62 protein-coding genes, 3 tRNA genes and 1 other RNA gene (2 of these 66 running past the window's edge) are annotated in these 56,698 nt (G+C 39.5%); 30 read left to right on the top strand and 36 right to left on the bottom strand.

Annotation, left to right across the window (positions count from 1 at the left end; translation table 11 throughout):
• Positions 1-581, bottom strand: partial view of a pirin family protein gene (locus I6F47_RS02060; protein WP_197183234.1) — the 5' portion only. The gene continues 262 nt to the left of window position 1, outside the view; 581 of the gene's 843 nt are visible here — the first part of the coding sequence; it begins with the start codon at positions 579-581; its stop codon lies beyond the left edge, outside the window.
• A 201-nt stretch (positions 582-782) separates the two neighbouring features.
• On the opposite strand from I6F47_RS02060, the gene I6F47_RS02065 reads away from it, so the two are divergent.
• Positions 783-3,887, top strand: coding sequence for a bifunctional diguanylate cyclase/phosphodiesterase (locus tag I6F47_RS02065; RefSeq protein WP_197183235.1), 3,105 nt, complete (start codon positions 783-785; stop codon positions 3,885-3,887).
• 89 nt (positions 3,888-3,976) lie between these two features.
• Positions 3,977-4,864, top strand: a complete 888-nt coding sequence (locus I6F47_RS02070) for a LysR family transcriptional regulator (protein WP_197183236.1) — start codon at positions 3,977-3,979, stop codon at positions 4,862-4,864.
• A gap of 3 nt (positions 4,865-4,867) precedes the next feature.
• Here I6F47_RS02070 and I6F47_RS02075 read toward each other — a convergent pair whose 3' ends face one another.
• Positions 4,868-5,821: a YihY/virulence factor BrkB family protein gene (locus I6F47_RS02075; RefSeq protein WP_007582878.1), complete on the bottom strand. Its 954-nt coding sequence runs from the start codon at positions 5,819-5,821 to the stop codon at positions 4,868-4,870.
• Between the two features lie 117 nt (positions 5,822-5,938).
• Between I6F47_RS02075 and I6F47_RS02080 the strand changes: the two genes are divergently transcribed.
• Positions 5,939-7,018: a mechanosensitive ion channel family protein gene (locus I6F47_RS02080; protein ID WP_197183237.1), complete on the top strand. Its 1,080-nt coding sequence runs from the start codon at positions 5,939-5,941 to the stop codon at positions 7,016-7,018.
• Between the two features lie 60 nt (positions 7,019-7,078).
• On the opposite strand, the gene rnpB is transcribed toward I6F47_RS02080, so the two are convergent.
• Positions 7,079-7,441: RNase P RNA component class A (gene rnpB / locus I6F47_RS02085), an RNA gene on the bottom strand.
• Between the two features lie 42 nt (positions 7,442-7,483).
• Positions 7,484-8,341 carry a 16S rRNA (cytidine(1402)-2'-O)-methyltransferase gene (gene rsmI / locus I6F47_RS02090; RefSeq protein WP_024607458.1) on the bottom strand — a complete coding sequence of 286 codons (858 nt, stop codon included), beginning with the start codon at positions 8,339-8,341 and terminating at the stop codon, positions 7,484-7,486.
• A gap of 61 nt (positions 8,342-8,402) precedes the next feature.
• On the opposite strand from rsmI, the gene I6F47_RS02095 reads away from it, so the two are divergent.
• From I6F47_RS02095 to dolP, 4 genes are read left to right on the top strand one after another with little or no spacing between them, the layout of a single operon-like run.
• Positions 8,403-10,280, top strand: a complete 1,878-nt coding sequence (locus tag I6F47_RS02095; protein ID WP_007582872.1) for a penicillin-binding protein activator — start codon at positions 8,403-8,405, stop codon at positions 10,278-10,280.
• Between the two features lie 19 nt (positions 10,281-10,299).
• The gene (locus tag I6F47_RS02100) at positions 10,300-10,671 is read left to right on the top strand and encodes a YraN family protein (protein WP_010554278.1); all 372 of its coding nucleotides are present in this window, start codon (positions 10,300-10,302) and stop codon (positions 10,669-10,671) included.
• A 32-nt stretch (positions 10,672-10,703) separates the two neighbouring features.
• Positions 10,704-11,297, top strand: a complete 594-nt coding sequence (locus tag I6F47_RS02105) for an SIS domain-containing protein (protein WP_002957968.1) — start codon at positions 10,704-10,706, stop codon at positions 11,295-11,297.
• Positions 11,290-11,856, top strand: coding sequence for a division/outer membrane stress-associated lipid-binding lipoprotein (dolP, locus tag I6F47_RS02110; protein WP_007582867.1), 567 nt, complete (start codon positions 11,290-11,292; stop codon positions 11,854-11,856). The genes I6F47_RS02105 and dolP overlap by 8 nt, the downstream gene beginning before the upstream one ends.
• Before the next feature lie 59 nt (positions 11,857-11,915).
• Here the strand turns inward: dolP and I6F47_RS02115 are convergent, their stop codons facing one another.
• The 8 genes from I6F47_RS02115 to zapE form a co-directional block, all read right to left on the bottom strand.
• Positions 11,916-12,353: a ClpXP protease specificity-enhancing factor gene (locus I6F47_RS02115; protein ID WP_007580339.1), complete on the bottom strand. Its 438-nt coding sequence runs from the start codon at positions 12,351-12,353 to the stop codon at positions 11,916-11,918.
• Complete coding sequence (sspA, locus tag I6F47_RS02120; protein ID WP_002957965.1) at positions 12,353-12,979, bottom strand: stringent starvation protein SspA; 627 nt, start codon at positions 12,977-12,979, stop codon at positions 12,353-12,355. The genes I6F47_RS02115 and sspA overlap by 1 nt, the downstream gene beginning before the upstream one ends.
• 80 nt (positions 12,980-13,059) lie before the next feature.
• On the bottom strand, positions 13,060-13,809 hold the full coding sequence (locus tag I6F47_RS02125) for a cytochrome c1 (RefSeq protein ID WP_007580337.1): 750 nt from the start codon (positions 13,807-13,809) through the stop codon (positions 13,060-13,062).
• Positions 13,806-15,071, bottom strand: a complete 1,266-nt coding sequence (locus I6F47_RS02130) for a cytochrome b (RefSeq protein ID WP_007580335.1) — start codon at positions 15,069-15,071, stop codon at positions 13,806-13,808. The genes I6F47_RS02125 and I6F47_RS02130 overlap by 4 nt, the downstream gene beginning before the upstream one ends.
• Entirely contained in the window at positions 15,071-15,661 is a 591-nt protein-coding gene (petA, locus tag I6F47_RS02135; RefSeq protein ID WP_007580333.1) for a ubiquinol-cytochrome c reductase iron-sulfur subunit, read from the bottom strand. The genes I6F47_RS02130 and petA overlap by 1 nt, the downstream gene beginning before the upstream one ends.
• A gap of 580 nt (positions 15,662-16,241) precedes the next feature.
• The gene (gene rpsI / locus I6F47_RS02140; RefSeq protein WP_024590200.1) at positions 16,242-16,634 is read right to left on the bottom strand and encodes a 30S ribosomal protein S9; all 393 of its coding nucleotides are present in this window, start codon (positions 16,632-16,634) and stop codon (positions 16,242-16,244) included.
• Between the two features lie 8 nt (positions 16,635-16,642).
• Positions 16,643-17,071 carry a 50S ribosomal protein L13 gene (gene rplM, locus I6F47_RS02145; RefSeq protein ID WP_007378318.1) on the bottom strand — a complete coding sequence of 143 codons (429 nt, stop codon included), beginning with the start codon at positions 17,069-17,071 and terminating at the stop codon, positions 16,643-16,645.
• A 285-nt stretch (positions 17,072-17,356) separates the two neighbouring features.
• Complete coding sequence (gene zapE / locus I6F47_RS02150; RefSeq protein WP_197112303.1) at positions 17,357-18,445, bottom strand: cell division protein ZapE; 1,089 nt, start codon at positions 18,443-18,445, stop codon at positions 17,357-17,359.
• Positions 18,446-18,579: 134 nt separating this feature from the next.
• On the opposite strand from zapE, the gene I6F47_RS02155 reads away from it, so the two are divergent.
• The 3 genes from I6F47_RS02155 to I6F47_RS02165 all read left to right on the top strand — a co-directional run bounded on the left by I6F47_RS02155 (position 18,580) and on the right by I6F47_RS02165 (position 21,692).
• The gene (locus I6F47_RS02155) at positions 18,580-19,023 is read left to right on the top strand and encodes a YhcB family protein (protein ID WP_007580324.1); all 444 of its coding nucleotides are present in this window, start codon (positions 18,580-18,582) and stop codon (positions 19,021-19,023) included.
• Between the two features lie 131 nt (positions 19,024-19,154).
• Positions 19,155-20,507 (top strand): Do family serine endopeptidase, encoded by a 1,353-nt coding sequence (locus tag I6F47_RS02160; RefSeq protein ID WP_010554276.1) that lies wholly within the window; start codon positions 19,155-19,157, stop codon positions 20,505-20,507.
• A gap of 102 nt (positions 20,508-20,609) precedes the next feature.
• Complete coding sequence (locus I6F47_RS02165; protein ID WP_007580320.1) at positions 20,610-21,692, top strand: trypsin-like peptidase domain-containing protein; 1,083 nt, start codon at positions 20,610-20,612, stop codon at positions 21,690-21,692.
• Between the two features lie 100 nt (positions 21,693-21,792).
• On the opposite strand, the gene murA is transcribed toward I6F47_RS02165, so the two are convergent.
• From murA to I6F47_RS02200, 7 genes are read right to left on the bottom strand one after another with little or no spacing between them, the layout of a single operon-like run.
• Positions 21,793-23,052, bottom strand: coding sequence for a UDP-N-acetylglucosamine 1-carboxyvinyltransferase (gene murA, locus I6F47_RS02170; protein WP_007580318.1), 1,260 nt, complete (start codon positions 23,050-23,052; stop codon positions 21,793-21,795).
• A gap of 13 nt (positions 23,053-23,065) precedes the next feature.
• Entirely contained in the window at positions 23,066-23,323 is a 258-nt protein-coding gene (locus I6F47_RS02175; protein WP_002957953.1) for a BolA family protein, read from the bottom strand.
• Positions 23,324-23,328: 5 nt separating this feature from the next.
• Positions 23,329-23,622, bottom strand: a complete 294-nt coding sequence (locus I6F47_RS02180; protein WP_010554274.1) for an STAS domain-containing protein — start codon at positions 23,620-23,622, stop codon at positions 23,329-23,331.
• Complete coding sequence (locus I6F47_RS02185; RefSeq protein ID WP_101163629.1) at positions 23,615-24,295, bottom strand: MlaC/ttg2D family ABC transporter substrate-binding protein; 681 nt, start codon at positions 24,293-24,295, stop codon at positions 23,615-23,617. The genes I6F47_RS02180 and I6F47_RS02185 overlap by 8 nt, the downstream gene beginning before the upstream one ends.
• A gap of 5 nt (positions 24,296-24,300) precedes the next feature.
• Positions 24,301-24,849, bottom strand: coding sequence for an outer membrane lipid asymmetry maintenance protein MlaD (gene mlaD / locus I6F47_RS02190; protein WP_002957950.1), 549 nt, complete (start codon positions 24,847-24,849; stop codon positions 24,301-24,303).
• Between the two features lie 13 nt (positions 24,850-24,862).
• A complete protein-coding gene (mlaE, locus tag I6F47_RS02195; RefSeq protein WP_002957949.1) occupies positions 24,863-25,642 on the bottom strand; it encodes a lipid asymmetry maintenance ABC transporter permease subunit MlaE in 780 nt (259 codons plus the stop codon).
• Entirely contained in the window at positions 25,642-26,457 is an 816-nt protein-coding gene (locus I6F47_RS02200) for an ATP-binding cassette domain-containing protein (protein WP_076916424.1), read from the bottom strand. Before I6F47_RS02200 ends, mlaE begins: the two co-directional genes overlap by 1 nt.
• Before the next feature lie 255 nt (positions 26,458-26,712).
• Between I6F47_RS02200 and I6F47_RS02205 the strand changes: the two genes are divergently transcribed.
• From I6F47_RS02205 to I6F47_RS02265, 13 genes are all read left to right on the top strand, one after another.
• Positions 26,713-27,681, top strand: a complete 969-nt coding sequence (locus I6F47_RS02205) for a calcium/sodium antiporter (protein WP_024607453.1) — start codon at positions 26,713-26,715, stop codon at positions 27,679-27,681.
• A gap of 3 nt (positions 27,682-27,684) precedes the next feature.
• The gene (locus tag I6F47_RS02210) at positions 27,685-28,656 is read left to right on the top strand and encodes a KpsF/GutQ family sugar-phosphate isomerase (protein ID WP_197101340.1); all 972 of its coding nucleotides are present in this window, start codon (positions 27,685-27,687) and stop codon (positions 28,654-28,656) included.
• Positions 28,657-29,208, top strand: coding sequence for a 3-deoxy-manno-octulosonate-8-phosphatase KdsC (gene kdsC / locus I6F47_RS02215; RefSeq protein ID WP_007580311.1), 552 nt, complete (start codon positions 28,657-28,659; stop codon positions 29,206-29,208).
• The gene (gene lptC / locus I6F47_RS02220) at positions 29,205-29,759 is read left to right on the top strand and encodes an LPS export ABC transporter periplasmic protein LptC (RefSeq protein ID WP_007580308.1); all 555 of its coding nucleotides are present in this window, start codon (positions 29,205-29,207) and stop codon (positions 29,757-29,759) included. The genes kdsC and lptC overlap by 4 nt, the downstream gene beginning before the upstream one ends.
• Positions 29,749-30,294 (top strand): lipopolysaccharide transport periplasmic protein LptA, encoded by a 546-nt coding sequence (gene lptA / locus I6F47_RS02225; RefSeq protein WP_007580307.1) that lies wholly within the window; start codon positions 29,749-29,751, stop codon positions 30,292-30,294. Before lptC ends, lptA begins: the two co-directional genes overlap by 11 nt.
• Positions 30,291-31,016 carry an LPS export ABC transporter ATP-binding protein gene (lptB, locus tag I6F47_RS02230; protein ID WP_007580304.1) on the top strand — a complete coding sequence of 242 codons (726 nt, stop codon included), beginning with the start codon at positions 30,291-30,293 and terminating at the stop codon, positions 31,014-31,016. Before lptA ends, lptB begins: the two co-directional genes overlap by 4 nt.
• Positions 31,017-31,085: 69 nt before the next feature.
• Positions 31,086-32,585: an RNA polymerase factor sigma-54 gene (locus I6F47_RS02235; protein WP_007580303.1), complete on the top strand. Its 1,500-nt coding sequence runs from the start codon at positions 31,086-31,088 to the stop codon at positions 32,583-32,585.
• 25 nt (positions 32,586-32,610) lie between these two features.
• A complete protein-coding gene (hpf, locus tag I6F47_RS02240; protein ID WP_007580301.1) occupies positions 32,611-32,898 on the top strand; it encodes a ribosome hibernation promoting factor in 288 nt (95 codons plus the stop codon).
• Between the two features lie 4 nt (positions 32,899-32,902).
• A complete protein-coding gene (ptsN, locus tag I6F47_RS02245) occupies positions 32,903-33,355 on the top strand; it encodes a PTS IIA-like nitrogen regulatory protein PtsN (RefSeq protein ID WP_024590190.1) in 453 nt (150 codons plus the stop codon).
• 18 nt (positions 33,356-33,373) lie between these two features.
• On the top strand, positions 33,374-34,219 hold the full coding sequence (gene rapZ, locus I6F47_RS02250) for an RNase adapter RapZ (protein WP_166377049.1): 846 nt from the start codon (positions 33,374-33,376) through the stop codon (positions 34,217-34,219).
• A 42-nt stretch (positions 34,220-34,261) separates the two neighbouring features.
• Entirely contained in the window at positions 34,262-34,534 is a 273-nt protein-coding gene (locus tag I6F47_RS02255; RefSeq protein WP_002957937.1) for an HPr family phosphocarrier protein, read from the top strand.
• 130 nt (positions 34,535-34,664) lie between these two features.
• A complete protein-coding gene (gene mgtE / locus I6F47_RS02260) occupies positions 34,665-36,023 on the top strand; it encodes a magnesium transporter (RefSeq protein ID WP_010554268.1) in 1,359 nt (452 codons plus the stop codon).
• Positions 36,024-36,079: 56 nt separating this feature from the next.
• Entirely contained in the window at positions 36,080-36,631 is a 552-nt protein-coding gene (locus I6F47_RS02265) for a protein disulfide oxidoreductase (RefSeq protein WP_197183238.1), read from the top strand.
• A gap of 457 nt (positions 36,632-37,088) precedes the next feature.
• Here the strand turns inward: I6F47_RS02265 and I6F47_RS02270 are convergent, their stop codons facing one another.
• Both I6F47_RS02270 and I6F47_RS02275 read right to left on the bottom strand, forming a co-directional pair.
• Positions 37,089-39,266 carry a YgiQ family radical SAM protein gene (locus I6F47_RS02270; protein ID WP_007580292.1) on the bottom strand — a complete coding sequence of 726 codons (2,178 nt, stop codon included), beginning with the start codon at positions 39,264-39,266 and terminating at the stop codon, positions 37,089-37,091.
• Positions 39,267-39,396: 130 nt separating this feature from the next.
• Positions 39,397-41,586 carry a bifunctional diguanylate cyclase/phosphodiesterase gene (locus I6F47_RS02275; protein ID WP_197183239.1) on the bottom strand — a complete coding sequence of 730 codons (2,190 nt, stop codon included), beginning with the start codon at positions 41,584-41,586 and terminating at the stop codon, positions 39,397-39,399.
• A 111-nt stretch (positions 41,587-41,697) separates the two neighbouring features.
• Between I6F47_RS02275 and I6F47_RS02280 the strand changes: the two genes are divergently transcribed.
• Together I6F47_RS02280 and I6F47_RS02285 are read left to right on the top strand one after the other, a co-directional pair.
• A complete protein-coding gene (locus I6F47_RS02280; RefSeq protein WP_007580289.1) occupies positions 41,698-42,279 on the top strand; it encodes an SRPBCC family protein in 582 nt (193 codons plus the stop codon).
• Positions 42,248-43,135: a TIGR03899 family protein gene (locus I6F47_RS02285; protein WP_024594005.1), complete on the top strand. Its 888-nt coding sequence runs from the start codon at positions 42,248-42,250 to the stop codon at positions 43,133-43,135. Before I6F47_RS02280 ends, I6F47_RS02285 begins: the two co-directional genes overlap by 32 nt.
• 33 nt (positions 43,136-43,168) lie before the next feature.
• On the opposite strand, the gene I6F47_RS02290 is transcribed toward I6F47_RS02285, so the two are convergent.
• The 8 genes from I6F47_RS02290 to I6F47_RS02325 all read right to left on the bottom strand — a co-directional run bounded on the left by I6F47_RS02290 (position 43,169) and on the right by I6F47_RS02325 (position 48,843).
• The gene (locus I6F47_RS02290; protein WP_007580285.1) at positions 43,169-43,939 is read right to left on the bottom strand and encodes a TIGR04219 family outer membrane beta-barrel protein; all 771 of its coding nucleotides are present in this window, start codon (positions 43,937-43,939) and stop codon (positions 43,169-43,171) included.
• A gap of 3 nt (positions 43,940-43,942) precedes the next feature.
• Positions 43,943-44,929: a DUF2333 family protein gene (locus tag I6F47_RS02295; protein ID WP_007580283.1), complete on the bottom strand. Its 987-nt coding sequence runs from the start codon at positions 44,927-44,929 to the stop codon at positions 43,943-43,945.
• 8 nt (positions 44,930-44,937) lie between these two features.
• Positions 44,938-45,447 carry a copper chaperone PCu(A)C gene (locus I6F47_RS02300; protein ID WP_165721260.1) on the bottom strand — a complete coding sequence of 170 codons (510 nt, stop codon included), beginning with the start codon at positions 45,445-45,447 and terminating at the stop codon, positions 44,938-44,940.
• A gap of 79 nt (positions 45,448-45,526) precedes the next feature.
• On the bottom strand, positions 45,527-45,853 hold the full coding sequence (locus I6F47_RS02305; RefSeq protein WP_010554260.1) for a hypothetical protein: 327 nt from the start codon (positions 45,851-45,853) through the stop codon (positions 45,527-45,529).
• Positions 45,854-46,025: 172 nt separating this feature from the next.
• Positions 46,026-46,232 carry a PspC domain-containing protein gene (locus I6F47_RS02310; RefSeq protein WP_008172691.1) on the bottom strand — a complete coding sequence of 69 codons (207 nt, stop codon included), beginning with the start codon at positions 46,230-46,232 and terminating at the stop codon, positions 46,026-46,028.
• Between the two features lie 9 nt (positions 46,233-46,241).
• A complete protein-coding gene (locus I6F47_RS02315) occupies positions 46,242-46,922 on the bottom strand; it encodes a PspA/IM30 family protein (RefSeq protein ID WP_165721146.1) in 681 nt (226 codons plus the stop codon).
• 244 nt (positions 46,923-47,166) lie between these two features.
• Positions 47,167-48,099 carry a tRNA dihydrouridine(20/20a) synthase DusA gene (dusA, locus tag I6F47_RS02320; protein WP_024589770.1) on the bottom strand — a complete coding sequence of 311 codons (933 nt, stop codon included), beginning with the start codon at positions 48,097-48,099 and terminating at the stop codon, positions 47,167-47,169.
• Between the two features lie 123 nt (positions 48,100-48,222).
• Positions 48,223-48,843: a MarC family protein gene (locus I6F47_RS02325; RefSeq protein WP_024589771.1), complete on the bottom strand. Its 621-nt coding sequence runs from the start codon at positions 48,841-48,843 to the stop codon at positions 48,223-48,225.
• 95 nt (positions 48,844-48,938) lie between these two features.
• Here I6F47_RS02325 and I6F47_RS02330 point away from each other — a divergent pair, with 95 nt between their 5' ends.
• The 3 genes from I6F47_RS02330 to I6F47_RS02340 all read left to right on the top strand — a co-directional run bounded on the left by I6F47_RS02330 (position 48,939) and on the right by I6F47_RS02340 (position 50,344).
• Positions 48,939-49,376 carry a transcriptional repressor gene (locus I6F47_RS02330; RefSeq protein ID WP_007580267.1) on the top strand — a complete coding sequence of 146 codons (438 nt, stop codon included), beginning with the start codon at positions 48,939-48,941 and terminating at the stop codon, positions 49,374-49,376.
• Positions 49,377-49,451: 75 nt separating this feature from the next.
• Positions 49,452-49,919 carry a chemotaxis protein CheX gene (locus I6F47_RS02335; RefSeq protein WP_007580265.1) on the top strand — a complete coding sequence of 156 codons (468 nt, stop codon included), beginning with the start codon at positions 49,452-49,454 and terminating at the stop codon, positions 49,917-49,919.
• A complete protein-coding gene (locus tag I6F47_RS02340) occupies positions 49,916-50,344 on the top strand; it encodes a secondary thiamine-phosphate synthase enzyme YjbQ (RefSeq protein WP_024589772.1) in 429 nt (142 codons plus the stop codon). The genes I6F47_RS02335 and I6F47_RS02340 overlap by 4 nt, the downstream gene beginning before the upstream one ends.
• Before the next feature lie 231 nt (positions 50,345-50,575).
• Here I6F47_RS02340 and I6F47_RS02345 read toward each other — a convergent pair.
• From I6F47_RS02345 to orn, 4 genes are all read right to left on the bottom strand, one after another.
• Positions 50,576-50,651 (bottom strand) — tRNA-Gly (locus I6F47_RS02345).
• Between the two features lie 43 nt (positions 50,652-50,694).
• Positions 50,695-50,770 (bottom strand) — tRNA-Gly (locus tag I6F47_RS02350).
• Positions 50,771-50,866: 96 nt separating this feature from the next.
• Positions 50,867-50,942, bottom strand: a tRNA-Gly gene (locus tag I6F47_RS02355).
• Between the two features lie 261 nt (positions 50,943-51,203).
• The gene (orn, locus tag I6F47_RS02360; RefSeq protein WP_007585019.1) at positions 51,204-51,749 is read right to left on the bottom strand and encodes an oligoribonuclease; all 546 of its coding nucleotides are present in this window, start codon (positions 51,747-51,749) and stop codon (positions 51,204-51,206) included.
• A gap of 121 nt (positions 51,750-51,870) precedes the next feature.
• Between orn and rsgA the strand changes: the two genes are divergently transcribed.
• Together rsgA and asd are read left to right on the top strand one after the other, a co-directional pair.
• On the top strand, positions 51,871-52,929 hold the full coding sequence (gene rsgA, locus I6F47_RS02365; RefSeq protein ID WP_024589774.1) for a small ribosomal subunit biogenesis GTPase RsgA: 1,059 nt from the start codon (positions 51,871-51,873) through the stop codon (positions 52,927-52,929).
• 15 nt (positions 52,930-52,944) lie between these two features.
• The gene (asd, locus tag I6F47_RS02370; RefSeq protein WP_197183240.1) at positions 52,945-53,811 is read left to right on the top strand and encodes an archaetidylserine decarboxylase; all 867 of its coding nucleotides are present in this window, start codon (positions 52,945-52,947) and stop codon (positions 53,809-53,811) included.
• A gap of 393 nt (positions 53,812-54,204) precedes the next feature.
• Here asd and I6F47_RS02375 read toward each other — a convergent pair whose 3' ends face one another.
• The 3 genes in view from I6F47_RS02375 to I6F47_RS02385 are tightly spaced (at most 35 nt apart) and all read right to left on the bottom strand, a layout consistent with a single transcriptional unit that may run on beyond the window.
• Positions 54,205-54,954 carry a HesA/MoeB/ThiF family protein gene (locus tag I6F47_RS02375; protein WP_197183241.1) on the bottom strand — a complete coding sequence of 250 codons (750 nt, stop codon included), beginning with the start codon at positions 54,952-54,954 and terminating at the stop codon, positions 54,205-54,207.
• Between the two features lie 35 nt (positions 54,955-54,989).
• Positions 54,990-56,525: a thiamine phosphate synthase gene (gene thiE / locus I6F47_RS02380; RefSeq protein ID WP_197183242.1), complete on the bottom strand. Its 1,536-nt coding sequence runs from the start codon at positions 56,523-56,525 to the stop codon at positions 54,990-54,992.
• Between the two features lie 10 nt (positions 56,526-56,535).
• On the bottom strand, positions 56,536-56,698 hold the 3' portion of the coding sequence (locus I6F47_RS02385; RefSeq protein ID WP_197183243.1) for a thiazole synthase. Its footprint extends 629 nt past the window's final position; only the last 163 of its 792 coding nucleotides appear in the window; the start codon falls outside the window, past its right edge — the gene reads right to left on this strand; it ends in the stop codon at positions 56,536-56,538.

The following is a 56,698-nucleotide window of genomic DNA, read 5'->3' on the forward strand; positions in this document are numbered from 1 at the left end:
CTAAGAGGCTCTAAACTCATGCTTTTACCAGCGGGTAATGTAATATCAGCGAGCGCCGCATTGGCAGCTAAACTCTGCAGAGCGCTTGTAAGCGTTTCACTTTCGAACTGCCACGATCCCGCAAGTGCTTTTAACGTCACACCTTGCGTATTTGTAAAACTCGGAGCTGGGTTTTTAGTAGTATCTTGATAACGTGAATCACGCATTTTTTCTGCGCTTGGCATGTTGATCCAAATTTGAAAGCCATGCAAACCGTCAACAGCATCCGCGAGTGGCATTTCACTGTGCATGACGCCGCGCCCTGTACTCATCCATTGCACATCGCCTGCTTTAATTGCTTCTCTGTTACCCATTTGGTCACGATGTTCAAAGCCACCTTTTAGAATATAAGTAAACGTTTCAATACCTCGGTGCGGATGCTCAGGAAAGCCTCCCATATAATCTTTTTTGTCGTCTGACTTAAGTTCATCAATCATTAAAAAGGGATCTAAATATTTACCATCAAACCCAGGTATACGGCTAATACTCACACCATCGCCATCTTGAGTTGCATAAGCTGTAAGTATTTTTGATATTTTCATTTATTAATTCACTCTAAAGAATAAGTTTATGGGGTTATTAAATCATCCATTAAACAAAACAACTATGTCTTTAAATCGACCTTAACATTCCAAAAAATAGAACTATAATGATTCATTGGTTACATTTTCAACCTTATAATTACTATGGTTATTTGGAGTGAATTTGGCTACAATTGTTATTGCAAAATACAAAACTAAGGAATGGTTATTTTTACTTATTCTCTCAAACATCAGCTTTATCGTTTACTTATATTGCTAAGTATTCCGGGCACCGCTGTAATTATTTTTACACTGCTGCTTGAACGCGATCACTCTATTGAGCAAAGCGAAAAAAAAGTAGAAAATATTGCTAAGCAATTAATTTTACAGCAAAAGCACTTAGTCGATGATATTGACCGTTTAGCGCGTTATTTGGCTAAAGAGGAAAGTAAGAAAGAAAATCTAGCAACGACCTGCCCTAATTATTTTAATCAATTTAGATCTATTTACGCACATGTTGCCAATATCGGGATTATAGATCCAAATGGCATTGTTATATGTACAACAAGCGGGTTAGCCAAAACAATTAATATTGCCGATCGGGCGTATTTCCAAAACGCCTTAAAAAGTAACCAATTGTCGGTAGGTTATTTTCAGCACGACCGAAGTCTGCAAAAAAACACCCTTAATTTTGCGTTACCTATTATTAATAAAAAAAATGTAATTCAGGGCGTTGTAGTTATCGTTGTTGCGCTTGATTGGTGGAACAATGCTTTTAATGACATTGAACTTCCGCCAGGCTCTATTGCTGCAATTGCTGATTCTAACGGAAAAATTTTAGCGCGTTATCCACCAACAACAGCCGCGCTTGGCGATAATATTGCACAGACTTTATTAGCAACTGATTCTTCGATTGATAATGAGGCATCAACAAAAATAAAATCCATTGAAGGTGAAGCCCGAATGCTTCACCACTCTGTTATTTACAGCGATCCAAGTAATAACAGCTTAAATATACATATCGCACTTCCTGTTACGCATGCTTTAAAGCAAATAAATAATAATTTTTTTATAGCGATTGGTGTGTTTATTTTATCGCTGCTGATACTGTCTTTAATTGCACGTAAACTACTTAAAACCAGCATTATTGACCCAATTAATAATCTAACAAATGCAACAAACGTATTGGCTAAGGGCGAGATGCCCTCACAAAAAATACAACCCAATAATCCAGAGCTAAATACTCTCTATCAGCGTTTTAAATCAATGGCGCAAACTCGGTTAACAGCTGAAGCTAATTTAAAAAACAAGCATGATGAGCTTACTAGCTTGCTTAATACTCTGCCCGATAGTTACGTTAGAATTAACATCCATGGCGATATTCTCAACATAACAGGACAGTTTAAGCCTCAAGTAAATCCTAACAGCACTGTAGTACCTCATTTATCATCAATACTTTCACACAGCAATGTTCAGCTTTTGTTATCGCAGTTATCTAAACTTGATGTTTCGAGTAATTTAGAATTCACACTCGAAAAATCAGATCCTAAACGCAGCTTTGAAGCACGTATTAGCGCAATGCAAAGTAAAAATGAATACGTTGTTGTACTACGAGATATAACACAACGAAAAGTAAATGAAGAAGCACTCCACCTTGCCTCACTAGTGTATAACAACAGTAGTGAAGGCATGGCAATCACCGATCCAACGGGCATTATATTTGATGTAAATCCTGCGTTTTGTAAAACGACTTTATATAGTAAAGAAGAAGTTATTGGCCGGTCCTCTTCAATTCTTTCATCAGGAAAACATGATAAGAATTTTTACAATAAAATGTGGTCTGAATTACAGCAAACAGGCCGCTGGCAAGGCGAGGTTATTAACCGTAAAAAAAATGGGCAGCTTTACTCTGAGTGGCTCACAATCGATACTATTTATGACACAAACAACGCACCTATTCGTCGTATCGCGATATTCACAGACCTCACAGAAAAAAAACAAGCTGATGAAACCATTTGGCGACAAGCTCATTTTGATCACCTAACTGACTTACCAAATCGTTTAGAATTAAAGGAGCGATTAAATCAACGATTTTCAAATGTTGTTACTCCAGATAATCAATTGGTTGTCATGCTTTTAGATATTGATCACTTTAAAGATATTAATGACACATTAGGCCATCACTATGGCGATAACTTATTAAAACTCGTATCTCAGCGTATAGTCCAGTCGGCAAAAAACGCTGAGTTTGTGGCACGAATTGGGGGAGATGAGTTTGTTATTGTATTTAGTCACATTAAAAGTACGCGCCATATTAATCAAATTGCGAGTAATATTTTACTTAGTCTATCGTCAGCTTTGCATCTTGAAAACGAAGAGTTATTTATTAGTGCAAGCATAGGCATTGCTTGCGCTCCTAATGATGGTGAAAATACTGAACAGCTTTTAAAGGCAGCCGATCAGGCTATGTATAAAGCAAAAAGTAATGGTCGTAACTGTTTTGAGTTTTTCTCTGCTGACATGCGCGAATATGCACACGCGCGCATGGTGCTATTAAAAGACTTACGAAGTGCCATAGAACTTGAACAGTTTGAGTTATTTTATCAGCCCATAGTTGCTTTAAATGATTTACATATTCATAAAGCTGAAGCGCTTATTCGTTGGCAACATCCCGAAAAAGGCCTAATTAGCCCTATCGCATTTATCCCACTTGCTGAAGAAACCAGGCAAATAAATGCAATTGGTCAATTTGTATTTGCCCAAGCTTTGCAAACACTTAACGATATAAAAACACTAACCGATGATACTTTTCAAATAAGTGTAAACGTATCGCCAGTGCAATTATCCACGCCAGAGAGTGGCATAGATGAATGGTACGATATGCTAAAAGCAGCAAAGCTGCCTGCTTCGTCAATTGTCGCAGAAATAACTGAAGGCTTAATGGTTAACCCTGAAGCACTTACGCAAAGACGCCTAAAAGAAATAGTAAAATCAGGTATGCAGCTTGCTCTTGATGACTTTGGTACCGGGTATTCGTCGCTCGCTTACTTACAAGAAATGGACACCGACTATTTAAAAATAGATAAACGTTTTGTTGATAATATTCAAGTAGGCAGCCAAGAACTTGCATTGTGTGAAGCCATCATTGTTATGGCGCATCAGTTGGGCTTAAAAGTAATCGCCGAAGGAATTGAAACTAAATTACAAATGCAGCTACTACTTGAAGCAGGATGCGATTACGGTCAAGGTTATTTATTTTCAAGACCTTTAAATAAAAGCAGTTTTATGGCACTTCTAGCTGATAAAAAAGTAGCTTTGTTAAAATAAATAGACAAAAAATCACTGTTACGCAATAAATAATGCGTCTGCGCGGTCAAGTTAAGCAATCAGATATAAAGTAGTAACAGGATTTAAAAATGGCAAAAGCAACATTAGAGCAATGGCGAATGTTTAAAGCGGTTGTGGATCATGGCGGGTTTGCAGGCGCAAGCGCAGCTGTACATAAAAGTCAGTCAACCGTACACCATGCTGTGCAAAAACTTGAAGCCGCCTTGCAAATTAAGTTGCTTGAAGTAAAAGGCCGTAAAGCATTTTTAACCGATAGCGGTAAGCTGATTTTACGCAGAGCCGAGTTTTTAATTGAAGAAGCGACTAAAATAGAATCGGTAGCAAGTACACTAAGCGAAGGCGTGGAAAGCACGTTAAAAATAGCTGTTGATGAAGTTTTTCCACACGCTATTTTATATCAAGCACTTGCTAAAACGAGTGAGCTTTACCCTCTTTTAAAAATTGATTTAGTAGAAAGCGTGCTAACCGGTGCAAACGAATTATTACATAACTCAGTGGTTGATTTAGCTATTTCGTCAATTCCTATCTATGGAATTAGTTGCAGTACGTTATGCGATATAGAGTTTATAGCCGTTGCGCATAAAGACCATGTATTACACCAACATACTGAACAACTCAACTTTCGTGATTTAAAGCTACATAGACAAATAGTAGTGCGCGACTCAGCAACCCACACCAGTCACAACGAAGGCTGGCTAGGTGCAGATATGCGCTGGACAGTAAGCCACTTACGCAACTCCATTGATATGGTTAGTCAAAATTTAGGTTATGCTTGGCTGCCAAAAACACAAATTGCACATTTAATTGAAGATCAAACCCTCATTGCACTTAATTTAGACCAAGGTACAACCCGTACTCTTAATTTATATTTAATGTGCAACGACAACGACAGGCTTGGTCCTGCAGCACAAGAATTTAAAGAGCAAATTACTGCACTTACTAATTTAACTAATTAATAGCTATTCATTTTTTACATCGAGGTGATCTGCTACATAGGCGCCTCGCTGCCCACGCTCTTTAGCCGGCCCTACAGTGCTATCTTTACCTGTTTGCTGCTCAGTAGCTGCATTAATAACAGCACCTAATGTGATTATATAAGCGCTGATATACAACCACATCAACATGATCACTACACCACCTAGTGAGCCATACGTTTCGTTGTAACTAGAAAAACGCGACACATAAAAAGAAAAACCTATAGATGCCAAAATCCAAAGCACGGTAGCAATAGACGACCCCATTGTGATCCAACGCCATTTAGCAGGTTTACGATGTGGGGCATAACGATATAAAAGTACCAATGCAAAATTAAAGGTAAAAGCCAATAATGGCCAAGAAATGAGTTTAATTAATAAATCTATACTTTCTTTTAGTCCCACTAAATTAAGTACAATAGGTAAAATACCAATAATTAATAGCGCAAAAATTGCGACTACAATCGCCCCTACCGAAAATAAAAAGCGCACTAGTTGAGCCTGAAAAAATGAGCGTTTTTCATATTCACGATAACTAATATTACATGCAGTAATAAGTGCTTGGCTGCCCTTTGAACTACTCCAAATAGTAAGTATGAGTGTACCAATTGCACTTAAGCTCAAGCTTGCACTTGATGTTTTAGCTAGGCTAGAAACCTGAGATAAAATCAGTTCACTAGTGCTTGGTGGAAGCAAAGTAACTATTTTACTTAAGTGCTCACTAATATCTGTTGGGGATGAAAAGTACGCATACACTGATACCATCGCCGCAATGGCTGGAAAAATAGCAAGTAACGCATAAAATGCCACACCGGCTGCCACTATAGATAAGTTATCTTCACTCATTTGCTTAAAAATACGTTTAACAATATCCCACCAACCTATAAAAGGGATATGTGCAGGCTGCTCTGCTTGCTGTCCTCGTTTAGCTTCTTTCATTCTAAACCTCAATATTTGTATTACGTTACTACAGCAAAATATTTGCCAAGTTATAAGCGTTTGGTACCAAACTTGCTAATATTTATCTATAAATGACTCTAACACGGAAGATAAGCCATGCTCGGTACCCTAAAAAGCAGTGTAGCGCTAAATAATACAACACCAATAACTGAAGTGATCAAAGTTGATACACTTTCGTGGAATTTCTTTTATGAGCAAGGCGTGCAATTACTTCACGTAACAGCGCAAATATTACCCACTCTTTTACTCGGCATAATGCTTTTAATACTCAGTTACTTAATTTCAGGACCACTTTCTAGATTACTAATCAAACCCATTGACTATATGACTGACAGCAAGCTTGTTCACCTAGTCATAAGGCGCAGTATAAGCACCCTAATAATTTTATTTGGGGTGTATTTATTTTTACGTTTGGCAGGGCTTACTCAGTTTGCTGTTGCTATTATGAGTGGGACTGGGTTGATAGGTTTAATACTCGGCTTTGCTTTTAGAGACATAGCAGAGAACTTTATTGCTAGTTTATTACTGAGCGTACAAAGACCTTTTAAAATTGACGATGTAATTGAAGTGGATGGCCGATTAGGTATTGTTAAAAAAGTAACAGCAAGAGCAACCACACTTGTTGATTACGATGGCAATCATATTCAAATACCTAATGCGACTGTATATAAAAATACCATTAAAAACCTGACTGCCAATCCAAAAATGCGCGGCAAAGTAGAAATTGGTATTGGCTATGATAACGATATACGCAGCACACAAACCCTCGCCCTAGATATTGCCAATCAACAAAATGCGGTACTTAGCGACCCACCCGCGCAAGTTTTAATAAAAAACTTAGGCTCATCTACTATCAACTTCGTTTTGTATTTTTGGGTTAATAGCGAGCAGCACAGTCCATTAAAAGTAGCCTCCCAGCTTATGCGCGAATTAGTCAATGAGTTCACAAAACAAAACATCAGCATGCCTGATGACGCACGAGAGAGAATTATACTCACCGACCCTAATGAAAGTGCTTCTAGCTTAGAGGAAAAACAACCATCGCAAATACAAAGCGAAAAAAGTGAAACTGTTGAGCAAACTAAAACGCTTGATGATGTAAGTAGTGATACCGACGAAATACGTGAACAAGCAGAGCAATCTCGCGATCCAGAACAAGGGAAAAATATTATTTAATAATACTAAAATTTAAACACAAAAAAGCCCGCAGTGTTAACTGCGGGCTTTTTATTGAATGAGTGAGTCAGCCGTATAAGCCGGGTTTTGTCCTTTCCGAAGAAAGTGATAATCATTCGTCTAGGCCATAAATCGCTCTATGGCTCAAGCAACCTACCCGGTTCCAACGTGGGCCACGCCATAAGGAACCCTATTTGGTCTTGCTCCGAGTGGAGTTTACCTTGCAACCGACTATTACTAGCGGCCCGGTGCGCTCTTACCGCACCCTTTCACCCTTACCAATCGAGATTGGCGGTCTCCTCTCTGCTGCACTTGTCGTGGGCTCACGCCCCCCAGCCGTTAGCTGGCACTCTGCCCTATGGAGCCCGGACTTTCCTCCCCCTGATCATTTTCGTCACAGGCAGCGATCATCTTGGCTGACTCGGCGCGCAGTATACATGAGGCTAATACCAAGCGCAGTAAAATTTACTCTTTTTCTTCAATAATTGTTTTGTATAAAGCGTTTTTCTTCATTCCAAAGTATTCAGCAACAACGCCACAGGCTTTTTTCATTGGCATTTCGCTTTCAAGAAGTGCCAGCATTTTTCGCGCTTCAGGCGGAACATCGTCTATTTGCTTTGGTTTGCCCGGAAGCATAAGCACTATTTCGCCGCGCTGCTTGGTAGGATCATCAGTTAAAAACTGTTTAAGCTCACTTACACTACCATTAAAAAATGTTTCAAAGGTTTTGGTTAGCTCTTTAGCAAACACAACTTGCTGCTCATCACCTAGGGCTAGTGCTAAATCATCAAGGCTTGCCATAATACGGTGCGTACTTTCGTACATTATGCTGGTAATGCCTGAGTTAACAGCTTCAATAAAAAAGTCTTGGCGAGCTTTGCTTTTAGCTGGCGTAAAACCAATAAACTGAAAGCGGTCGGTTGGTAAGCCTGAACAACATACGGCTGTAATTGCAGCACATGCACCTGGAACAGGTGTAACATGAGCGCCTTGTTCGCGACACAGATTTACAACAGCGTAGCCTGGATCACTAATTAGTGGTGTACCAGCGTCAGATACTAAAGCAATATTTAAACCTTGATTAAGTTGATCAATAATTTGTTGTGCTTTTTGCTTTTCGTTGTGGTCGTGTAATGCAAACGTTTTTGCCTTAATTCCAAAGTGGCTAAGTAGCTTGCCGGTATGGCGAGTGTCTTCAGCAGCTATTAAGTCAACTTGCGATAATGTCGCAATGGCACGGTGACTTAAGTCGTCATAATTGCCAATTGGGGTGGCAACAATGTAAAGAGTGCCAATTTTCTGTGAATTCTCCTCATTTAACATTGAGGTCTCCTGCGTCAGTCAGTAATATAAGCAAATCGCGTTAACGTATTGGGAAATCATTGTGCGACTTAAACTAGTTAGTCTATTAATTATATTGTCAGGGTTATCGGCGTGTAGCACAACCGAAAAACCAACTAAAAACAGCGATAACGTAAGTAACCGCACTAATGCACTGCAAAATCAGGCAACCAGTGCGCAATCTATCTATCAATTGGCGCAAAACCGCCAAGGTGCCGATAAAATACAGTTATTGTATAGCGCCCGTGATGCAGCAATTAGTGAGCAAAACTGGCCTTTATTAGAGATAATTGGGAATGAGCTTGAATTAACCGCAAGTGTTGATCAAATCCAGAACCGCCTTTATATTGCATTTGCACAAAAACAACAGAATAAAAATGATCAAGCTTTGGTTATTTTACAGTCGCTAGACGGACAACTGACTCAACCTGAGCATTTTGCTTGGCATCAGTTTTTAACGGCCAGCATTTACGCATCGCAAAATTTTCCTAAAAAAGCTGCACCCTACTTTTTTAGAGCCTCTGAAACAGCAACAAAAAATAATATAGAAATCCCTCAACTTAATCAAAATTTGTGGGATAACTTAAAGCAACTTTCTTCTTACGCGCTTGAACGCTTTAACCGTGGTTCGGTTATTCAGCAAGGGTGGGCTAACCTAGCGTTATATCATCAAGTATATGCAAGTAGTGGCGTAGAGTTAGATCAAGCGATCAACAATTGGCGCAGACGCTATATTGGGCATCCGGCTTTTACTGTATTACCTGAACAAGATGAAATGCTTACTGAACTTGCTCCTATCAATATAGAGCGCTTAGTTGTGCTGTTTCCACAATCGGGCCCTAACGAACGTTTAGGTGATGCCCTTAAAGCTGGCGTATTAGCTGCACTTGATACGCAAAATATCAACGACACTATTTTTATTGATGAAAACCTAAGTACAGAAGAAATTGCAGCGCAACTTGAAGAAATAAAGCCTGACTTTGTAATTGGTCCTCTACTTAAAGCAAATATTGATAAACTTGCCAATGCACAAACTCTTATTGATACTCCGGTACTACATTTAAACACCTTTGATGGTGAGCGCATTTCGCTTCAGCATTATTACTTTGCACTAAACCCTGAGCACGAAGTACAACAAGCCTTAGAACACTTTTTAACTAAGGGCTATCAAAAACCTATGTTGCTTGCACCAAATAACGCAAATGGCCAACGCTTGGTTGATTACTTTAACTTACAGTGGCAACGCTATAGCGAAACCAAGCCGCAAATAGGTTTTTATAACGATAAAAAAGATATGCCTAATACAATTACCAGCTTGTTAGAAGTTGATAAATCAAAAGAGCGCATAAAAACGATTAAAGCACTATTTAAACAGGAAGTAGAAAACGAAACCCGTTCGCGTAGTGATATAGACGTTATTTATATTTTGGGTGATGCAATAGAAACACGCTTAATTAAACCCTACCTTGATGTAAACGTAAGTACATTTGCAGATCGTATTCCACTTTATGCCAGCTCTAAAAGTCATAGTAAACAAATTGACAGTACTGACAAAGGCGACTTAGACGGCCTATACTTCACTGAATTGCCGTGGATGCTCGATTCGCAAATTAAACAACATAACTTACGCCAGCAGTATGATTCGTTATGGCCAGAGCAAGTAGATATTAGCCAACGCTTATTTGCAATGGCGTACGATGCTGTATCAATATTACATGACATCAGGCAGTTAAGCGTAATGCCAGGCAATCAATATAGTGGTTTAAGCGGTAAGTTATCTGTTAATACCAGCGGCCATATAGAACGCACGCTCGACTGGGCTCAATATACAAACCGTCGCATTAAGCCTGTGCAATTAGAAACACAACGCCCTGTACCATTGTTTATGCAATCAGCGGGTGACATACAAACTATCAATTAAACTTAATTAAGGGGGCGGCATGTCGTGGTTTAAAGAGCTGTGGCACAATAGTCGCGAAAAAGGCCAGTATTATGAGCTTGAAGCGCAAAAATACTTAGTTACTCAAGGGCTAACACCCATAGAACGTAATTATTACTGCCCCTTTGGTGAGCTTGATGTCATTATGAAAGAAGGCGATACCCTTGTATTCGTTGAGGTTAAGTTTCGCAAAAATAATGCTCGTGGCGGTGCCAACTATGCGCTTAGTCCACAAAAACAAGCTCGATTAAAACGTAGTATTTATCATTACTTAGCAGCTAAAAATTTAACTAACCAAGCTCTAAGAATTGATTATGTAGCCATTACAGGAGAAGCATCTCCTAATATTAATTGGCTTAAAAATGTATTTTAAACGCAAATACAAAGATAAATTATTGGTAGGCTATGCAAGACACAATTAAAGAAATTTTTACAGAAAGCATTCAAGTTCAAATCGCTGCTGGTGAAGTGCTACCTAGTGCGCTTGAGTCAGCTGCATTTACTATTGCACAAAGTCTGATCAACGGAAATAAACTCATTTGCTGCGGTACTGCAAATTGCCACATGCTCGCTCAGCATATGGCGGGTGTGTTGGTTAATCATTATGAAACCGAACGTCCCTGCTTACCTGCAATTGCTCTATCGCAAGAAAACGTTAATCTGGGGCAAAGTACTCAAGTGGACGATCACGATACATTTGCTCGCCAAGTCCGCGCTTTTGCCCAACAAGGTGATTTATTGCTTGTACTGGCTATAAACGGTAACGAAAAACATGTTATTTCTGCCGTTGAAGCTGCACTAACTAAAGATATGAAGGTCATAGTTATGGTTGGTGATGATGGTGGCGAGTTGGTAGGCCTACTTGGCCCTAACGATGTTGAAATTAGATCGCCATCTAAACGCCCTAGCCGCATTATCGAATCCCATTTAGTTAACTTACATTGTTTAAGCGAACTTGTTGATTTAACGCTTTTCCCTCAGGATGAAAATTATGTTTAAACGCTCTCTTATTGTTTTAGGTACTGTTGTATTACTGCAAGGCTGCGCAGCCGCTGTTGTTGCAGGTACAGCCAGTGCAGTAACTGCAGCGAACGACCGCCGTACTATTGGCTCTCAAATTGACGATAACAACATTGAAATAAAAGCCAGTATTGCACTTAGCGAAGTAGAACGTCTTGAAAAGTTTGCCAATATAAGCGCTGTAAGCGTTAACGGTATTGTTTTACTTGTTGGCCAAGTATCTAACGAAGAAATGAGAAACGAAGCGCAGCGCACCATTGAGGGCGTTTCAGGTATTCGTAAAATACATAACCAAATTCGTATTGGCTCAAATACTGGCATTACTACACAAACTCACGACTCTTGGCTAACTTCTAAAGTAAAAGCCCAGCTACTAACAGCAAAAGACATTAGCAGTAATAACATTAAAGTAGTGACAGAAAATGCTGAAGTTTTTTTAATGGGCTTAGTATCTGACTCTGAGTCAACTCAAGCTGTAAATATTGCCCGCAATGTTTCTGGCGTAGAGCGTGTAATTAAAGTATTTGAATACTTGTAAACACAAAATACAGACATAAAAAAACCGCTTATTCAGCGGTTTTTTTTGGCATTTACTTATTATTTAATAACGCGTAAATGAGAGCCTTTTTTCTTCTCAGGCTTTTCTGGTGGTGTTTCATCAATAAACTCAGCTGATGAATCAACACTTTCAAGCTCTGGCACAAAATCGTCTTCGTCCTCTAAAAACTCATCTGCGGTAAAGACTGTTCCTTCGCCATTTTCACGCGCGTATATTGCAAGCACAGCACCTAGAGGTACATACACTTGCATTGGCTGACCACCAAAGCGCGCACTGAAGCTAAGTTGGGTTAAGTCTAACGAAAACTGTGTGACCGCTGATGGACTTATGTTTAAAACAATTTGTCCGTCTTGAACAAATTGTGTTGGCACTTGTACATTTGCAAATCCAGCGTCTACCACTAAATGCGGTGTACACTCGTTATCGACTATCCAATCAAAAAAAGCACGTAATAAATAAGGACGATTAGGCGTCATTATAAACGGATCTCACGCTCAGCTTCAGTTAAAGAGGCTTGGAATGACTCACGTTCGAATAAACGGATCATGTACTCTTTAAGCTCTTTAGAACCTGCACCATTAAGCTCAATACCAAACTCTGGTAAACGCCATAATAGTGGAGCTAAATAACAGTCTACTAAGCTAAACTCTTCACTCATAAAGTAAGGTGCTTCGCTAAAAATAGGTGCTACAGCAAGCAATGCTTCTGTTAGCTCTTTACGAGCTTGAGCAGCGTCTGACGTGTTGTTACTGATTTTATCAGCTAGGCTGTACCAATCAGTATCAATACGATGCATCATTAAGCGGCTACGACCACGCATTACCGGGTAAACAGGCATTAGTGGAGGATGAGGAAAACGTTCATCAAGGTATTCCATGATGATGTTTGCCTGGTATAAACCAAGCTCACGGTCAATCAGTGTTGGCACTGTACCGTAAGGGTTAATTTCGTGAAGTGCTTCTGGCAAGTTATCTTTTTCAGCCAAATGAATATCTACACTTACACCTTTTTCCGCAAGTACAATACGTACTTGGTGGCTATACATACAGTTAGCACCAGAAAAAAGGGTCATTACAGGGCGCTTATTGGCAGCTACGGCCATGCCTATACCTCCATTAAATAACTAAAACAGCAAAAGGGGCTTAAGCCCCTATTGCAAAATTACCTTTAAAAATGTTCAACCTAATGAACATCTCTCCAGTATTCTTTCTTAAGCATAAATGCCAAGATAAACAGGATAATTAAAAATCCTATTACCTTAATACCTAGCGCTTCCGATTCAAGACGTGAAGGTTCACCCACGTACTCAAGGAAGTTTGTTAAATCACGAGCCGCTTGGTCGTATTCATCTATGCTTAATTCGCCCGTACCATCTGTTTCAGTAGCAATAACTTTAGTCACAGTGTGACCATGCTCTTGTACTTCTTTAGTGATAGGTGTTGGTAAACCTTGTAGTTCTTGAAGAACGTGAGGCATACCTACCGATGGGAAAACAATGTTGTTAACCCCAAACGGGCGAGATTCATCTTTATAAAACGATTTTAAGTACGTGTAAATATAATCTGGTGATTTTACACGAGCAATTAGAGTTAAATCCGGCGGAGCCGCACCAAACCATTTTGCTGCATCGTCTTTTGTAATCGCGTTAGTAATATGACTACCAACTTTAGAACCGTCAAAAATCAACTGCTCTAAACCAACCTCTGTTGGGATACCGATATCACGAAAAGTACGTTCATAACGTTGATACTGCATTTGGTGACAACCAAGACAGTAGTTCATGAACAACTTTGCACCGCGTTGTAAAGATGGTTGATCAGTAAGGTCGTTGTTCGCTTCCATTAAAGGAACCGATGGACCCGCTGCCATAACCATGTTCGGCAACAAGTTTACTGATAAAGCAAATAAACCAATAATAAGCTTCTTCATCATTTCGTTAACCTCTCTGGCAATGGCTTAGTTTTTTCGTTCTTACTGTATACAAACAACAGTACGAAGAACATAAAGTAAGTCACAGTACAGATTTGAGAAATAATCGTTTTCATATCAGTTTGTGGAGTTGCACCCACCCAACCTAGAAGAACGAAAGTTACAACAAAACCTGCAATGTTCCATTTATGGAAACCACAACGGTAACGAACCGATTTAACTCTACCACGGTCTACCCAAGGTAGTAACGCAAGTACCACAATCGATGCACCCATCGCCGCAACACCGATTAACTTATCAGGGATTGCACGTAAGATTGCATAGAATGGCGTAAAGTACCAAACCGGGAAAATATGCTCAGGTGTTTTAAGTGGGTTAGCTGCCTCGAAGTTTGGACCTTCTAAAAAGAAGCCATTCATCGCTGGCATAAAGAACACAACCCAACAGAACAATATTAAGAAACCAACCACACCCACAATATCTTTAACTGTGTAGTAAGGGTGGAACGGTATCGCATCAACAATATCTTTCTTGTCAGTGTAATACTCATGAAATTTAAATTTAGGCTTATCTTCTTCAGCTACTGAGCCTTTCTTACGTTTAATCTCAATACCTTCAGGGTTATTTGAACCCACTTCGTGTAGAGCAACAATGTGTAAGAAAACTAAGATTACAATAACCAGTGGTAGTGCAATTACATGTAATGCAAAGAAGCGGTTAAGCGTTGCACCTGATATTACATAGTCACCACGGATCCAAAGTGTTAAGTCATCACCAATAACCGGAATAGCCCCGAATAAGGAGATGATTACCTGTGCACCCCAGAACGACATTTGCCCCCATGGTAATAAATACCCCATGAATGCTTCAGCCATTAGCGCTAAGAAAATAAACATACCAAATAACCACAGTAACTCACGTGGTTTTTGATAAGAACCGTAGATCATGCCACGGAACATATGCATATATACAACGATGAAAAACGCTGATGCACCGGTTGAGTGCAAGTAACGTAATAACCAGCCATATTCTACATCACGCATGATGTATTCTACTGAAGCGAATGCACCTTCAGAAGACGGAACAAAGTTCATCGTTAACCAAATACCCGTTAGGATTTGGTTTACTAGTACCAACATGGCTAATGAGCCAAAAAAGTACCAGAAGTTAAAGTTTTTAGGTGCTGGATACTGTGCAATATGCATGTTCCAAACACGTGTCATTGGGATACGGTCGTCTATCCAACCAATAATCTTACCAAACATTAGGCTGCCCCTTTTTCTTCGCCCACTAAAATAGTGGTCTCATCAAGAAAAGTATAAGGTGGTATCTCTAAGTTTAATGGAGCAGGTACCGATTGAAATACACGGCCAGCCATATCAAATTTAGAACCATGACATGGGCAATAGAAGCCATCATCGGTTCCTTCAACTTTCTCACTAAAGTTACCTTGGAAAAAGCCAGGTGAACACCCTAAATGCGTACAAATACCTACAGCCAGAAAGATTTCTGGACGTAATGAACGGTAATCATTTGTTGATGATTCTAATTGTTGTGGCTCTTGCGAATGCGGATCACGAAGTTGACCTTCATGTTCTTTCATTTGCTCAAGCATTTTTGGGGTCCGTGATACAACCCATACAGGTTTACCACGCCACTCGACACGTATTAATTGTCCCGGTTCAAGTTTGCTGATATCTACTTCTACAGGCGCACCCGCAGATTTAGCTCGCTCACTTGGATTCCAAGACGCAATAAAAGGAACAGCAGCCCCAGCCGCACCAACACCACCTACAACAGAGGTAGCTATGGTTAAAAAGCGACGTCGGCCATTGTCTACAGGCGCATTGCTCATCCACTTATCTCCACTATGATTCTCAACACTTGCTATATTGAGAACATCAGTTACAGCAGGTTAATTATTCGAATTTTTAAAATAGAAGCGATCATAATTAAAACCCTTGATTAAAACAAGGTTATTCAAAGCCCTATGCTCGAATAAAACTAACTTGATCAAAATTTGATTAAGTAGGTTCGAGAATAAAGCCGAACGACTATAATAACGCTTCTGTAAAAACAATATACTGACCAAGATCAACACCACTAAGAGGAAACAGTAAAAACTGTACATAGTGCGGTTAAACTCACTCATTTTACTTCAATGCCAATTGTAGCAAAAAATTCCACCAATTAACTGATGGATTTAAACTAATTACGATAATTATTTAACTTTTTTGCAGCTATCTGAGTGTTTTTTAACTTTCGTTTGATTAATACGCAGTTATTAATCAATTTGATCATCATTAATTACTGCAATCACCCAGTATCACCGTCGATATAAATAACTTTATATTAAGTTGCAAATGTAAACATTTTGATTTGAAAACAAAAAACCCAGCATAAGCTGGGTTTTTGAATTCTTGATAACGTATAGATTAACGTTTTGAGAACTGTGGACGCTTACGCGCTTTCTTAAGACCCACTTTCTTACGTTCAACTTTACGTGCATCACGTGTAACAAAACCTGCTTTACGAAGTTGTGAACGTAATGATTCGTCAAACTCCATAAGTGCACGAGTGATACCATGACGGATAGCACCAGCTTGACCAGTTGTACCACCACCAGAAACGGTGATGTAAAGGTCAAATTTTTCAGTCATATCAACTAGCTCAAGAGCTTGATGAACAACCATGCGTGCTGTTTCGCGACCAAAATACTCTTCTAGAGAGCGTTTGTTGATTACGATGTTACCAGTGCCTGGGCGTAAGAATACGCGAGCACTTGAACTTTTACGACGACCTGTACCGTAGTATTGATTTGCCATGATGGTGCTCCTTAAATGTCTAGAACCTGAGGCTGTTGTGCAGCATGGTTGTGCTCAGTACCTGTGTAAACTTTAAGTTTACGGTACATAGCGCGGCCTAAAGGACCACGTGGCAACATGCCCTTAACAGCCTTCTCGATGATCATTTCAGGCTTTGCAGCTTGAAGTTTATCAAAAGTAGTAGACTTAAGACCACCTGGAAAACCAGAGTGTGAATAGTACACTTTGTTTTTGAATTTGTTACCAGTTACAGTAACTTTTTCAGCGTTGATAACGATGATATAATCACCAGTATCTACGTGCGGTGTATATTCAACTTTATGCTTACCGCGTAGGCGATGAGCGATTTCAGTAGCGATGCGACCTAAAGTTTTACCTTCAGCGTCAACTACGTACCAGTCACGTTTTACTGTTTCTGGTTTAGCAACAAACGTTTTCATTTATAAAAATCCAATGTTTTTCAATTAAAACCACAAGTAGTTAATATTAACTACTGCTCTAAGTTTGCTATAACCCCTTCGAGTTTTAGACTTTTGCGCCGCTCACAAGTGGCTAGACTATATGAGGGCATAGAACGCAACGTGGCAGACGCGGGAGTATACCAGCACTTAAAACACATTGCTACTCGCCGGTTGTTTTTTCCACAAGAAATTTTAGAAATAAGAAGTACTATATATGCACCTCTTATTTTTAATGGCTAACCTATTACACTTTTACCTACTAATTTAAACCAAATGCTCTCTAGCTAAATACTCTAGAGACTGCATTTCTTGCAAACGGCTTATACAGCGCTTAAATTCAAAGTTTAAATTACCTTGGGTATAAAGTTCGGTAATAGGTTTTTCAGCCGATATAATTAAAGTTACATGGCGCTCGTAAAATTCATCCACTAAAGCAATAAAGCGTCTAGCGGCATCATCATTAGTTTGCCCAAGCTGTTTTACGTTAGAAATAATCACCGTATTATATAAGCGACTAATCTCCATGTAATCAACCTGACTACGCGCTGTTTCGCATAATTCACTAAACTCAAACATCACCACGCATTTAGCTACTTTTCGCGTTTTGATTAAACGACCTTCTATCTCTATCGGCTCATCTAATTGTCCAGGCTCTGACGATAGCTTATCGAAGTATTCAAATAAGTTTTTATCCGCTTCTTTATCTAACGGACTATGAAAAATTTCGGCTTGCTCTAAAGTGCGTAACCGGTAATCAATACCTGAGTCTACATTAACTATTTCTGTATTGAGCTTAACCAGTTCTATAGCAGGGACAAAGCGGGCACGCTGCAAGCCATTTCTGTAAAGCTCATCAGGCACTATATTAGATGTAGCAACAAGTACTATACCCCGTGCAAATAGCGCTTCCATTAAGCCACCTAGCAACATAGCATCGGTAATGTCTTGAACAAAAAACTCATCAAAACAAATTATGTCTGTTTCAGCTTTGAAAGTGTCAGCTATTTTTTCTAATGGATTAGCCGTATTGTTTAGTTTTTTAAGCTCATTATGCACTCGGTGCATAAATCGATGAAAGTGCACGCGCATTTTACGTGTGCCCGGTAGTGATTCGTAAAAAGTGTCAACTAAATAAGTTTTACCACGCCCTACTCCACCCCAAAAGTACAAACCTTTTATAGGCGCAGGTTCATTTTTACTAAATAACTTAGCAAAAAAACCTTTTTGTTTTGGCTTTGCCTGAGTTAGGTCATCGTATAGACGTTGTAAATGGCGCACAGCATTTTCTTGTGCTGCGTCGTGTACAAAGTCATCTCGCTTTAAGTCTTGTTGGTATGTTTGCCAAGGAGTCATATCTATTTACAGTTAAAACACAGTTTAATTTGCAAAGCATATTAACACGCATCATAACTCGGGGTATATTACACTTAGTATGATTTATAATTGAATCGGCATTCGTTAGTTATTTTCCCAAAGGGGTAGTTTTTATGGGCACAGTTATGTGGGTAGGTTTAATTGTTATTGCTGCTGTTGTAGCATTTTTTATTGGCGCATTTGTTACTAAAAAACAATTCAAACAAGATGAATTAAAAGAGCAGGCAGAGCAAGCTGAAAATGCGTTAGAGCAGTATCGTCAAGATGTAGCTGATCATTTAGCGAATACTGGCAAGCTCGTAAATAAAATGAAAGAAAACTATGATCAACTGCTTAGTCACGTTGAAGAAACAAACCAACTTCTTCTAGAAGATAGAAATAAAGCACCAGCAGAACCTTATTTTTCTAAAGAAACAACAGAACAACTACAAGCGTCTTTAAAAGAGCGTCGTTCAGATCGTTCTTCAGCCGCAGCGCAACCAGCTGATTATGTATCGGGTGAATCTGGTTTATTTGCTGGTCAAAATAAAGTTTCAGAACATTCTAAAGTATCTTGATGAACTTTTTTTAGACCCCATAGTCTTTAGATATAACAGCTTTGTTGTTTTATCTTAATAAACCAAAAAGGGCTGCTTTTAAAGTAGCCCTTTTTGTTTTTGCTTTATCTTAAGTGGAGTTACCCCTGACTATGAAAATGAAATTATCACTTATCAGCGCAGCTATTTTATCTACAAGCTTATTAATGAGCCCTGTAGCGTCTTATGCAAAAATGCCAATTGCAGTAAATGGTCAACAACTACCCACTCTTGCCCCCATGCTAGAGAAAATATCTCCTGGTGTTGTAAGTATCCAAGTTTCAGGCTCTAAAGAAGTACGCCGCCGCGCAGATCCTCTCGAATATTTTTTTGGACAGCAACAGCCTCGCAGTCAAAAACGCCAATTTAGTGGATTAGGTTCTGGGGTCATTATTGATGCTGATGAGGGCTATGTAGTGACTAATAACCACGTAATCCAAGACGCCGAAAAAATGGTAGTTACTCTCGAAGATGGCCGTGAATTTGAAGCAACTAAAATTGGTACTGACACAGAATCAGACATCGCTCTTTTACAAATAGACGCTGATGACTTAACTGAAATCAAACTCGCTAACTCAGATAATTTACGAGTGGGCGACTTTGCGGTTGCTATTGGTAACCCATTTGGCCTTAGCCACACAGTTACATCAGGTATTGTTAGTGCCCTTGGTCGAAGTGGTTTAAACATTGAGGGCTACGAAGATTTCATTCAAACCGACGCAGCTATTAACCAGGGTAATTCTGGCGGTGCCTTAGTTAACCTCAATGGTGAGTTGATTGGTATTAATACCGCTATTTTAGGTGCTTCTGGCGGCAACGTGGGTATTGGTTTTGCGATTCCATCTAATATGATGAAAAATCTAGTCGATCAAATTATTGAACATGGTGAAGTACGTCGAGGCTCGTTAGGCATTTCTGGTCGTCCACTTGATGCTGGACTTGCAAAAGCACAGCAACTTGATGTCAAACAAGGTGCTTATGTAATGCAAGTAATGGACGACACTGCCGCCAGTAAGGCTGGAATTGAAGCTGGTGACGTTATTGTTAGCATAAACGGTGGCGACATTAGCGGCTTCCATGAACTACGCAGCAAAATTGCTACGCTAGGTGAAGGCCGTGAGATAAAACTAGGCATTTACCGCGATGGTAAAATTAAAACAGTGAAAGTAACTCTTGATGGTGCATCAGGTGTTACAGCGACCGGTGAAGAGCTGCATCCTGCATTCCAAGGCGCGACACTTGAAAATGTACAAAAAAACAGTAATAAAGGTGTTGAGGTTACTTCTGTAGATCCTCGCTCACCGTCTGCCCGTGTCGGCCTTGAAGAAGGCGATATTATTATGCAAGTGAATCGTCAACGAGTTGAAACGATTCGCGACATGAATAAAATCATCGACAGTACAAAAGGTAATATAGTACTTGGCGTGCAACGTGGTCGTGAGTCTATATTTATTTTAATTCAGTAATAAATAGCACTATTAATGTAATAAAAATAACAGTGGCACTTGCCGCTGTTATTTTTTTTATGTCATCATAAAGAGATTGCTCACTTACATAATAAGAAAATCGTGCTGAAACTAATAAAATTTATTCTTCCCCCTTTATTTGCAGGCCTAAGTATTGCTTTTTTAGTGGTTTTTTTCAGCCCTAATATGCGAGCGGCCTTACTGCCAAATGTTCCCCTACCAAGCGCAATGAGTTCGAGTCACTTGAGTTTTTCTGATGCAGTTAAACGAGCAGCGCCTTCTGTGGTTACTATTTTTTCAGAAAGTATTTCCAAAGAACCTCGTTATAAAAGAAAAAACACGGTACAAGAGCTAGGCTCTGGCGTCATCATGTCGCAAGACGGTTATATTCTTACCAACTACCATGTTGTTAATAATGCAGATCAAATTATGGTTATTCTAACCGATGGCAGACGCTTTTTTGATGTACAGCTAATTGGTTTTGATACTATTACTGATCTAGCCTTACTTAAAATAAACGCAGATCACCTCCCGGTAATTCCTGTAAATGATAGCTATGTATCCAGTGTAGGCGATGTTGTACTTGCCATAGGTAACCCGCTTAATTTAGGCCAAACAATCACGCAAGGCATTATTAGCGCAACGGGTAAGCAAAAAATTACAGACAGTCCGTACAATAACTTATTGCAAATGGATGCGGCTATTAATGTGGGCAACTCTGGCGGCGCATTAGTTAACTCCAATGGTGATTTAGTCGGCATTACTTCTGCGCAGTTTAAAACGCGTGAGAACTTGAATATTCAAGGAATATTCTTTGCGGTTCCTTACTCACTTGCTAAAAAAGTAATGGGTAAGCTCATTCGTCATGGTCGTGTTGTGCGCGGCTATTTAGGCTTTGAAGGCACAGCAGTAGATAGTACCGGCAAGGAAGTAAACGACAGCCTAACCCCAGTTACTGGCATGCGTATTACTAATTTAGACCCTTTGGGACCAGCATGGCAAGCGGGTATTGAAGAGCAAGATATTGTTATTAAAATTGCAGGGCTTTCGGTAGCAAATCCACAAAAAGTGCTGGAAGAAATAGGTAATACAGAACCAGGTAAAGAAATAGAATTTGAGCTTTACCGGAATGGTAAAATAGAAAAAATCATGGTGGTGGTAGCTGAGCTTGAAACAAAGCTTTAATAAAAAATAATACCAACTTTCATAAATCGTCAATAAAAAGGTCGGATAGCAATTTGCGTATCCGACCTTTTTAAAATAGCTTAGCTAGTTAAATATCTACTTAACTACTTCGACGTTTAATATTTGCACCCAACGCACTTAGCTTATCTTCAATGCGCTGATAGCCTCTATCAACGTGATAAATACGGTCAACAACCGTTTCACCCTGTGCCACTATACCCGTTAAGATTAAGCTAGCTGAAGCGCGTAGGTCGGTTGCCATCACTTGCGCGCCCGTTAGGCTCTCAGTCTCACCACAAATTGCGGTATGCCCTTCTAAACGAATATTAGCGCCCATACGCTGCAACTCAGGTACATGCATAAAACGGTTTTCAAAAATCGTTTCTGTAATAGTCGCACTACCATTCGCTACTACATTTAATGCTGTAAACTGAGCTTGCATATCCGTAGGGAAACCTGGGTGTGGAGCTGTTTTAATATTTACGGCTCTCAGTTCTCGGCCGCGCATATCAAGATAAATACTGTCGTTATGTACTTCTAAGTGTGCATTTGTTGCACGTAGCTTTTCAATCACAGGCTCAAGAGAATGAAAGTCAGTGTTTTTACAAAGTACTTCACCGCCTGCCATTGCTGCAGCGACTAAAAATGTACCTGTTTCTATTCTATCGGGTAAAATGCTGTGCTCACAGCCTGCTAAACGCTCAACGCCTTCAACTTCAATGCGGCTAGTGCCTGCACCCGTAATTTTAGCGCCCATAGCAATTAAGCAGTTAGCTAAATCAATTATTTCGGGCTCACGTGCAGCATTATCAAGTATGGTTTTACCATCAGCGAGGGCAGCTGCCATCAATAGGTTTTCGGTAGCGCCTACGCTTACCATTTCCATAAAGATTTCAGCGCCTTTTAAGCGACCGTTTACCTTGGCATTAATATAACCATTTTCAACGTTTATTTGTGCGCCCATGCGCTCCAAACCTTGAATATGTATATCAACAGGGCGAGCACCAATAGCACACCCACCAGGTAAAGACACTTGAGCTTCACCAAAACGTGCAACTAAAGGGCCTAATGCAAGTACAGAGGCACGCATTTGCTTAACTAAGTCGTATGGCGCTAATGTTTTATTAACCGTTGCGCCGTCAATCACTAGCGTATCGCCGTGCCAATTAACATCAGCGCCTAGAGTTTTTAATAAGGCTTCTGTGGTCACTATATCGCGAAGGCGCGGTACATTAGTAAATGTACTTTTTCCATCAGCTAATAATGAAGCAAACAAAATAGGAAGTGCGGCATTTTTAGCGCCAGAAATAGTCACTTCACCAGCAAGTGAAGTACCACCTTGAATTACAAATTGATCCATTAAGAGGCCCTATTTATTGCGGTAAAATAAATTTTTGTTCACGCTTCCACTCTACAGGAGTAAATGCACGAATAGATACTGCGTGAATTGTGCCATCTGAAATTGTATTCATTAATGGGCCATAAACTAGCTGCTGCTTTTTAACTCGGCTTAAACCGTCAAAGCATTCACCTACTGCAACAACTTCATAATGACTACCATTGGCTTTTACATGTACTTCAGCTAATTGAAGTTCTTCGCGTAATAATGTTTCGACTTGGCTAGTTTCCATAACTCTCACTCAAATAGGGTTGTAACCTGACCCAATTGCATTAAATTTTGCAATTGCTCAGGTAGGTTTTGCAATTCAAGGCGAATGCCTTGCTGCTTTAATTCTGCAAAAGAGTGAATTAACCAAGCTAAGCCCGCTGTGTCAACCCTAGATACACCACTTAGGTCGAAATAGATGATTTTATGCTTGGTTAATAGCTTGTTGTTCAGAAGCTGTTCATCGCCAATTGAATTTCGAGTAAGCTCACCGTTTACTCGAAAATGTTGTCCATCAACTTGGCTTATTGCCAATTTAGTCATTCGAGTTACTGCCTCTAAACTGAACTGGTAGCTGACTCTTTTGCTCTAAAAGGTTACTTACATTATCAATACCTTGCTGACGCAAAATACCTTGTAGCTCACTTTGTTTTGCATCTAGTAAACTAATACCTTCAGCAATCATATCGTACGCGCGCCATTCACCGTCACGGTCTTCGCGTACTTTAAAATCGATTCTGATATCAGGTTTACCATCTTCAATAATTTTAGTTTTAACGACAACGACATCTTTGCCTTTAAATGCTTGTTCTGCACCAAACTCAACTTTTTGGTTTGTATATTGAGTGAATACACCTGCATAAGTAGCAACTAAATACTCTCTAAAAACACCAATAAAGCGTTGAATTTCTTTAATTGCTTTGGCTTTTTCAGCTTCGTCGGTAATTGCACGTACTTTAGATACTTCACTACCTAGTACGCGAAGTGCTGCATATTTGTAGTCGATATAAGGCATTAATTCTTCTTCAACGATTACGCGAAGATGCTCTTGATTTTTAACAATTAATGGCTGATCTTTTTTAATACGTGCAAATGTATTATCGGCAACTTGGCGTACCATTTTATTTGGATCAACCAATTTAACATCTGCTGCACTTACGCTTTGAGTTAGCGTCATTGTGCCAATTGCTACAATAGCTAAAAACTTTTTCAACATAATAATTACTCACTACCTTGGTTGAATAAAAACTGCCCGATTAATTCTTCAAGTACAATGGCAGACTTAGTATCAGTAATTGAATCGCCATCACCTAGTGCTTTACTTTCCACACCAAACAAATCGTCAATTGCTTCATCTTGCTTGTTTTCAGTCACTGTTTCGCCTAAACAACGTTGTTTAGCCGAATCTGGAGAAATGACAGGGTGAATACCTAAGTACTGCTCACCTAAAATACCCGACGTTAAAATAGAGATTGAGCTTGTGTCTGAAAAACGACATAAATACTGTGCATCAATGGTCATGTTTACCACTGGTAAAAACTCTTGTGGGTGTACATAAATTGATTCAACACGACCAATTACAACACCACCTACTTTTACCGGCGCACGCGCTTTTAATGAGCCAATGTTTTCAAACTTGGCATTAAGCGTATATGTTTCGCCAGAGCCACTAATACCTGAATTGGCAACTTTAAGTGCGAGCATCGCAAAAGCTAAAATGCCAAGTGCTACAAAAAAACCAACTAAAATTTCTAATTTCCGTGAATTCATTATCTATACCCTATTAGCTGGTAAACATTACCGCTGTCAAAATAAAGTCAAAACCTAAAACTGCTAATGACGAATGAACAACCGTTTCGGTGGTTGCTTTGCTGATCCCTTCTGAGGTCGGCACACAGTCATATCCTTTATAAAGCGCAATCCAGGTCACCACTATGGCAAATACAAAACTCTTAATAATACCGTTTAGTATGTCTTGCTGAAACGACACTTGTGATTGCATGATTGACCAAAAACTACCTGTATCAACCCCCAGCCAATCTACACCCACTAAATGAGCGCCTATGATTGCTACGGCTGAAAATATCAATGCAAGCAATGGCATGCTTATAAAACCCGCCCAAAAGCGTGGTGCAATAATACGTTTTAGCGGATCGATTGCCATCATCTCAAGTGATGAAAGTTGCTCTGTTGCTTTCATTAAGCCAATTTCAGCAGTCAATGCGCTACCTGCGCGTCCTGCAAATAGTAATGCAGTAACAACCGGGCCCAGTTCTCGCAATAAACTCAGTGCCACTAACGGCCCTAAACTATCCTCAGCGCCATAACCAACTAATACGGTGTAACCTTGTAGAGCCAACACCATGCCGATAAACAAACCCGACACCATAATAATCAGTAACGATTGCGAACCCACCATATAAAGTTGGCGAACAAGTAACGGTGTGCCTTTTTTAAAATTAGGAACATGCGCAAGCGCACTAAACAGCATATAAGCCGAACGGCCAAGAGCCGCAAAACGTCCTAGCGTTTTATGCCCTAGCTTTTGAAATAAATCCAACATTATGCTTTTTCTCCAAGTAGTTCGTCTGCATAAGCTTGAGCCGGAAAATGAAATGGTACCGGACCATCCGACAAGCCTTTTAAAAACTGTTGAACTAAAGGAGATTCATGATTGCGCATTTCATCAGGAGTACCACAACCAATTACACCTTGATCGGCGATAATTATAACGTGATCGGCAATACTCATTACCTCTGTCACATCGTGTGTCACAATTAAAGACGATAAACTCAATACTTCGTTAAGCGACTTAATTAGCTTAACCAATACGCCCATCGAAATAGGATCTTGTCCTGCAAATGGTTCATCGTACATGATTAGCTCTGGATCAAGTGCTATAGCGCGCGCAAGTGCAGCACGTCTTGCCATACCGCCCGATAACTCAGAGGGCATTAAATCTTTAGCGCCACGTAGCCCAACCGCTTGCAATTTCATTAATACAACTAATCGGATAAGGTCTTCACTTAGCTTTGTGTGCTCTCTTATAGGAAACGCAATATTGTCAAATACCGACATATCAGTAAACAGCGCACCACTTTGAAAAAGCATGCTCATTTTAGTACGTGCTTCGTATAACTCTTTACGAGACATTTTAGGAATGCTGCCACCTTCAAATAAAATATCACCTGAATCTGGTTTAAGCTGACCACCAATTAAACGCAACATAGTGGTTTTGCCAATTCCGCTTGGCCCCATGATCGCAGTAATTTTACCTTTAGGAACGCTAAAACTCATATTTTTATATATAGTTCTATTGCCTCTCGAAAAGCTAACATCCTTGACTTCTACTATTGATTGCGACAAGTCGCTCTCCATAAAAATGTTCACTAGTGCACCTATTTTAAAGCTTTTTTGTCAAAGATGGAAAAAACAATTCGTAAGATTTTGTAATACACCCATAAAAAGGATTATAAGACTCGCTCAAAACAGCTTAACCCCGGCTTAAATTTTTAAATTAGCTGTTTAAAAGCAGCATTGTTACGTAGTTGACCTTACTCTTTTATTTATACTTTCATCTTGGCTTTTGTTACTATTCGCGCCATCCGTATTTTGTATAACTGGCTTAACACAATGGTTACCTCGTTTGTTATTTTAATTCTTGGTTTTGCAGCTCTTGTTTGGAGTGCAGACAGGTTTGTTTATGGCGCTGCGGCTCTTGCTAAAAACTTTGGTGTACCTACACTTATTGTTGGTTTAACCGTGGTAGCTATGGGCTCTTCAGCACCCGAAATGATGGTTTCAGCCTCTGCCGCTCTGGCTAACAAAACCGACACAGCGGTTGGCAATGCTGTTGGCTCTAATATTACAAACATTTTACTTGTGTTAGGTATCACTGCTCTATTTCGCCCTCTTTCAGTTTCATCAAGTACATTAAAACGTGAAATGCCATTAGTGATGCTCGTATCTTTAGCTACTTGGTATGTGTTCTCAGATAACTACTTTTCATTTAATGAAGGTGTTGCACTTTTGGTTGGCTTTATCGTATTCATCGGTGGGTTAATTATTGTATCTATGCGTGCAAAAAACCAAGATGACCCATTTGTCTCAGAAGCCTGCGACGATGTACCAAACGATGTACCTACGAAAAAAGCGGTATTTTGGTTAGTTGTCGGCATGATACTCCTACCTGTTAGTTCTCATTTTTTAATAGGTTCGGCTGTCGATATTGCTAAATACTTCGGCTTAAGCGACCTAGTCATTGGCTTAACAATTATTGCCATCGGTACTAGTTTGCCTGAACTTGCCGCTTCGGTTGCAGGTGTACTTAAAAATGAAGATGATTTAGCACTAGGTAATATTGTTGGCTCAAACATATTTAATATTCTAGCGGTATTACCACTTGCCGGTATTATTAACCCTTCTGCCATTGACCCATCATTAGTAAGCCGAGACGTATTAATTATGATTGGCGCAACACTTGCTCTTATTATTATGTCATTGAACTTTAGAGGCACCCAACGTATCAATAGAGTAGAAGGCGGCTTATTGCTAATAGCGTTTTTGGGTTACCAAGGGTATATTTTTAGTCAAGTAGGGTAAATGATGGCAACGCTAAATTTTATTGAACAAGGCCTGCGCGTTTTAGATGTTGAGCGCCAAGCACTTAGTGATATTGCACAATATGTAGATGAAAATTTTCATAACGCGTGCCAATTAATGTACGACTGCGAAGGCCGTATTATTGTCATTGGTATGGGTAAATCAGGTCATATTGGCAATAAAATAGCGGCAACCCTTGCAAGTACTGGCAGTCCAGCATTTTTTGTTCACCCTGGTGAAGCAAGTCATGGTGATTTAGGTATGATCACTAAAAATGACGTGGTTATGCTTATTTCTAATTCAGGGGAGACCAGCGAAGTTTTAAATATCATTCCGGTTTTAAAACGACTTGGTGCCAAAATGATATCGATGACTGGCAATACGCAATCAACCATGGCGACCCTTGCTAATGTACATGTGTGTATTAAAGTAGAAAAAGAAGCCTGTTCATTGGGTCTAGCTCCTACATCAAGTACCACTGCAACGCTTGCGATGGGCGATGCCATGGCAGTTGCATTATTAGAAGCTCGCGGGTTTACAGCTGATGACTTCGCGCTATCTCACCCAGGTGGTAGTTTAGGCAAGCGTTTATTACTTACTTTAAAAGATGTTATGCACAGCGGCGCAAATACACCTATTATTAGCGTTTCACAAACAGTTAAAGACGCCCTCATTGAAATGTCTGCTAAAGGTTTAGGTATGACAGCCATTGTTGATGAAAATCAGCAGCTCGTGGGATTATTTACCGATGGCGATTTGCGTCGTATTTTAGAGCAAAGAATTGATATTCATACAACACAAATAGATGTTGTTATGACTAAGTCATGCACTACGGCTACACAAGATATTTTGGCTGCTGAAGCGCTTAATATTATGGAACACAAACGTATAAATGGCTTAATCGTCGTCAATGATAAAAACCAACCTATTGGCGCATTAAACATGCAAGACCTATTAAAAGCAGGAGTGTTATAAATGCAATTTGAAGAACTCTATCAACCGCTGAGCGATGATGCAAAAGCACGCGCTAAAAAAGTAAAGCTACTTATATGCGATATTGATGGTGTATTTTCTGATGGCCGTATTTATCTTGGTAATCAAGGTGAAGAGCTAAAAGCATTTAATACAAAAGATGGTTTTGGCATTAAAGCGCTTATAAACAGTGGCTTTGAAGTGGCTGTAATTACTGGTCGTCATTCACAAATAGTGCAACAACGTATGAGCAGCTTAACCGTACAGCATATTTATCAAGGCCAAGAAAATAAGCTCATTGCCTATCAAGAATTAAAAGACAAACTCAACCTTAGCGATGAACAAATTGCTTATATCGGTGATGATGGTCCTGACATGCCCGTTATGGAATTAGTCGGCTTTGCTGTTGCAGTAAATGATGCCCATCCACTTATTAAACGTTTATCACACTATGTAACGCAAATGCCTGGCGGCTTTGGTGCAGTAAGAGAGCTCACCGACTTACTTATGCTTGAAAATGGTAAAGCATTGACTACACAAGGCACTAGTTCATGAATGCAGCGCGCATAATATTAAGCGTTTTATTCATTAGCTGTATGGTTTGGCTTTGGTACCCTTATTTTACACAAACAAATATTGTACCTCAGACTGAGCCTGAAGTTATTGCCAAGCCTGATTACATAGCCATAGAACTCAAACAAACAGCCTATGACGAACAAGGTAAAATTAGCCACAAAGTCACTGCGGCTAAAATGGAGCTATATCAACAATTAGGTTTTACGTTTTTTGAAAAACCTATTTTTACTTTATATAACGAAAAGCAAACGTGGCAAATAAATGCAGACGAAGCAACATTATACGAAGACAAACAATTAATTTTAGAAGGCAATGTGGTTGCCAAAAACTTAACCGATAACGCCATGATAGACAAAATCAATGCTGATAATATTCAGGTAGATATAAAGCTATTAACAATGCGTTCGGAGCAACCCGTTATCATCACTGGACCCAATTTAAAAATCACTGGTAAAGGCCTAGAAGCCGACTTAAAAACCGAAGTGATAAAACTAATTAACCATACGCGAACCATATATTATGACCAATAAAATATTAAAATCACTTATTATTCCTACACTTATACTAGCGTTTAATAGTAGTGCTGCAGAACAAAACACGCAACCGACTGCAAATCAAATTTCAATAAGCGCCGATAAGCAAGAAGGTCAATTAAAAGCTAATGTCGGGATTTTTGAGAAAAACGTTGAGATTATTCACGGTAATCGCCGTATCACAGCCGACCGCTTAGAAGTACATAAACGCGATGAACTTGGCGATAATAAACAATTATTAATTGCTACAGGTAGCCCTGCGCACTTTGAAGAAAAGCAATCAGATGGCACGACTATGAGCGCCAGTGCTGACGAAGTACGTTATGATGTATCTAAGCGTTTTTTAACGCTTGTTGGTAATGCACAAGTATCGCAAGCGGGACAAAAAATAAATGCTAAAAGCATTACCTACGATATAGAGCAGCAGCTAATCAGTGCCGAAAAAGATGAAAACTCAACTGACCGCGTTCACACAATTTTAGTGCCAATCGAGACTAAAAAAAGTAAAAAAAGCGACAAAGGTCAACCATGAGTACATTAAAAGCAGAGCTATTAGCAAAGAGCTATAAAGGCCGTGAAGTTGTAAAAAACGTCGGCCTTGAAGTCAAAGCTGGCAGTATTGTTGGCTTACTTGGCCCTAACGGCGCAGGTAAAACCACCACGTTTTATATGATAGTAGGACTTGTACCTAGCGACAAAGGTAAAATATCGATAGACGATAACGATATTACTCTTTTACCTATGCATAGTCGTGCTAGATTAGGCATTGGCTACTTACCGCAAGAGTCTTCAATATTCAGAAAGCTGACTGTTTATCAAAACTTAATGGCCATTTTAGAAACGCGCAAAGAGTTAAATAAACAAGCTAGAGAAGACACTCTCGATAAATTATTAGATGAATTTAGCATACAACACATTCGTGATAGCCAAGGTATGGCATTGTCAGGAGGCGAACGTCGTCGTGTTGAAATAGCACGTGCGCTGGCAGCAGATCCTAAATTTATATTACTGGATGAACCATTTGCAGGTGTTGACCCTATTTCGGTATTAGATATAAAGAAAATAATAGAACATCTTAAAAATCGTGGGATTGGTGTATTAATTACCGATCATAACGTAAGAGAAACCCTTGATGTTTGTGAAAAAGCCTACATTGTTTCTCATGGGGAGCTGATTGCATCAGGTACTCCAGAACACGTATTAAATGATAAAACAGTACGCGATGTTTACTTAGGCGAGCAATTTAGGCTGTAACATTTACGCCATGTCTTTAAGCATCTGCTAGTATTAATTATAACAACATAAAAGGATTGTTAGAGATACATGAGGCAATCACTACAGCTGCGCATGGGCCAGCAACTTACAATGACTCCACAGCTGCAACAAGCTATTCGTTTGTTGCAACTCAGTACATTGGATCTCCAGCAAGAAATACAAGAAGCTCTCGACAGCAACCCGCTATTAGAGGTTGAAGAAGCAGACTATTCAGAAGACGCTGCAGGTAAAAACGAGCAAAAAGCAGATACAGATGACATAACTGTTAGCGCATCTGCCGATGATGCTCCAAGCGAATACGAACAAGATAGTGGTGAAGCACTTGCAAAAGACACGCTAAGTGACGACATGGCTATGGATGTTAGTTGGGATGAGTACATGAGTGCCGCCCCAGCAGCATCATCGGGTCCGATGCCTGAAGACGAATCAATATACCAAGGTGCCTCTACTGAAACGCTCCATGAGTATTTAATGTGGCAGTTACAACTAACGCCATTTAGCCCTACAGACGAAGCTATTGCTATTGCTATTGTAGAAGCCGTCGATGATTCAGGTATTTTAACACTAAGCTGCGAAGAGATTTTAGAAAGCTTTAATCAAGAAAACGAAGATGATAACGAAGTCGAACTTGATGAAATTGAAGCTGTATTAAAACGCATCCAACTGTTTGATCCTGTTGGTATTGCTGCACGTAGTTTACAAGAGTGTTTGTGTATTCAGCTTAACCAGTTTGATAAAGAAACACCTTACATTAATGAAACAAAAATGATTTTAACCGAGCATATTGATTTATTAGCTGCTCGTGACTATCGTACATTAATGAAGAAAACTAAGCTCAAAGAAGAAGAGCTTAAAGAAGTAATGACATTAATACATACTCTTAGCCCTAAACCTGCAGATACTATTGTAAGAGAAGAATCTGAGTATGTTATTCCTGATGTGTCAGTTAAAAAAATTAAAGGCCGCTGGGTTGTTGAGTTAAACCCAGATAGCATGCCTAAAATTCGTGTTAATAGCCAATACGCGGCAATGTCTCGCACTGTAAAATCCAGTGGTGACAGCCAGTTTATTCGCTCGCATTTACAAGAAGCTAAATGGTTTATTAAAAGCTTAGAAAGTAGAAACGACACGCTATTAAAAGTAACAAATTGTATTGTTAAGCAACAACAAGGCTTTTTTGAACACGGTCCTGAAGCCATGAAACCAATGGTTTTAAATGATGTTGCTGAAATGGTAGAAATGCACGAATCAACAATTTCGCGCGTAACAACCCAAAAGTATATGCACACACCCCGTGGTATATTTGAGCTTAAATATTTTTTCTCAAGCCATGTAAGCACCGAAAACGGTGGTGAATGTTCATCTACAGCAATCCGTGCGCTTATCCGAAAATTAATCGCAGCAGAAAACTCAGCAAAACCATTGAGTGATAGCAAAATAGCGGATATATTGGCTGAGCAAGGAATTAAAGTAGCGAGACGTACAATCGCAAAATACCGCGAATCTCTGGCTATTCCACCGTCAAATCAACGTAAAAGTTTGATTTAAGACGCAAAAAAAGAGGGTAATGCTTATGCAACTAAACTTAACTGGTCGTCACGTAGAATTAACCGATTCACTAAGAGACTATATTAATACCAAATTTGCGAAGCTAGAAAGACACTCTGATCATATTAATAATGTTCATGTCATTCTCGATGTAGAAAAATTAAATCAAAAAGCAGAAGCCACCATACACGTAAGCGGTGCTGAGTTATTTGCCTCTACAGAACATCAAGATATGTATGCCGCCATTGACTCGTTGATCGACAAGCTCGATCGACAAGTAATTAAACACAAAGAGAAGCTTGCTCGACACTAATATGATGAAATTAAGCTCACTTATATGCCAGGACTGCAGCAAAGCTGCGGTCCTTTTTAATAGCAAAAAAAGAATTTTAGAGTTCATTAGCGAACTTGCTCACGACAAACTTCCGTATTTACCGCAACAAGATATTCTTAATGCTTTAATGAGCAGAGAGAAACTCGGTAGTACAGGTATAGGGCGTGGCATTGCCATTCCTCATGGAAGAATGAGCGGTGCAGAAGAGCCTTTGGCTTTAGTACTCGTTAGCGAAACTCCAATAAATTTTGATGCAATCGATAATCGCCCTGTTGATATTTTCGTCGCACTCATCGTACCAGATGGCGATAACCAGCAGCACTTAAAGACTCTAGCAACCATTGCTGATAAACTAAACAACAAAGATTTTTGTAAACAGTTACGCAGTGCAAAATCAGATACTGAGCTTTACCAAGTTATTGTCAATCAATCATAGTTTTATAAAGGGTGTTAAATGGAGTTAATTATCATAAGCGGCCGTTCTGGTTCTGGAAAGTCGGTTGCTTTACGCGTTGTAGAAGATTTAGGTTATTATTGCGTAGATAATATTCCAGTTAACTTGCTTCCTTCATTAGTTCGCAGTGTGTCTGATAGCTATGATAAAATTGCGGTTAGCATTGATGTGCGGAACATCCCTAAACAACAAGATGAATTTAACGATATTCTTGAATACTTGCCAGGTTTTGCAAACCCTACGTTATTTTATTTAGATAGCGACGATCAAACATTGATCAAACGTTTTTCTGAAACTCGTAGATTACACCCACTATCAATTGACTCGTTGCCTCTTGATTTAGCCATCAAAAAAGAAAAAGAATTACTTGATGTATTAATCACCCGCGCCGACTTTATGATAGACACGACTGATTTGAGTGTTCATCAACTCGCTGAATCTATTCGTGAAAAGATTTTAGGTAAAAAAGATAAGCAACTGATTGTCACGTTTGAATCGTTTGGTTTTAAATACGGTATACCAAAAGAAGCAGATTACGTATTTGATGCACGCTTTTTACCAAATCCACATTGGGAACCTGAATTAAAACCTTTAAATGGGTTAGATCAACCTGTTAAAGATTATTTGGCCAATCACAGCATAGTGCAAAAATTCACATGGCAAATTCAAACATTTGTACAAACGTGGTTACCGCACTTAGAGCGAAATAACCGCAGTTATTTAACCATTGCCATTGGGTGTACAGGCGGACAACATCGCTCTGTATATTTAGCGCAAACTATCGGTGAAAGTTTTGCAATGACACATCCCAATGTGAAAATTCGCCATCGCGAACAAGAAAAATAATATAGCTGAATAATCACCTGTTCAGCTTAAGTAGAGTAAGTTATGCATTGTGAAGACACTTTTTTAATAAAAAACAAATTAGGATTGCACGCCAGAGCAGCCACCGTGCTTGCCCAATTGGCAGTGCAGTTTGATGCGACAATTACATTATTTCAAGATGACAAAGAAGCCGCAGGCGATAGCGTACTTGCACTAATGTTACTTGAAAGTAGCCAAGGCAAAGAAGTAAAAGTTGTATGTAAAGGCCCCGATTCTGAGCAAGCTTTACACGCTGTTGGAGAATTAATAGCACAACGTTTTAATGAACAAGAATAAACAGTTATAAAAATAATGCTCGCATTACTAATGCCCCAACTAAAACAGATATATAAAATAAATACGGTTAGTGACGCCAGTTAACTCACCTCTCCCCATAAAGTAATATAAAAATTTATAAAGGACGCCAATGCCTGAAGCTTTTGAACAAGATTACCCACTACAGCAACTAAAACAGGTGACTAAGTCACTCAATAGTGGTCAATTTGTTCAAGTTAGGCGCATGCTCGCAAAAACAGCTCCTTGTGATACCGCATTATTACTAGAATCATCACCGCATAAAATTCGCCGACTCCTTTGGCAGTTGGTCGATCCTGATGTGCAAGGCGATGTTCTTGAAGAACTCTCAGAAGATGTTCGTTTAGGCATTATTGCCCAAATGGAACCTAAGCACATTGCAGCCGCAACCGAAGATATGGGCCACGATGACTTAGGTGAAGTATTACGTAGTCTGCCAGACACCGTTTATAAAGACGTTGTTAGCGCGATGGACATTCAAGACCGTGAACGTGCAACACAAGCACTTTCGTATCAAGAGCGTTCTGCTGGCGCGCTAATGAACACCGATACGGTGACCATTCGCCCTGACGTTACGCTCGATGTTGTACTTAGATATATTAGGCTACGCGGCGAGTTACCAGAAGGTACAGATGACTTGTACGTTGTTGATAAGCATAACTGCTTTATAGGCGCTTTATCGCTGAGTACATTATTAACTAACCCGCCAGAAAAAATTGTTCGCGATTTAATGGATGAAGATTGTGAATCCATTCCAATCTCAATGGATGAAAGTGAAGTCGCGCAATTATTTGAACGTCATAATTGGATATCGGCCCCCGTAGTTGATGATAACGATCAGCTCCTTGGTCGTGTCACTATCGATGACATCGTTGACGTAATCCGAGAAGATGCTGAGCATAGTTTATTGGGCTTAGCCGGTCTTGATGATGAAGAAGATACCTTTGCGCCAGTACTAAAAAGCTCCAAAAAACGCTCAGTTTGGTTAGGTGTCAACTTACTAACTGCACTTGCAGCTGCTTTTGTAGCTAGCTTTTTTGAAGGTACTTTAGATGTGCTCCCTATTTTAGCTGTACTAAACGGTATTGTCCCTTCTATGGGCGGTGTTGCAGGTAGCCAATCATTAACGCTTGTTATTCGTGGTATTGCGGTAGGTCATATAAATCAAACAAACCAACGTTTCTTGATGATGAAAGAGCTTGCTATTGGCGCGTTAAACGGTGTTTTGTGGTCGTTGTTAATAGCAGGTGTTATTGCCCTATGGCAGTGGGACTTTATGCTTGGTGGCGTACTCGCCTTCGCTATGTTTATGAACTTAGTGGTGGCAGGTGTTGCTGGTGCGAGTATCCCTATTATTCTTAAAAGAATGAATATAGACCCAGCACTTGCAGGGAGTGTGGTGCTAACCACGGTGACAGATATTGTGGGTATATTCGCCTTTTTAGGTACTGCTACTTGGTTGCTGGTTTAAATTAGAAACCTTTGCAAATAACTAAAGTAAAAAACACTTAGGGTAAAGCTGCAACTATGACAACGGATACCAAAAATAAAAAAGACACACCTAAAAAAACGCCAAAACAAAAAGGCCTATCAATATTAAAAAGTGTGTTGATATATGGTTTCATATTTTTCGTAATTTATAACGCTGTCAATTGGTGGCGACAACCTGTTATGCCAGCAAATCCTCAATTACAATTAATAGATTATAAAGGGCAAAACATTGATTTAGCAGCAATGAGCCAAGATAAACCAACACTCGTCTATTTTTGGGGAACTTGGTGCCCTATTTGTAGTATTACCTCCCCTGCCATAAACGAACTCGCAAACGAGAATAACTACCCTATCGTGAGCATCGCAGTAAAATCAGGTTCGGATCAAAAGCTACATGAGTATCTAAATGATCATGGCTACAGTTTTATCACTGTCAACGATCAACACGGTGAGATATTTGCCGATTGGCAAGGGCAAGTCACGCCTTCCTATATAATCTTAAAAGATAATAAAATGACGCAAGGGCTAACAGGCATTCAGCCGTTATGGTCACTTAAATTACGTTTGTGGTTATCATCAACGTTTTAAGAAAAAACTAACTGCAAGTATATAGACACTAAATACGTGCTATCTCAAGAGGGGTTTCTAAAAGCTCGCTCTTTATCACCTACAATAATATAGATAATAAAGAGCAAGGTTTACTTAATTTACGTATTAAAAAGGTTTAAAAATCCTTAGCGTAATTAAACTAATCTACTAGGGCGTGTTGATCTTTGTGGATTGAAATTTGTTCAATCTAGGGGCGATTAAATCGCGGCGCGAGGTTTGTAACCTAGTGGGCTAAGTAAAAACCGAGCAACAAAGAGTTAATCGTCCCTAGAAAGAACCCAAAGGGCAGCGCATGTTTGGTATTTATGCTGCGTTATCGCCTATTCATGGGGAATAACCACACTACATAGACTCCGCCTTGCCTAAAAACCAAACATACTGCTGCAAATTCACCCACCAAAGATCAACACGCCCTAGTTATTAATAGATTGAATCACTAACGTGTACTTTGACGATTACCGCCTACTTTTGGTTTAGTGTTTGCCTTTTTAAATTGGCTAAAACCGGTATGTCGCGTTAGTGCAGGACGTCCGCCTTTACTGCCACCTTTACCTGCTTTTTCATCGCGCCCTTCTTCAGGCACTAAACAGTTAGGCCCTTTACCAATTAAATTAGCTTTACCCATTTTACGCAGTGCTTCACGTATCATCGGCCAACCTGCTGCATCATGGTAGCGTAAAATAGCTTTATGTAATCTACGTTGGCGAGCACCTTTAGGTACTGGAACAACTTCTGTATTGTTTTTTATATTACGTAAAGAGTTCATTTCTGTGTGGTAAATAGTCGTCGCATTAGCCATCGGTGATGGGTAAAAATTTTGTACCTGATCAAGCTTAAAGTCGTTTGATTTAAGCCATAAAGCCATGTTTACCATGTCTTCATCTTTTGTCCCTGGGTGAGCAGATATAAAGTAAGGAATTAAATACTGCTTTTTACCGGCTTCTTTAGAGTACTTATCAAATAATTCTTTAAATTGATCGTACGCACCCATACCTGGTTTCATCATTTTTGATAATGGACCATCCTCTGTATGCTCTGGCGCTATTTTTAAGTAGCCACCTACATGATGCGTTACTAATTCTTTAACGTAACGCGGGTCGCGTACAGCTAAGTCGTAACGAACACCAGAAGCAATCAATACCTTTTTGATACCCTTAACTTCACGTGCTTTTTTGTATAAGTCTATTGTTGGCGTATGATCTGTATCCATATGCTTACAAATTTCAGGATACACACATGATAAACGTCTACAGGTACTTTCTGCCTTTTTGCTAGTACAACGCAGTTTATACATATTTGCCGTTGGGCCACCTAAATCAGAGATAACACCAGTAAAACCGGGTACCTTATCTCTAATCTGTTCAATTTCTTCAATAATTGATTCTTGCGAACGGCTTTGAATAATACGCCCTTCATGCTCCGTAATTGAGCAAAACGAACAACCACCAAAACAACCGCGCATAATATTAACTGACGTTTTTATCATGTCGTAAGCAGGAATTTTAGAGTCGCCGTAACTTGGGTGAGGAATACGCTGATACGGTAAACCAAACACAGCATCCATCTCATGTGTTTCTAATGGGTATGCTGGCGGGTTTACCCAAATAGAACGATCGCCGTGTCGCTGAAACAGTGCTCTTGCACAACCAGGATTTGTTTCTTGATGTAGAATACGCGAAGCGTGGGCGTATAAAGGTTTGTTAACACTTACTTGCTCATAAGCAGGTAACTTAACGTAAGTTTTTTCCCATGGCTTAGGTCGCGCAGGCTGAACCATAATCGGTTTTGCAGCTTCTGCCTTTAAGTCTATACCCGCTTGTTTAAATTCAGATTTACTACAGCCAACATCATCAGCGCCGTATGGATTTGGAATTGGATCAATTTTACCAATTTTATCTATAGCGGTGGAGTCACTTCCACGCCAACCTGGTAAAGGTTCTTTTCTGATAACAGCCGTGCCGCGAATATCTTGAATAGTATCCATTGTTTCGCCTGCGGCAATACGATGCGCAACTTCAACTAACGGACGCTCTGCGTTACCGTAAATTAAAATATCAGCTTTTGCATCAAACAAAATACTACGACGTACTTTTTCTTGCCAATAGTCGTAATGAGCTATACGACGAAGGCTGGCTTCAATACCGCCAATAACAATTGGGATACCTTTGTATGCTTCACGGCATTTTTGCGAGTAAATCATTACGGCGCGATCTGGACGTTTACCACCTACGTTATCTGGCGTGTAAGCATCATCGTGGCGCATACGTTTTTCAGCTGTATAGCGATTGATCATCGAATCCATGTTGCCAGCTGTTACACCAAAAAATAAATTCGGTCTGCCTAGTTCCATAAATGCATCTTTAGAGTCCCATGCTGGCTGGGCAATAATACCCACTCTAAAGCCTTGCGCTTCAAGTACACGGCCAATTACCGCCATACCAAAACTAGGATGATCGACGTACGCGTCGCCACTAATTATTATTATGTCGCAGCTATCCCAGCCAAGTGCATCCATTTCTTCACGTGTAGTTGGTAAAAATGGCGCGGTGCCATAACATTCAGCCCAGTATTTAGGGTATGAAAATAAGGCGCGCTTAGCTTTGAGTGTGCTCATAATTGTGGCCGTAGAATAACAAAAGGCGCGAATTATACCCTACTAAATTGTTTATATATACAAAGTAGTCAAAGCATATCGCGCCTTAAATTCTAAATCGTTCATTAGCTTAAATAATAAGTTAATCTTTTTAGCGTTTATTTATAAATTCTATTAATTCATTTTCAGGCATGGGTTTAGCATACATAAAACCTTGTACTTCATCGCATCCTAAATCTTTTAAGAACTGGGCTTGCTCTTGTGTTTCGACCCCTTCAGCAATCGTTTTTAAGCCCAATTTAGCACCAAGTGATATAACTAAGGCAGCAATAGCGCCAGTGTCGTCATTTGGTAAATCTTTAATAAATGCACGATCTATTTTCAACCGATCCAAAGGTAAACTTTGAATGTAACTCAGCGACGAAAAACCAGTACCAAAGTCATCAATAGCAACTTCCATTCCGAGTTCTTTTAGCTCACTTAGCGTACTAATAACCGTTTCCAGCTCATCCATTACTACGCTCTCGGTAATTTCTAATTCTATGTTTTTTGGCTTAACACCATATTTTAACAATGTATTTTTAACAGTTTGCGCATAACCTTTTACTTTAAACTGTGGAACAGACACATTAACTGCAATACAAATTTCTGTGCCCATATTTTCTAGGCGCTTTTGCTGTTGGCAAGCTTGTTCTAATACCCACTGCCCTATATCAACAATTAAGCCCGCATCCTCTGCAAGTGGCACAAACACAGCCGGCGATATATACACGCCATCACCTGCCGGCCAGCGTAATAATGCCTCACATCCAATTAGCGATAAGTCATCTAGTGAAAGTTGAGGTTGGTACCATACCTCTAATTTATTTCGAGCAAAATCATGACGTAACTGCCTAATAATCCCTATCCGCCAAGCCATCTTATCTTGCATATCAATATTGTAATAAACGCCTTCTTTATGCTTTGCTTTTTTAGCTTGGTCAAGTGCAATATAAGCAACTTTCAGTGTATCAATACCGCTACTTTGAAAGTCTTGTTGTTGGCATAAGCCCACTCTAAAATCGATAGGGAGTAAATGTTCTTCTGCGTAAAATGAAATACCTAATTGCTCATTCAACTTTTTTAAGTCAAATTCGTCTTGGCGAATAATAAAACCAAAAACATCAGCGCCAATACGTGATAGTAATTTAGCTGTTGGGTAATTTTCTCTTAACCTTTGCACAATGCCAATTAATACTTTATTGCCGACCTCTTGCCCTAAGCCGTTATTAATATCTGCAAAATTAACTACATCAAGTAATACAAATATATGATCGTTCACTTGTGGCTTTTGATAACTCACCACACGCTCAATAAAGTTAGTACGATTTGAAATACCAGTAAGCACATCTTTATAAGCAGCATCTCTTAACTTTACAAATAACCTTATGTTATCAAGTGCTACACTTACATTAGTTAAGAAAATTTCAGCAAATTGTAGCTGTGCTTGTAAGGGAATGTGGTCGCACTCTATATATAAAGCCGCTTTTCGATGCTTACTTTTTAATATAAATGTTGAACTTGAGTCTATGTGTTGGTGCTTTGACAAACCAAAACACGACTCAACTTGTTCAAATACTTTGCTATCAACATTAATTAATTTTTTACCAAAATAGCTTTCGTAATGCCCGCAACCACCTAAGACCTGAATAAAATCATCGCCATCTAACTTACTGCAAACAAGCCCGCTAGGTGAACATTTTAAAATAATACTCATGTGCTTGATGATTTCTTTGCATAATTGCTTAACATCAGTAAGTCCTAAAATAGACTTTGATGCTGAAACAATCGTGTTCATTGCATCACTTTGATATTCAAGCTGACATACCTGCTCGTATGAGCGAATAGCGGTTATAAGCGAAGTTACTAACTTAGAACGAGTCAGCTCTGTTTTCGTTTTATAGTCATTTATGTCGTATTCTCGTATTACTTTTTCTTCTGGTGTAATACCTGCTTGCCCTGTTCTTAAAATAATTCTTACATGTTGATTATTTAATTCGTCACGCACCCTTTTTACAACCTGCAAACCGGCATCGTCAGTTTCCATAACAACGTCTAAAAAAATAACCGAAATATTTTTATTTTTAGCTAGCACTTCTATTGCTTCTGCACCCGAATAAGCATCGTGAAATCGCAAGCCAGCCCCTAAAAACTCAACGCCAGACAAAGCTAATTTTGTTACAGAATGAATCTCAGGTTCGTCATCAACAATTAAAATATCCCAAAACTTAGTCTGCTCAACAACAGCATCGTCTTCAAAATCTTGTTCAAAAAATAAAAAATCGTTTTGATCTGACGACATTCGCTCTCCTAAGTAGCAATCAATAAATTATTTTTGGTTTATAATCTAATTCATACTATAGTCGATTAATAAAAAGTTGTTGTATTTCAACTTGAAAAACTAATAAAAGGTGTGCTTATTAAACCATTAAAAATATTAATCAAATGCGTACTGTTATTACTATTAGTATTGGCACTGGTAGGGCTAATACTGCCTCAAAGTTATAGTGTAAATAAAACAATCGAAATTAATGCCAATCTTAAAGTAATAAAGCCGCTTATCACCGACTTTAGCCAATGGCAAAAATGGTCTCCATGGGAAAAAGTAGACCCCAGCATACGTTTTACTTTGGGCGAACCCAGTTCTGGCCTAGGGGCTCATCAGTCTTGGAAAGGAAAATGGGGGTATGGTGAAATGATCATAACTTCGGTAAGCCAAAATAAAGTCAGCTTCAACATACTTTTAAATGCTGAACATATTATTAGAGGCACTTTTAACCTTAGCGAGCAAAACGGTATAGTTACGTTAATATGTAATATTAAAGGTCAAACAACTGCTCCTTTAATATCTGGTTACACTGCAATTTTAAGCGAGTACGTACTCAGTAATACAGTTTCACTGGGGTTAAATAACCTTCAAACTGTTGCACAGCTTAGTGATCCACAAAGGATAATGCACAGTCATGACAGTCAAAACAGCACAGGCGAGAATTAATCTTGCCAACATCATCGAGTCCTTACTTGGTTACCCTATAACAAAAGTAGGTAGTAACGGTGTACTACCTACTAACGAGCAAAGTTACGATATTAAGGGCCAAATTAAGCCGCTTTATCATATTAACAGTGAAAACTCTGTTTTAGCTCGCGCTCAAAAGCGCCAAGATTTATTACTTATTAAACAACAACAAAATATAGAATCAATTTTAGCAATGGCTATGGGGTTTTGCCCTGATGTAGCAAGTAGTAAACAGCCCGATGTTGATTGGGTAGAGCATTTTATAGCTCTGTGTGAAGATACTTCTAATGAATCAATGCAAATTTTATGGGCAAAAATTTTAACAGGAGAAACACTTAATCCTGGTACGTTTTCAATTAAAAGCCTACAAACTTTAAAACATATGACACAGCGAGAAGCAGACTCTTTGCAAAAATGTGTGTCGCTCTCAGGCTATAACGAAAAAGACGACAGCCACTTTATATTACTCGGCTTTTACAAAAAACCGTCCTTGTTTGATTTGCTACGAAAAGGCAATAAAGTATCTCTAAATTTAGGAAAAACGGGTATTAGCTTTCCTGATATTTTAACGCTCATGGATCTTAATTTACTGTATAGAAAAGAAATTGAATCTGCAGTGCTTAAAGCGGGACAAGAACTTACCCTTTCATTTTTATCGCAAAAGGTAACGTTAAAAGCAAAGAGTAGTGATTTGGTATTAAGCTATTACAAGTTTACGCAAACAGGTGACGAGCTATCTAAACTCATTAATTTCCCTGTCAATAAGGTCTATAAGCAGTTGATTAATAATGCGCTAGAGGGAGAGTTTGATTTAGCGTGGCACGCAATAAAATAATATGCCACGCTTTGTTTAATTAGAAAATACTAATTAAAAATGAACCTGAATACCCGCAAATGGGCCAGATGCATCAATATCAGTAGTAATATCATCTACATCATCAAGTTCTAATACCATAGAGCGGTAACCGGCTTTAACAGCAACATCTACTGCCAAGTTATCAATAAGTTCCCACGCCACGCCTACTTGGTAATCTTGTACTTTACTGTCGTCAATAGCCAAAAAGCTACCTTCAAAAAATACACTTAAACCAGTAAATGGTAAGCCTGCTTCGGCACGGCCGTATGCAAGAGGAACAAAACCAGAGAAGTCTTTGGTTTCGGTAAAGTTAGTACCACCATTTTGGGTAGTGCCGCTTACAACAATATCACCGTCAAACTGTTTAGCATTTAAACCTAGGTCTATTGAAATTAAGTCATTATCAAAAATTTCATAATAAAAAATATAATCAATATGCGTTAAATCACTTACCGTATTTACAGTAGAACCAACAACATAATCAGAACCATTAAAGCTAAATGTATCTGTAAGCAGCGCAGAACCATTTAACTCAAGCTCTGTATACTTTAATTTGATATTTGGTACTAACGGCACTGGGTGCTCAAGCGCCGCGTAATAACTTACAAAAGTCTCATCTTCAAAATTAAAATCTTGAGATGCATTATTTTTGTAAGAAAATTGGCCATCGTTATCTGACTTCCATCCATCAACACCTACGTATAAACCTAGTAGAGTGTCAGCTTGCGCTGCTGGTGCTAAACATGCCATTGAAAGGGCTGCTGCTAAACAATACTTTTTCATTTTTTATCCTTGAGCTAGTAGTTCGCTAAGTTCGATTAAAGCCGCATTGGCTCTAGAAATATAATTTGCCATAACTAAAGAGTGGTTAGCAACATAGCCAAAACCATTCCCGTTTAAAATAAGTGGGCTCCACACTGTTTCTTGGGTTGCCTCAAGCTCACGTATAATTTGTTGAACGCTTACACGCGCATTTTTCTTTTCAAGTACATCAGCAAAGTCGTACTCTATCGCTTGTAAAAAATGTAGTAATGCCCAAGTAGCACCGCGCGACTCGTAAAATACATCGTCAATTTCTAACCACGGTGTTCTTACTTGCTGCTGCAGTGGAGCAAGAGTTGCTTGTTTATTAGATGAATTACCCGCTAAATCGGTGTTCACTTTTTCTTGGCCTACACTGGCACTTAAACGCTGACTTAAGCTACCTAAACGTTTTTCAGCTTCTTTAAGCCAACTACGTAAGTTATCTGCTCGTGCGTAAAATTGGCTATCGCGCTCATGCTCGTTAGCAATTTGTCCACGATATACCATTAAATAATCAATACCTTTTTGATACTCACCTTCAGCACTTGGCCATGCCCATGCTTCAGAGCTAATATTAAACTGTGGCTGCGCCTTTTTAAGTGCTTCATGTTCCGTTGATTGTGATTGCGAACGGCTAAAATCTTTTCGCATAGAAAGCGACAAATCACGCACCATTTCTAGCGCGCCATATTCCCACGCCGGCATATCATCCATAATAATACTTGGTGGTATTACATCATTTGATAAGTAGCCACCGGGTTTATCTAGTAAGGTATTTGCTACTGTAATTAATGTAGAAGTAGTTACATAACCCGTAACTATTTTTTCATTACGAAGCTGCGCTTGCTCTTTGGCGTTTGCAACAACATCAAAACGTGAAGGCTCAGTGCTCCAATAAACAGCAATTGCGTAAAATATGATAAGCAGTAAAACAACTATTCCTGCTATTTTTCCTTTGTGTTGCGACATGTGTACTCCTAGTGATGAGCGTGTTGAGTAGATGGTTTTGACTGCGTAGCTTGCGCTTCAAGCGACACGACTTGAGCATTAGTGAACAAGCGATTACCGTCACTAAAATATAGCGTGAGTTTGCGTTCTTGCCCTACTTTTAATGGCTCTTGTGGTTCAAATACCATTAAATGATAACCGCCAGGTTGAAAACTGACACTTTCGTGCGCTTTAATTTCAACTGATTCAACTTGTTGCATTTTCATCATGCCGTCTACATGTGAATGCTCGTGTATTTCAACACGCCCTAAGCCATCAATAGTTGCCTTAGTTAAAGTTGCTGCGGCTCCACTGTGATTTATTAGCGTTAAATAACCTACAGTTGAAGTACTGCCAGGTAAAAACTCTCTAACTTGCGCGTTAGTTACTTCGAGCACAGCCACATCAGAACCATGATCGTGCCCTGAGTGCGCCGCCAACGATGACGAAAAAAAACTAAATATTAATGCAGAAGCCATCGAAAAACATAGTTTCATCATCATTCTTATCCTTATGAAAACTTTAAATTACAGGCTAAATTTAACATAGTTAACCTATAATAGTCAGTCAAATTAAGGATTAAGAGGCTACTTTTTTGTTATCGGCAACAAGCCAACACAACACTGCAACAAATAGTAACGGCCATGCAATCATTATAGATCCGAATAAAAGCGCTAAAACAGTCCCTGCTAATGCCACTACACCCGCACCAACTAATCCCATAGTAATTAAAGCCACTACAGCAACTACAGCAACAATTGCGGCCAAAGCACCTACAAGCTCAAGCCCAGCCCAGCTAATATCAGCAATCCATAACGGCAACTGCCAAGAATCAATCTGCACAAACGTTATTAAATCAGTAAACAGTAATAAATAGATAATTACACATACTGCCAAAGCTTTCATAGTAATTCTCCTTATACTAACCGGCTTATATATGAGGTCGATTTAATGATAAGAAAATTGCGCTATAACTAGGCAAAAATTTTTATATCTAGTTGTTCTAAATAAAAATTTTTAACAACGTTATAGAGTGATTTAATTCGTTAAATTGTTCAAATATTTATGCCTATTGGTATTAATACTCTTTATTTTCAAGGCAGCAATGCGCTATAAAATAACCAAGTGCAATTGCAAACGGAAAACTCAAAAACAACAAAATAGTAACTACGCGTGTTGCCCATACAGGAAAGTCCAATCTATGAGCTAAACCACTACAAACACCCGATATTTTTTTATTTAGAGTATCTTTATACCAACCTCGTTGACGATTAAAGCTGTTCATAGCAATCTCCTAAGCAGTTTGTTTTAAATTAGTATTTAAGTTCGCTTTTAAGCGAGCCAGTTCAGCATCAATTTTTTCATTTTTAACTAACGACTCAATTTGGGCACTCGTAGAGCTTGCTGTATCAGTCAGCTCATAAGCCTCTACTTGAGCTTCAATACCTTCAACACGCTGCTCTATTTGTTCAAAACGAGACAACGCATGAGCTACTTTATCGCTTTGTAGTTGCGTACTGATCCGCCCTCTAGCAATAGCAACATTATGACGCTGCATTAACTGAGCTTGCTTAGTTTTAGCCATAGCCATTTTTTGCTGCAGACGCTCACAATCAACCTTAATTTTTGCAATAGACTCTTGCAGTGTTTCTAGTTGAGTTTGCTTATTTTCAATGCTTTCGTTAACGCGCTGCTTTTCAAGTAAGGCAGACTTAGCAAGGTCATCACTGCCCTTCTCAACCGCACGTTCTGCTTTAACTTGCCAAGCTGCTAATTCTGTTTTTTTAGTATCAATTTGGCGATTAATTATTTTCTCTTCACACAATAAAGCGGCTGCTGTACTACGGCACTCATTCAACGCATCTTGCATCTCGGTAAGCATCAAGTTTAAAAGTTTTTCTGGGTCTTCAGCTTTATCAAGCATAGCGACAATGTTTGATTGAATTACATCATTTACGCGGTTAAATATTCCCATGGTATTCTCCTGTTGATTTTTAATTAATTTCAACAAGAAGATTCCAAGAGTTGTGCCAAGTTCATCAAAACAAAAATAAAACATTTAAAATCATAGTGATAAACAATAAGCACTCTAGTTTTTAGTGACTTCCAGCTGAACAGCATAGAGTGTAATTGGCCAATAAATTATGCTTTTGACTAATATTTAGGATCAAAAAAGCCACTCGAAAGTGGCTTAAATTTAGAACTTTTAAAGCTTAGCTTTATTCTGGTACAAAGCTTAATGCTTTATCCATTACCGATAAATCAGCTTGCTTACCATGACCACTTTCAGAAAGGTGGCGTCTAAAACCTCGTGCACCAGGCTGCCCCTGAAAAATACCGAGCATGTGACGTGCAATATGCCAAAAATTAGCACCCAAACGCATTTCTTCTTCAATGTAGCTGTACATTGAGCGCACTACGTCGTGGCGTGATTGTGTGTTTGCAGCATCACCATAAATTTTCTCATCAACGTCATTGAGCATAAATGGGTTACTGTAAGCTTCACGCCCAATCATTACACCATCAATATGTTGTAGATGTTCTAGGCTCTGCTCAATTGTTTTAACGCCGCCATTTAGGCTTAAGTCTAGCTGCGGATAATCTTTTTTAAGTTGATAAACACGTGGGTAATCAAGCGGTGGGACTTCACGATTTTCTTTCGGGCTTAAACCATTGAGCCATGCTTTACGAGCATGAATAATAAAATCATCACACCCTACTTTATGAGACGCTTCAATAAGCGCACATAAAAACTCATACGAATCTTGCTCATCAATACCAATACGCGTTTTAACAGTTACAGGAATACTTACTTCGCTTTTCATTGCTGCAACACACTCAGCAACTAATTGAGGCTCAGCCATTAAGCATGCGCCAAATCGACCATTTTGAACTCTGTCTGACGGGCAACCTACATTTAAATTTATTTCGTCATAGCCACGCTCACCTGCCAGTTTTGCACATTGCGCAAGCGCTTTAGGATCAGAGCCACCAAGTTGCAGTGCAACTGGGCCTTCGTGTTTATTAAAATGTAAGTAGTCGCCTCGACCAAATAAAATAGCCCCTGTGGTTATCATTTCAGTATAAAGCACAGTATGTTTAGTCATTTTGCGATGAAAAGTACGACAATGGCGATCAGTCCAATCAAGCATTGGTGCCACAGAAAAGCGTCTATCCAAAGTACATTTATTCAAAGCAAACCTCAGGGTATTAAAGTTATTAAGCACAGCTTAAAAGGCGCTGCATTTTACACAAAAGCCTGGCAGGCATCAATGTTAAGAGAACACCTGCAAGCCAAAATAATGGGCTATGCCATTTAAAATATTAGTAACGGCAACCGAGCTTAAAATAAGCCCCATAATTCTACTTATTATACTTGCGCCACTGTCACCAATTAATTTATGTACATGCGTTGCAAGTAGTAACAAAACCAGTACAACTGCTAATACAGCAAGCATCATTGAAGACGTTAGTAACTGCTCAACCCAGGTATACTCTTCATTACGAGTCATTAATACGGCGCCTAACATAGCGCCAGGGCTCGCGATAGACGGAATCGCAAGCGGAAAAATAGCGGTTTCAGTGCTGTCGCGTACACTTTTAATTTCGGCTTCTGGTTTACTTTCACCAAATATCATTGAAAGTGCAAAAATAAGTAATATGATACCGCCGGCTATTTGAAAAGCCGAAAGTGGAATTTCAATTGCGTTAAGTAATTGCTCACCTGCGAGTACAAAAAATAAAAGCACTAATGCAGATACGCCTACCGCTTTAAATATAACTTTACGTTTAAACTTCTCATCATCACCACGTGTGACTGCAATAAATACAGGTACAGTGCCAATGGGGTCAATAACCGCAAAAAAGAAAATAAATATAGCCAATAGTTCGTGCATTACTGGGTTTCCTAGGTAAAAAGCGCTTAATAAAAACGCTGCAACTACAACACAGTATGTTAGTATATCACGGTAGCATAAGGATAAGAGTAATGATGAATATAGAATCACTCGTAAGTAAAGCAAAACAAGTTTGTGACAACCGTGGTGCGCGTTTTACGCCTATCCGCGAGAAAGTATTTCGTCTATTAGCCAGTGCACAAGGTGGTGTTGGTGCATACGATTTGCTTGAGCAATTAAAAGTAACTGAAACAGGTGCTAAACCTGCAACTATTTATCGTGCATTAGACTTTTTAGCTGAACTAGGTTTTATTCATAAAATTGAAAGCACAAATGCATTTATGCTGTGCCATCATTTTGATCATATTCACCCGGTACAATTATTAATTTGCGATACATGTGGCTTTGTTAAAGAATTACACTCGAGTGTAATTTCGCATGAGCTTAATAATCTAGCTGCCGAAGGTGGCTTTGTCGTATCAGGGCAAACAATAGAAGCGCATGGTAAATGTGAATCTTGCAGAGCATCATAATCCTTCAAAGTTATCCTTAGTGACTATACTCAAACTATATAGTCATTTCACAGAACAAATTTAAGAGTAGCCACTATGAATGTAGAATTCATCAATCCTTTTTTATCTTCTTTAATTAATGTTTTAAGCACTATGGCTCAAACTCAATTGAAGCCGGGTAAACCTCGCATTAAAACTGATGAGATAGCCTGTGGTGATGTATCAGGTTTGATTGGTATGGTTGGCCCGCAAACGCGTGGATCATTTTCAATTACATTTGATGAAGGATTAGCATTAACCATCATGGAGCGTATGCTTGGCGAACGCCCTGATACCATAGATGAAGAAGTTACCGATATGGTTGGCGAAATAACCAACATGGTAACTGGTGGTGCTAAAAATTTACTTGGCGAGAAAGGTTTCGACTTTGATATGGCAACGCCTATTGTGGTATCGGGTAAAGGTCATACAATTACTCATAAAAGCCAAGGTAAAAAAATCATCATGCCATTTAGTTGTGATGCTGGTAATGCAAACATTGAAGTTAGCTTCGATAAACTATGAGTTGGCAGCAAAAGCAAATTACATTAAAACCTCGCCCGCGAGGTTTTCATATAATTGATGACGAAATATTATCTCAACTTCCTGAACTGGCGAGTTACAAAATAGGCTTGTTACATTTATTTATTCAGCATACCTCAGCGAGCCTTACAATAAACGAAAATGCAGATCCCACTGTTCGTATGGACATGGAAAGCCATTTCAATAAATTCGTTCCTGAGCGTCAACCTTATTATCGCCACGATTATGAAGGTGACGACGACATGCCTGCACACATAAAAACCAGTACGTTAGGCTGTGAGCTAAGTATTCCTATTTCAAATGGTTATTTAGCGTTAGGTACATGGCAAGGCATTTATTTAGGTGAACATCGTGATTCTGGTGGCTCTAGACGAGTTATAGCAACTATTCAAGGGGAGCTATTTTAATAAAAGCTCTCGGTTTCAAAGTATTAACTCTTCCTACCTCACTCATATCTCATAACTTCAAAGTACGACACCTTTCTTGTAGGCGCTGAGCTCGCGCGAAGCGATAGCTTCTAACAACCAAAACTTCAATGCTGAATATTGCACATAGAATAAAGTAGATAAGAGAGATTTTAAATTATAATTTTATTTATGATTTTTAATACAGAAAATTTTGAAAGGATATAAAAAGATTGGAGCGGTACACGAGGCTCGAACTCGTGACCTCGACCTTGGCAAGGTCGCGCTCTACCAACTGAGCTAGTACCGCATTATATTTTCATTCAACACTACAATTTCTTTTGGTTAGAAATTGGAGCGGTACACGAGGCTCGAACTCGTGACCTCGACCTTGGCAAGGTCGCGCTCTACCAACTGAGCTAGTACCGCATTTTTCAGTTATTTTATTGATGCGCAATAAATTGCGTTCAACATCCTAGCAACTGAGCTAGCTTTTATTCACTTCAATTTCTTTTGGTTAGAAATTGGAGCGGTACACGAGGCTCGAACTCGTGACCTCGACCTTGGCAAGGTCGCGCTCTACCAACTGAGCTAGTACCGCATTTTTTATTTCTTCAGTTATTTTACGTTGGTGCGCGACAGGTCGCGTTCAACATTCTAGCAACTGAGCTAGTACCGCATTTTTTATTTCTTCAGTTATTTTACGTTGGTGCGCGACAGGTCGCGTTCAACATTCTAGCAACTGAGCTAGTACCGCATTTATTGATGGTAATTCAATCACTCAAACGCACTAACCCCGCGTGGGTTATCGTCTTGAGCGGGGCAGGATTCTACAATAATACAGTCTGTTTGCAAGTGTTTTTTACAAATTAAAGAAATTTTCTCTATAGACTTTTAATTCCATAATCGAATCTTTAATGTCATCCAAAGCAAGGTGTGAGCCTTTTTTGTTCACTTTTGCAAGCACTTCTGGTTTCCAGCGACGTGCTAATTCTTTAATAGTACTCACATCAAGATTTCTGTAATGAAAGAAGTCTTCAAGCTCGCGCATATATTTATTCATAAAGCGGCGGTCTTGACCAATTGAATTACCACACATTGGCGAAGTGCCTGCTGGTACCCACTGCTTTAAAAACGCTAAAGTTTGCTCTACAGCATAGGCTTCATCAAAGGTACTTGCTTTGCAGCGTGCTGTTAAACCCGACTTACCATGTTGAGTAGTACACCACTCGTCCATGCCATTTAGTAATTCATCACTTTGATGAATAGCTATAGTTGGCCCTTCGGCTAATATATTCAGGTCTGCGTCAGTGACAACCGTCGCAATTTCGAGTATTTTATCGGTCTCTGGTTCGAGCCCTGTCATTTCAAGATCGAGCCAAATTAAATTTGATTTATTAATAGTCATAATTACCTAAGCGGTGCTTTCCTTTAGATCCAACGCATTTCGATATATCATATTAGCATCAACCGTCGAGCTAAAGCTTTTTTTAGGAAAAGCGACATTTAACTAAGGTTATAGGCCTCCAGTGGCAAAACAAAAAAAATTAAGTAAAGGCCAATCGCGTCAGATCAAGGCCAATCACCAAAAGCGCATTAATAGCGCAGACTCAAGACCGGCTAAAAAAGGGGCGCAAGAATGGCAAACCGATAACTTAGGTCAGGTCGAGAGCGCAATTGTGATCAGTCGTTTTGGCCAACACGCCGATGTCGAAACTGAAAATGGCGATGTACTTCGCTGTAATATACGCCGTACTGTGTCTAATTTAGTATGTGGTGATGAAGTATTATTTCGCCGTGCCAAAGTAAGTGAAGGTGATTTAGCCGGTGTAATTGAAGCCACGCAAGAGCGTCGCTCGCAACTTACCCGCCCTGATTTTTACGACGGTGTTAAAGTTATTGCAGCCAACATTGATCAAATACTCATGGTATCGGCGGTATTACCCGAATTTACACCCAGTATTATCGACCGTTATTTAATAGCCTGTGAAGATATGGGCATTGAGCCAATTTTAGTGCTCAATAAAACCGATTTAATTGACGAAGCAGGCCTTAACGAAATACAAAAAGTTCTCGATATCTATCGTAAACTTGATTACCAAGTACTCCTTGTTAGTAATATATCAGGCGATGGTATTAATAAATTAAAAGAAGTACTTGTTGATAAAAATAATATTTTTGTTGGCCAAAGTGGTGTGGGTAAATCAACCCTCGTTAATACTGTATTGCCTAACGCTGAAATATTAACTAAAGAAGTATCTGAAAACAGCGGCTTAGGCCAGCACACAACAACAGTTTCGCGACTTCACCATTTACCAAGTGGCGGTAACCTAATCGACTCGCCAGGTATTCGTGAGTTTGGTTTATGGCATTTAGATGTTGAGCGTGTAACGTGGTGCTTTAAAGAGTTTAGAGAATTTATAGGCGGATGCCGCTTTAGAGACTGTAAACATTTAAACGATCCGGGTTGCATCGTTAAAGAAGCAGTAGCCGATGGAAGAATTTCTCAATTGCGCTTTGACAGCTACCACCGAATTTTAGAAACAATGGCCGATGGCCGTGCAGGCGCCCGTGCGCCTCGCGTATAATTTAGGAAAAATACTGTGAGTTTAGACAAATTTAAAATCGCAATGCAGTACGCAATGCCAAAACATTTTATTTCACGCGTAGTCGGCAAATTAGCTGCTGCAAAAGCGGGTGCTTTAACCACTACTTTAATTAAACTATTTATTAAGCAATATAAAGTAGATATGAGCGAAGCCCAATACCCAGATCCGGCTCATTATAAAAGCTTTAATGAATTTTTTACTCGCCCTTTAAAAGACGGCATGCGCCCAATGGTAGATGGTAGCAATATCATCATTCATCCAGTGGATGGCGCAATCAGCCAGCTAGGCGATATTGTTGACGGACAGCTAATACAAGCTAAAGGCCACGATTACAGCTTACAAGCGCTACTAGGCGGCTCACAAGATGATACAACACCATTTTTAGGCGGTAAGTTTGCAACGATTTATTTAGCACCTAAAGATTACCACCGTATTCATATGCCAGTTGATGGCACACTAAGCAAAATGATTTACGTGCCAGGTGATTTATTTTCAGTAAACCCACTTACAGCTCAAAACGTGCCTAACTTGTTTGCACGTAACGAACGGGTAGTCGCAATTTTTGAAACTGAGATTGGTCCGCTTGCTATGGTACTTGTTGGTGCAACAATTGTAGCCAGTATAGAAACTATTTGGGCAGGTACTGTCACGCCACCAGCAGGTAGCGATGTATTTAGTTGGAAATACCCAACCACTGGCGATAACGCTATCACGCTTAAAAAGGGTGAAGAGATGGGTCGCTTTAAATTAGGCTCTACTGTGGTACTAGCATGGGGAGCTGATAAAGCTGAAATACTGGATGACCAACTACCAGAAGTGGTTACTCGCTTAGGTACTGCGTTTGCAAAAATTAACGATTAAAATCAATCGTTAATTCGAAATTAAAAAAACCGCGTTTAATTAACGCGGTTTTTTATTTTGTAGGCGTGAAGCTTGCTCACGCGAAAAGCGCAGCTTTTAATATTTATAACTGATAACTATTAATTGGCTTCTCTAAAGCGAAGCGCCCTCTAAACCTCTTTGTGAATAAATCACTTAAAATCTTATTGCACTAAGAGAAGCAAAAGAGATGTAAATGAGAAGACATCTGGCATAGAAATTACGAGCTTTGCTCGTCACGCCAGCAAGCTGTGCATCTACAAGTTTGGTGTAAGAATTTTGATGTACTGTAGGCGTGAAGCTTGCTCACGCGAAAAGCGCAGCTTTTAATTCTTTAACGCCACATGTAATAACAGGCACAAGCCCCTCAAAAACCTATTTACCACACTCTTTACACTCTGAATCTTTAATCACTTTAAAGTGCTGCTGCTTTAAAGTAAGCGCATCAAAGGTTATAAACACCCCCCCCTCTGCATGCCCCATTAATAAGTTGAGCGTAAGTTGCGCCTGCATAGAGCCTATTACACCCAGTAGCGGGCTAATTACTCCTGCGTTACTGCAATTTATAACCGGTGTAGCTTCGCTTTGTGGAAAAACACAGCCATAGCACGGGCTATCACTTTGCCTAAAATCAAAGCCCATTAACTGCCCTTTGGTTGCCAATGCAGCACCCGAAATTAACGGTGTTTTATTAGCAATACAATAACAATTAACGCAATAGCGAGTGCTAAAGTTATCAGAGCAATCAAGTACGATGTCAGCACCTTTTAGCATGTTAACTGCATTACTCTCATCTAACTTTTGGCAATGCGTTACTATATCTATTTGATTATTCAGGCTCGCTAATACTTTACCCGCTGCAGCGACCTTGTTTTGCCCTAAGTGGTTTATTTTATAAAGCACTTGGCGCTGTAAATTTGAAAGCTCAACTTCGTCATCGTCAATTAAAATAAGCGTTCCAATGCCCGCCGCAGCTAAATACAAAAGTGCTGGGCTACCTAAACCACCAGCCCCCACTACTGCAACCGTTGAGGATTTAAGTGCTAACTGCCCTTCAAGCCCAACTTCTTTAAGCAATAAATGGCGACTGTAACGTAGGGTTTCTTTATCGCTTAGCTCATTCACGTTTATCAGCCTTGTTAGTATTACCCTTGTTAGTATTAATTGGCACTGCTTATGGCTACTTGCAGAGCGCTTATAGCTTCTACGTAATTATCAGCTTCGGTAATCGCACGCACTACGGCAACACTGCCCACGCCAGTTTTCGCTACCTGCTTTGCACGGCTTAAATCAATACCGCCTATTGCCACTGTTGGGTAGTTTTGCATAAGTGGTACAAATTTAATGAGCTTTTCAAGACCTTGTATTTGCCCTGTCATATCTTTTGTTGTGGTTGGGTAAATAGCACCAAATGCCATATAACTAGGGCGATAATTATGCGCACGTAGCATTTCATAAAAACCATGAGTAGAAAGCCCAAGCCTTAACCCCGCGTCTTTAATTGCCGCTAAATTAGCAATCTCTAAATCCTCTTGCCCTAAATGCACACCATATGCACCGTGCTTAATAGCTAACTGCCAGTAGTCGTTTATGAATACCTGTGCGTTGTATTGCTTGCCCAGCTCAACAGCTTGCTTAATAAGCTCATCCAGCTCGTCTTGCGTTTTATTTTTAACGCGTAACTGCGCTGTTTTAATGCCTTGTTGTAGACACTTTTCTAACCAATCGGTGCTATCAACAACCGCATATAAGCCCAGCGATTTACTTTCACACGGTGCAAAATCAGCAGCCATATTAAAATCAAGCGGCACATCAAAATCTAGTTCATCGCCCAGCCAGCTACCTGGCTCAATTACTTGTGGGTAGTCAGCTAAACTAGTGGGAAACGAGGTCTGAGCAACCGGTCCAATCCCCTCGCCGTAGCGTACAGACTGTTTTAGCCCTTGGTTTATATATGCTTTAGCTAAAATAAAGGCATCTTTTAATGGGTAGTCTTTAGCTAAACACGCAGCTATTACCGAAGCCATGCTACATCCGGTGCCGTGGTTATGCGGTGTTTGTATTTTTTGATTGCCAAGCCAATACTCTTCACCATTTTGCGTAAAATTATTTACACAATAATCAATACAATAGCCACTTGGGTAATCCCAATGTCCGCCTTTAATAACAACGGCTTTAGCGCCCCAGCTTAATAACTTATTAGCCGCTTCTTTTATTGCAGCTGCGCCAATTAAATACACACCGGTTAATAACTGTGTTTCGTGGGTGTTTGGGGTTATTACATCCACCAGCGGCAGTAAACATTCTTTAATTGCGCTTACCGTATCCTCTTCTGTTAGTAAGTCACCGCTTGAGGCAATAGCAACAGGGTCATATACAATAACGGGAGGCACTGGCCACTTAGTTTTATAATGACTTATATGTTCGCTGATCAACTGAATTTGCTGCACATTGGCTAACATGCCAATTTTTATCACTTTGGCTTTCATGTCTTTTTCAAGCGCTAGTAACTGCGATTCAATAATATCGGTAGACACTGCATTAATAGCCTCTACGCCTAAACTATTTTGTGCAGTAAGCGCCGTAATTGCCGTGCAGCCATGCACGCCAAAACTTTGCATTGCTTTTATATCAGCTTGAATGCCTGCACCGCCGCCCGAATCAGAGCCTGCAATTGTCCATACTACGTTATTCATATTTTTTCCTTCACTGCTGATGCCAAAATGGCATCCCCATTGTAGGGGTTGATGGAGCTGCTACGTCTTTTTCCGGCATCGCTTTTGCTTTGTATGCAAAGCGCCCCGCTTCAACTGCGGCTTTAAATGCGCGGCTCATAGTAATTGGGCAACCCGCCCCTGCAATGGCTGAA

The sequence above is a fragment of the Pseudoalteromonas sp. NZS37 genome, from assembly GCF_015864265.1.
GTDB lineage: Bacteria > Pseudomonadota > Gammaproteobacteria > Enterobacterales > Alteromonadaceae > Pseudoalteromonas > Pseudoalteromonas arctica.

What these genes read in the sequence shown, in the direction of transcription:
- lptC (WP_007580308.1), top strand. Translation starts at nt 29,205, where the DNA reads ATGAATGCAGCGCGCATAATATTAAGCGTTTTATTCATTAGCTGTATG.
- I6F47_RS02185 (WP_101163629.1), bottom strand. Translation starts at nt 24,295, where the DNA reads ATGTTGAAAAAGTTTTTAGCTATTGTAGCAATTGGCACAATGACGCTA.
- I6F47_RS02075 (WP_007582878.1), bottom strand. Translation starts at nt 5,821, where the DNA reads ATGAAAGAAGCTAAACGAGGACAGCAAGCAGAGCAGCCTGCACATATC.
- I6F47_RS02330 (WP_007580267.1), top strand. Translation starts at nt 48,939, where the DNA reads ATGAATATAGAATCACTCGTAAGTAAAGCAAAACAAGTTTGTGACAAC.
- I6F47_RS02290 (WP_007580285.1), bottom strand. Translation starts at nt 43,939, where the DNA reads ATGAAAAAGTATTGTTTAGCAGCAGCCCTTTCAATGGCATGTTTAGCA.
- mlaE (WP_002957949.1), bottom strand. Translation starts at nt 25,642, where the DNA reads ATGTTGGATTTATTTCAAAAGCTAGGGCATAAAACGCTAGGACGTTTT.
- kdsC (WP_007580311.1), top strand. Translation starts at nt 28,657, where the DNA reads ATGCAATTTGAAGAACTCTATCAACCGCTGAGCGATGATGCAAAAGCA.
- I6F47_RS02175 (WP_002957953.1), bottom strand. Translation starts at nt 23,323, where the DNA reads ATGGAAACTAGCCAAGTCGAAACATTATTACGCGAAGAACTTCAATTA.
- rapZ (WP_166377049.1), top strand. Translation starts at nt 33,374, where the DNA reads ATGGAGTTAATTATCATAAGCGGCCGTTCTGGTTCTGGAAAGTCGGTT.
- I6F47_RS02200 (WP_076916424.1), bottom strand. Translation starts at nt 26,457, where the DNA reads ATGGAGAGCGACTTGTCGCAATCAATAGTAGAAGTCAAGGATGTTAGC.
- I6F47_RS02070 (WP_197183236.1), top strand. Translation starts at nt 3,977, where the DNA reads ATGGCAAAAGCAACATTAGAGCAATGGCGAATGTTTAAAGCGGTTGTG.
- I6F47_RS02315 (WP_165721146.1), bottom strand. Translation starts at nt 46,922, where the DNA reads ATGGGAATATTTAACCGCGTAAATGATGTAATTCAATCAAACATTGTC.
- I6F47_RS02305 (WP_010554260.1), bottom strand. Translation starts at nt 45,853, where the DNA reads ATGAAAGCTTTGGCAGTATGTGTAATTATCTATTTATTACTGTTTACT.
- I6F47_RS02235 (WP_007580303.1), top strand. Translation starts at nt 31,086, where the DNA reads ATGAGGCAATCACTACAGCTGCGCATGGGCCAGCAACTTACAATGACT.
- lptA (WP_007580307.1), top strand. Translation starts at nt 29,749, where the DNA reads ATGACCAATAAAATATTAAAATCACTTATTATTCCTACACTTATACTA.
- mlaD (WP_002957950.1), bottom strand. Translation starts at nt 24,849, where the DNA reads ATGAATTCACGGAAATTAGAAATTTTAGTTGGTTTTTTTGTAGCACTT.
- I6F47_RS02255 (WP_002957937.1), top strand. Translation starts at nt 34,262, where the DNA reads ATGCATTGTGAAGACACTTTTTTAATAAAAAACAAATTAGGATTGCAC.
- I6F47_RS02205 (WP_024607453.1), top strand. Translation starts at nt 26,713, where the DNA reads ATGGTTACCTCGTTTGTTATTTTAATTCTTGGTTTTGCAGCTCTTGTT.
- I6F47_RS02310 (WP_008172691.1), bottom strand. Translation starts at nt 46,232, where the DNA reads ATGAACAGCTTTAATCGTCAACGAGGTTGGTATAAAGATACTCTAAAT.
- I6F47_RS02105 (WP_002957968.1), top strand. Translation starts at nt 10,704, where the DNA reads ATGCAAGACACAATTAAAGAAATTTTTACAGAAAGCATTCAAGTTCAA.
- I6F47_RS02300 (WP_165721260.1), bottom strand. Translation starts at nt 45,447, where the DNA reads ATGATGAAACTATGTTTTTCGATGGCTTCTGCATTAATATTTAGTTTT.
- I6F47_RS02275 (WP_197183239.1), bottom strand. Translation starts at nt 41,586, where the DNA reads ATGTCGTCAGATCAAAACGATTTTTTATTTTTTGAACAAGATTTTGAA.
- I6F47_RS02335 (WP_007580265.1), top strand. Translation starts at nt 49,452, where the DNA reads ATGAATGTAGAATTCATCAATCCTTTTTTATCTTCTTTAATTAATGTT.
- ptsN (WP_024590190.1), top strand. Translation starts at nt 32,903, where the DNA reads ATGAAATTAAGCTCACTTATATGCCAGGACTGCAGCAAAGCTGCGGTC.
- I6F47_RS02100 (WP_010554278.1), top strand. Translation starts at nt 10,300, where the DNA reads ATGTCGTGGTTTAAAGAGCTGTGGCACAATAGTCGCGAAAAAGGCCAG.
- hpf (WP_007580301.1), top strand. Translation starts at nt 32,611, where the DNA reads ATGCAACTAAACTTAACTGGTCGTCACGTAGAATTAACCGATTCACTA.
- I6F47_RS02270 (WP_007580292.1), bottom strand. Translation starts at nt 39,266, where the DNA reads ATGAGCACACTCAAAGCTAAGCGCGCCTTATTTTCATACCCTAAATAC.
- I6F47_RS02115 (WP_007580339.1), bottom strand. Translation starts at nt 12,353, where the DNA reads ATGACGCCTAATCGTCCTTATTTATTACGTGCTTTTTTTGATTGGATA.
- sspA (WP_002957965.1), bottom strand. Translation starts at nt 12,979, where the DNA reads ATGGCCGTAGCTGCCAATAAGCGCCCTGTAATGACCCTTTTTTCTGGT.
- dolP (WP_007582867.1), top strand. Translation starts at nt 11,290, where the DNA reads ATGTTTAAACGCTCTCTTATTGTTTTAGGTACTGTTGTATTACTGCAA.
- I6F47_RS02325 (WP_024589771.1), bottom strand. Translation starts at nt 48,843, where the DNA reads ATGCACGAACTATTGGCTATATTTATTTTCTTTTTTGCGGTTATTGAC.
- lptB (WP_007580304.1), top strand. Translation starts at nt 30,291, where the DNA reads ATGAGTACATTAAAAGCAGAGCTATTAGCAAAGAGCTATAAAGGCCGT.
- thiE (WP_197183242.1), bottom strand. Translation starts at nt 56,525, where the DNA reads ATGAATAACGTAGTATGGACAATTGCAGGCTCTGATTCGGGCGGCGGT.
- I6F47_RS02080 (WP_197183237.1), top strand. Translation starts at nt 5,939, where the DNA reads ATGCTCGGTACCCTAAAAAGCAGTGTAGCGCTAAATAATACAACACCA.
- rsmI (WP_024607458.1), bottom strand. Translation starts at nt 8,341, where the DNA reads ATGTTAAATGAGGAGAATTCACAGAAAATTGGCACTCTTTACATTGTT.
- rplM (WP_007378318.1), bottom strand. Translation starts at nt 17,071, where the DNA reads ATGAAAACGTTTGTTGCTAAACCAGAAACAGTAAAACGTGACTGGTAC.
- I6F47_RS02065 (WP_197183235.1), top strand. Translation starts at nt 783, where the DNA reads ATGGTTATTTTTACTTATTCTCTCAAACATCAGCTTTATCGTTTACTT.
- I6F47_RS02210 (WP_197101340.1), top strand. Translation starts at nt 27,685, where the DNA reads ATGGCAACGCTAAATTTTATTGAACAAGGCCTGCGCGTTTTAGATGTT.
- dusA (WP_024589770.1), bottom strand. Translation starts at nt 48,099, where the DNA reads ATGCTTGATTGGACTGATCGCCATTGTCGTACTTTTCATCGCAAAATG.
- I6F47_RS02340 (WP_024589772.1), top strand. Translation starts at nt 49,916, where the DNA reads ATGAGTTGGCAGCAAAAGCAAATTACATTAAAACCTCGCCCGCGAGGT.
- I6F47_RS02285 (WP_024594005.1), top strand. Translation starts at nt 42,248, where the DNA reads ATGACAGTCAAAACAGCACAGGCGAGAATTAATCTTGCCAACATCATC.
- I6F47_RS02180 (WP_010554274.1), bottom strand. Translation starts at nt 23,622, where the DNA reads ATGACTAAATTGGCAATAAGCCAAGTTGATGGACAACATTTTCGAGTA.
- I6F47_RS02265 (WP_197183238.1), top strand. Translation starts at nt 36,080, where the DNA reads ATGACAACGGATACCAAAAATAAAAAAGACACACCTAAAAAAACGCCA.
- orn (WP_007585019.1), bottom strand. Translation starts at nt 51,749, where the DNA reads ATGACTATTAATAAATCAAATTTAATTTGGCTCGATCTTGAAATGACA.
- mgtE (WP_010554268.1), top strand. Translation starts at nt 34,665, where the DNA reads ATGCCTGAAGCTTTTGAACAAGATTACCCACTACAGCAACTAAAACAG.
- I6F47_RS02160 (WP_010554276.1), top strand. Translation starts at nt 19,155, where the DNA reads ATGAAAATGAAATTATCACTTATCAGCGCAGCTATTTTATCTACAAGC.
- petA (WP_007580333.1), bottom strand. Translation starts at nt 15,661, where the DNA reads ATGAGCAATGCGCCTGTAGACAATGGCCGACGTCGCTTTTTAACCATA.
- zapE (WP_197112303.1), bottom strand. Translation starts at nt 18,445, where the DNA reads ATGACTCCTTGGCAAACATACCAACAAGACTTAAAGCGAGATGACTTT.
- I6F47_RS02295 (WP_007580283.1), bottom strand. Translation starts at nt 44,929, where the DNA reads ATGTCGCAACACAAAGGAAAAATAGCAGGAATAGTTGTTTTACTGCTT.
- I6F47_RS02125 (WP_007580337.1), bottom strand. Translation starts at nt 13,809, where the DNA reads ATGATGAAGAAGCTTATTATTGGTTTATTTGCTTTATCAGTAAACTTG.
- I6F47_RS02130 (WP_007580335.1), bottom strand. Translation starts at nt 15,071, where the DNA reads ATGTTTGGTAAGATTATTGGTTGGATAGACGACCGTATCCCAATGACA.
- murA (WP_007580318.1), bottom strand. Translation starts at nt 23,052, where the DNA reads ATGGATCAATTTGTAATTCAAGGTGGTACTTCACTTGCTGGTGAAGTG.
- I6F47_RS02155 (WP_007580324.1), top strand. Translation starts at nt 18,580, where the DNA reads ATGGGCACAGTTATGTGGGTAGGTTTAATTGTTATTGCTGCTGTTGTA.